This window comes from Escherichia sp. TW09308 (genome assembly GCF_000208565.1).
GTDB lineage: Bacteria > Pseudomonadota > Gammaproteobacteria > Enterobacterales > Enterobacteriaceae > Escherichia > Escherichia marmotae.
The window spans coordinates 3,278,234-3,334,917 of sequence record NZ_AEME01000001.1; the positions used below are offsets into that span (position 1 = coordinate 3,278,234).

Below are 56,684 nucleotides of genomic sequence, written 5' to 3' on the forward strand. Positions count from 1 at the left end.
GCTGTTCATGTTTAAAGTTTACGGCTTTAACCTGAAAGAGATCGCTATGTTTGCCTGGATGCCGATGCTGTTTGCTGACCTCGGTTGCATCCTCGGTGGTTACCTGCCGCCGCTGTTCCAGCGCTGGTTTGGTGTGAACCTGATCGTGTCCCGTAAGATGGTTGTAACGCTGGGTGCGGTACTGATGATTGGCCCGGGTATGATCGGTCTGTTCACCAACCCGTATGTAGCGATTATGCTGCTGTGTATCGGTGGTTTTGCTCACCAGGCACTGTCTGGCGCGCTGATTACGCTCTCTTCTGACGTGTTCGGTCGTAACGAAGTGGCAACGGCAAACGGTCTGACCGGGATGTCCGCATGGCTGGCAAGTACGCTGTTTGCGCTGGTTGTGGGTGCACTGGCTGACACCATCGGCTTCAGCCCGCTGTTCGCGGTACTGGCAGTGTTCGACCTGTTAGGCGCGCTGGTTATCTGGACGGTATTGCAGAACAAACCAGCGATTGAGGTGGCGCAGGAAACACATAACGATCCCGCACCGCAACATTAACGCAAAGTATAAGTTTTAGTTTCCCTTCGAAGCCGCCTTTTCAGGCGGCTTTTTCATCACTGCGAGTAGAGCAAATCTCGCAAAAGTGGTATAACAAATATAGTCTGCTGTATCATGCCTGGAGCGCATATGGAAATCTCTGAACCACGCCGTTTGTACCAACAACTTGCTGCTGACCTGAAAGAGCGCATCGAGCAGGGCGTCTATCTGGTGGGTGATAAATTACCCGCCGAACGTTTTATTGCCGATGAAAAAAACGTCAGCCGCACCGTGGTTCGTGAAGCCATCATCATGCTGGAAGTAGAAGGCTATGTAGAGGTGCGTAAAGGCTCAGGTATTCATGTGGTTTCCAACCAGCCTCGCCATCAGCAAGCGGCTGACGATAATATGGAATTTGCTAATTACGGTCCGTTTGAGTTGCTCCAGGCACGCCAGCTCATCGAAAGCAATATTGCTGAGTTTGCCGCTACCCAGGTCACTAAACAGGACATCATGAAACTGATGGCCATCCAGGAGCAGGCACGCGGCGAACAATGCTTCCGCGATTCCGAGTGGGACTTGCAGTTTCATATTCAGGTAGCCCTGGCAACGCAGAACTCGGCGCTGGCAGCCATCGTTGAGAAAATGTGGACCCAGCGTAGCCATAACCCGTACTGGAAAAAACTCCACGAACACATTGATTCTCGTACCGTCGATAACTGGTGCGATGACCACGATCAAATCCTTAAAGCGCTGATTCGCAAAGATCCCCATGCCGCTAAACTGGCAATGTGGCAGCATCTGGAAAACACTAAAATTATGTTATTTAACGAAACCAGTGATGATTTCGAGTTCAATGCTGACCGTTACCTGTTTGCTGAAAACCCGGTTGTACATCTGGATACGGCTGCCAATAGCAATAAATAGCCCTCTCTTCTGACAGGCGCTGCCAGGTGCCTGTGCGCTTTATCAGTAAGCGAAAAGTATAAAGTGTCAGCCTGTGTAAATCCTCTCGCCACCCTCCCCTGCAATCAGCAAAATCAGACCCCACGGACATGTAATTTTGATAACGAACAACGTTGACCTTTGTTACAATTAGATTCAATTTGAATTTATGCTATTAAATGTTTTCTTATCTCACGTTTTAACAGGGAATAGTTCAGGCCGTGTTGGTGTCCCGACCCGCAATCCATACAAAAACAGTAATAACCTGGCGGGAGTGCATCATTTAAAACCGGCGTGGCGTTAACCGATTCACCAGGAATAATGAATGGAACTTTTGACCCAATTACTGCAAGCCCTGTGGGCGCAGGATTTTGAAACGCTGGCCAATCCATCGATGATTGGCATGTTGTATTTTGTCTTGTTTGTAATTTTGTTCCTTGAAAACGGCTTGCTTCCGGCAGCCTTTTTACCGGGCGACAGCTTACTGGTGTTGGTCGGTGTATTGATTGCTAAAGGCGCGATGGGGTATCCGCAAACGATTCTGTTACTGACCGTTGCCGCCAGCCTTGGCTGCTGGGTCAGTTACATACAGGGGCGATGGCTGGGCAATACCCGCACCGTGCAAAACTGGCTTTCCCATTTACCCGCGCACTATCACCAACGCGCACATCATCTTTTTCACAAACACGGTTTATCCGCGTTGCTGATTGGCCGCTTTATTGCGTTTGTCAGAACATTACTGCCGACTATTGCCGGGTTGTCAGGGCTGAATAATGCCCGTTTTCAGTTCTTCAACTGGATGAGCGGTCTGCTGTGGGTGTTGATCCTGACAACCTTAGGATACATGCTCGGCAAAACGCCGGTATTTTTGAAGTATGAGGATCAGCTCATGTCATGCCTGATGCTGCTCCCGGTGGTACTGCTGGTGTTTGGTCTGGCAGGTTCTTTGGTTGTGTTATGGAAAAAGAAATATGGAAATCGGGGGTAAGGGATGCAAATACCTCGCATGTCGCTTCGTCAGCTAGTCTGGTCCGGCGCTGCTTTACTGCTGGTCGGCACGCTGCTGCTGGCCTGGTCCGCGGTTCGTCAGCAAGATTCAACGCTGGCGATCCGTGCCGTTCATCAAGGCACGACGATGCCAGACGGTTTTTCCATCTGGCATCACCTTGACGCTCACGGCATTCCTTTCAAAAGCATCACTCCCAAGAATGACACTCTACTGATTACATTTGATTCCAGCGACCAGAGTGCCGCCGCAAAAGCTGTTCTCGACAGAACATTGCCTCATGGCTACATCATTGCACAGCAGGACAATAATAGTCAGGCTATGCAGTGGCTGACCCGGCTGCGAGATAACTCTCATCGCTTCGGATAACTTCCTGTTATCCGAAACATATCACTCACTTTGGTGATTTCACTGTTACTGTCTATGATTAATGAGGCGGTGGTTAACACTACCGCTTCGTTGTCTGGACAATCGTTCCTCTGTAATGGGTCCGAGTCACAATGGAAGGTTCAAGAATGAAATACCGCATCGCTTTAGCTGTTTCTCTTTTTGCTCTTAGTGTCAGTAGTTATGCCACTACTCTTTGTCAGGAAAAGGAGCAAAATATCCTTAAGGAGATCAGCTATGCTGAAAAACACCAAAACCAGAATCGTATCAACGGCCTGAACAAAGCCCTTAGAGAAGTACGGGCCAATTGTTCAGATAGCCAACTGCGCGCCGATCATCAGAAGAAAATCGCAAAGCAGAGAGATGAGGTAGCGGAACGCAAACATGATTTAGCCGAGGCCAAACAAAAAGGCGATGCGGATAAGATTGCCAAACGCGAACGGAAACTGGCAGAAGCGCAGGAAGAGCTGAAAAAGCTGGAAGCGCGCGCCTACTAATCCACAATAGTCACTACTTACTCACCTGGAGAAAACTATGTCGAAAGAACACACTACGGAACATCTGCGTGCTGAGTTGAAATCCCTGTCTGATACGCTGGAAGAAGTACTAAGCGCTTCAGGAGAGAAGTCGAAAGAAGAGTTGAGTAAGATTCGCAGCAAAGCGGAGCAGGCACTGAAACAGAGCCGTTACCGTCTGGGTGAAACCGGTGATGCAATTGCCAAACAGACCCGTGAAGCGGCGGCACGTGCCGATGAATACGTGCGTGAAAATCCGTGGACAGGCGTAGGCATTGGCGCTGCCGTCGGTGTAGTGTTGGGCGTTCTACTGTCTCGTCGTTAATTATGGCGGACACTCAGCACGCGCAAGGGCCCGGTAAAAGCGTTCTGGGCATCGGGCAGCGAATTGTCACTATCATGGTTGAAATGGTGGAGACACGTCTGCGGCTGGCGGTGGTTGAACTGGAAGAAGAAAAAGCCAATATCTTTCAGTTATTACTGATGCTGGGTCTGACGATGCTTTTTGCTGCATTTGGTCTTATGAGCCTGATGGTGCTGATTATCTGGGCGATTGATCCGCAATATCGCCTGAATGCAATGATTGCCACCACCGTGGTGTTGTTCCTTTTAGCGCTGATTGGCAGTATCTGGACATTACGCAAGTCGCGGAAATCGACCCTGTTGCGCCATACGCGCCATGAACTGGCGAACGATCGGCAACTGCTCGAGGAGGAGTCCCGTGAGCGGTAAAGTCGAACGTGAACGCCGCAAGGCACAGCTACTTAGCCAGATCCAGCAACAACGGCTGGATCTTTCCGCCAGTCGTCGTGACTGGCTGGAGGCAACAGGCGCTTACGATCGTCGCTGGAATATGCTGTTGAGTTTGCGCTCCTGGGCGCTGGTTGGCAGCAGCGTGATGGCTATCTGGACAATTCGCCATCCGAATATGCTGGTTCGCTGGGCCAGACGCGGTTTTGGCGTCTGGAGTGCCTGGCGTCTGGTTAAAAGTACGATTAATCAGCAGCAGCTTCGCGGTTAATTACCTCTCTGGCCGGAGTCATTCCGGCCTTATCCCTCAAATTTTTTGAAAATTTTTGACAGTTTTCCTTGCTAACAATCACCATTCACTACGTTTATGCTTCTCTCCATCGACAGCAACGACGCTAATACCGCGCTCTTGCAGAAAAAAACAATCAGCGGCCTGAGTGGCGCAGTGGAGAGTAAGATGAAAAAATTAGAAGATGTTGGTGTACTGGTAGCGCGTATTTTAATGCCAATTCTGTTTATTAGCGCAGGTTGGGGGAAAATTACCGGTTATGCAGGCACGCAACAATACATGGAAGCGATGGGTGTCCCGGGCTTTATGCTGCCGCTGGTGATCCTGCTTGAGTTCGGTGGCGGTCTGGCAATCCTGTTCGGTTTCCTGACACGTACCACCGCACTGTTTACCGCTGGCTTTACACTGTTGACGGCATTTTTATTTCACAGCAACTTTGCCGAAGGCATGAACTCGCTAATGTTTATGAAAAATATGACTATTTCTGGTGGATACCTGCTTCTGGCGATTACCGGTCCGGGCGCATATAGCATCGACCGCCTGCTGAATAAAAAGTGGTAAGCACAGGCTATACTTAACGATAAAAAACGAGGAGGAAGCTCCTCGTTTTTGCTATTGGAGGAGAGAAAAATGGGTCAACTGATTGACGGTGTCTGGCATGACACCTGGTACGACACAAAATCCACCGGCGGTAAATTTCAACGTTCAGCTTCCGCATTTCGTAACTGGCTCACTGCCGATGGCGCGCCTGGGCCGACTGGCAAAGGTGGTTTTGTCGCAGAAAAAAACCGCTACCATCTCTATGTTTCACTCGCCTGCCCGTGGGCACACCGCACGCTGATTATGCGTAAACTCAAAGGTCTGGAACCGTTCATCTCTGTTTCCGTGGTGAACCCACTGATGCTGGAAAATGGCTGGACCTTTGATGACAGTTTTCCAGGTGCAACCGGCGACACGCTCTATCAACACGAGTTTCTGTATCAGCTTTACCTTCATGCCGATCCGCACTATAGCGGTCGTGTCACCGTTCCCGTGCTGTGGGACAAAAAGAATCACACCATCGTCAGCAACGAATCAGCGGAAATCATCCGCATGTTCAATACCGCTTTTGATGCGCTGGGTGCGAAAGCTGGTGATTACTACCCGCCTGCACTGCAAACGAAAATTGACGAACTCAATGACTGGATTTACGACACCGTTAACAATGGCGTCTATAAGGCCGGTTTCGCCACCAGCCAACAGGCCTATGACGAAGCAGTAGTAAAAGTATTTGAATCACTGGCGCGCCTGGAACAGCTCTTAGGGCAGCATCGCTTCCTGACAGGTAACCAGCTCACCGAAGCCGATATTCGCCTGTGGACCACATTGATCCGTTTTGATCCGGTGTATGTCACCCACTTCAAGTGCGATAAGCACCGCATCAGCGATTACCTGAACCTGTACGGCTTCCTGCGCGATATCTACCAGATGCCGGGGATTGCCGAAACTGTCAATTTCGATCATATCCGTAATCACTACTTCCGCAGCCATAAGACCATCAATCCCACCGGGATTATTTCGATTGGTCCGTGGCAGGATCTCGATGAACCACACGGGCGGGATGTTCGCTTCAGCTAAACAAAGGTACCCTTCACGATGCCTTATTAATTCATCAAGTTAATATTTACTGTCATTTCATTCATGTCTATTCTTAATTTGCTGCTTTAAAAACAAGTGATTGAGCAAAATTGAGGCAAAAATGGACTGGTATCTGAAAGTACTGAAAAATTATGTCGGTTTCCGGGGACGTGCGCGGCGCAAAGAGTACTGGATGTTTATTCTGGTCAACATCATCTTTACGTTCGTGCTGGGGCTGCTGGACAAAATGTTAGGCTGGCAACGCGCCGGTGGCGAGGGCATTCTGACGACCATCTATGGCATTCTGGTGTTTTTACCGTGGTGGGCGGTTCAGTTCCGTCGCCTGCACGACACCGACCGCTCGGCATGGTGGGTGCTACTGTTCTTAATCCCGGTTATCGGCTGGCTGATTATCATCGTGTTTAACTGCCAGGCGGGTACACCAGGTGAAAACCGGTTTGGGCCAGACCCAAAACTGGAACAAGAATAATAATTAAGCACCTTGCAAAAGGTGCTTAATGGATTATTTTGCCGTAAACAATTTAGGGATTTCTCGCAAACACCAGGATTTTGCCTCCCCCATACTGTCGCGACGCCAGGCCATAATAATATCGATTTCGCTGGTCGATTCCGGGCTGACTACACGCAACCGCCCTTCAGCAATATCTTTTTCGACCATCGGGTACGGCATGGTTGCCACGCCAAGCCCCGCCAGTAACGCCTGCCGTTTATCTTCAATGGTGCTGACCGTTAAGCGCGGCTGTTTGTCCAGCAACTGCACCGTCAATACCGGACGCTCACGGGCGGTATCTGCCACCGCGATCCCACGATATTTCACACGCGTAACCTCCGAAAGCGGCTCCGGCTCCTGATGAATCGGGTGATTCGGCGCGGCGACGTAGACATTCATTAAGGTATAGAGCTTGCGCGAGTTGATCTCCGACGAAGAACGAAAATGCATATCCGGCGCGATAACAATATCTGCCCGGCCCTGCTCCAGTCGCTCCCACGCCCCCGCCAGCACCTCGGTGATGATTGCCAGTTGGGTATTGGCTTTCGCCGCCAGTTTGTCGATTAGCGGGAAAAAGGCCGATGTCGGCACCAGCGCCTCGGTCACAATAGTGAGATGTGTTTCCCAACCGCGCGCGAGGGCTTCGGCATCAGTAGTCAGTTTATCTGCTGCCTCCAGCAGAACACGTCCCCGCTCCAGCAACATACGCCCGACATTGGTGAATTTTGTCCGATGCCCCGAGCGGTCAAACAGCACCACATCCAGCTCTTCTTCCAGTTTTTGCATGGTGTAGCTAAGCGCAGAAGGCACGCGTCCCAGCTCATCTGCTGCTGCCGCAAAACTGCCACGGCGATCAATAGCATCCATAACACGCAGTGCTTCCAGCGTTAATGCCCTTTCTTTGGCCATGTCGTTCTCATTCAGGAAATTTGAACATACCGGGCAGAATATCTGGCTAACAATGTAGCGTCCAGCCCCTTACCATAAAAGGAAGTAAAGAGAGGTCAAGAATTATGATTACTACCCGAACTGCCAGACAGTGTGGACAAGCAGACTACGGATGGTTGCAGGCCCGGTATACTTTTTCCTTTGGACACTACTTCGACCCTACATTGTTAGGCTATGCCTCCCTGCGTGTACTTAACCAGGAAGTGCTGACCCCAGGTGCCGCCTTCCAGCCGCGAACCTACCCAAAAGTCGATATTTTGAATGTGATTCTGGATGGAGAAGCAGAATACCGCGACAGTGAAGGCAATCATGTTCAAGCCAGCGCTGGTGAAGCCTTATTGCTTTCTACTCAGCCGGGCGTGAGTTATAGCGAACATAACATCAGCAAGGACAAATCGTTAACGCGGATGCAGCTTTGGTTGGACGCTTGTCCACAGCGGGAGAATCCGCTGATTCAAAAACTGGCGCTTAATATGGATAAGCAGCAATTAATCGCCTCGCCCGATGGCGCGAAGGGTAGCCTGCAACTGCGCCAGCAGGTGTGGCTGCATCATATCGTGCTCGATAAGAACGAAAGTGCGAGCTTTCAACTACACGGCCCGCGTGCCTATTTGCAATCGATTCACGGTCAGTTTCATGCGATTACGCACAACGAAGAGAAAGCGGCGCTGAGCTGCGGCGACGGGGCGTTTATTCGTGACGAGACTAACATTACGCTGGTTGCCGATTCCCCACTGCGCGCTTTGCTGATAGATTTACCCGTCTAGTTGTTTTTACAGGGAGAAGATGGTGAGTAAAAAATCGACGAAGAAACGTCAACAAGTGAAGTCCGTAGTGGCGAAAGAAGCCACCCGCGCTACTAAAAACTTTGGCTATGAAGAGATGTTGAGTGAGCTGGAAGCGATAGTCGCTGATGCTGAAACGCGGTTAGCCGAGGATGAAGCTACCGCGTAAAGACAGGTTGCCGGATGCGGCGTAAACGCCTTATCCGGCCTACAAAACCAACAAATTGCACAATCCGTAGGCCGGATAAGATGCGCCAGCATCGCATCCGGCACCGGGTACAAAACCCAACAAAACCAACAAATTGCACAACCCGTAGGCCGGATAAGATGCGCCAGCATCGCATCCGGCACCGGGTACAAAACCCAACAAAACCAACAAATTGCACAATCCGCAGGCCGGATAAGATGCGCCAGCATCGCATCCGGCATCAGGTATGACATCCGAAATCCGGCGCTTATCTGGCCTTGCTCGCCATAATCTCGATAATCTGCCGATCCGTTTGCTGCATCGAATGGCTTGCCAGCGCACACAGATTGGCAATCGACTGCTCAACATCATGCGCCACAATGCCTTCATTGCCGGTCACGGCGGTATCATCCAGCGCCATTAACACCGCTTTCCATGCTGCCGAAGCACTGGTCGAAACCTTCATAGCACAACTGTTCGATGCGCCATCGCAAATCATACCGCTAACATCACCGATCATACTGCTGATCGCCATTGAGATCGTTTCATAACGCCCATCCACCAGCCATGCCATCCCGGCGGCGGCCCCCATTGCTGCCGTCGTTGCAGCACACAGTGCAGACAATCGCGGCAACTGGTTATGGATGTAAATCGCGCTCAAATGCGAAAGCATCAACGCGCGCGCCAGACGCTCATCATCAGCACCGAAGTGTTCCGCTACCACTACCACTGGCATTGTCGCGGTGATCCCCTGATTACCAGAACCCGAGTTACTCATCGCCGGAAGCGTTGCGCCGCCCATACGCGCATCAGATGCCGCGCTGGTACGAATCACAATTGACGAAGAGAGATCTTTCGCCAGCAAACCGCGTGCACACTGTTTTTCCAGCGTCGCGCCAATATGCAACCCCCAGTTACCGCTTAAACCTTCCTGCGATAATGCGCAATTTAACTTCGCAGAATCGAGAATAAAGCGAATCGCCTCAAACGGCACTTCATTGACGAACTTCAGGATCTCTGCCAGCGTCGTATTAGACAGCACCGCCAGCGGCGACTCTTGCTCGCCCTCGGCCACACACGCCTGCTGAGTAAACACCACGCCATTGTGCGTCTCAATATGCACAATGTTGGTATGTCCGCCGACGATGGTGACACAAGCCCACTTCTCACCACTCCAGACTTTGGCGCGAGAGAAGAGGATTTCATCGCAAGGCTCCTGGATCTTAACCGACACTTTTCCCGCCGCCAGCAACGCTTTGGCATCGGCAATCGCCTGTGCTGTCGCATCTTTCAGCACTTCCAGCCCAGCTTTGGCATTTCCGCCTAACGCTCCCAGCGCCGCTGCAATCGGCAGCCCCACCATTCCCGTACCGGGAACGGTGACCCCCAGACCGTTCTTCATCAGATTTGGCGAAACCCAGGCTTCTACACGTTCAACCGGACCTTCCAGTTCTGCCGCAGCAACCGCCGCTGCCAGCGCCAGTGAAATAGGTTCAGTACATCCCAGCGCCGGTTTTACCTCCTCCTGTACTGCGAGGATGTAACGCTGCCATAACGGATTTAAAGTCGAATTAAACATAATAAAAACCTTAAAATTTCAGGTAAATCAAGAAAATGCCAGGAACGGTGAAACACAGAGCAACAAACCGGTGACGATAATCAGGTACAGAGAGGCACCTTTGTATTTGTGCAATGCCGGTACTTTGTAAACCAGCCACGCCGGGATCAGGCACCCCACCATGCCGAAAATCGGGCTACAGATAGAGGTGAAGCTCAACACCGGCGCGTTCAGTACGATGGCGCTCCAGGCCAGTAAAATAGCGAAAATCATGATGCCGCGCTGGACGAGATTTTCGTTAATCTTCTCGGCTGGTATCTTGCGGCGCAGGATGTTCATTACTATCCCTTGCGTGGCTTCGCGAAAGCCTAAATAGACGCCAAAGAACGCGGTCATTACGGCAAAGATATTGAGAATGACGCTGACCACTTTTACCCACGCTGCGCCATCACCGCTAATAAACTGCGCGGCAATCGCCAGGGCAGAAATATTCTGCTCATAGGCTTTTACCGCTTCGTCATGTCCCATCGCCAGGGTGAACGACACGGCATAGAAAAAGACAGTGACGAACAAAATGCCAAATGCAATGTTCATTGCCCGTAGCGCTTTATGTCGCGCCACTTCAATCGATTTTTCCCGCGAGCGATAGGAAATCACCATCGGGCTTAAAGTCTGAATAAACAGGATTGAGGTCAGAGTAAACGGCAGCGTAATAATCGCGTTTTTCACCAGCAGCCCCAGCGGCGGCAGCGAACCCACGTTATACAGATGCCACATTCCGACCATCGACACGCCTAATGCCGCGACTACCAACAGTTTGGTCAGCACCATGCCGGTTGAAATTTTGAATAACAGTTTCTCGCCGCGTGAGGAGATCGCCACCAGAATACAAATCAGTACCAGTCCATAAAACGGATTGTCTGACAGCACGCTTTCGGTCACGCCAAAAGTATGCAGATAGGAGGCACTATCGTTGGTGATGGCGGTGGAATAGACGAACATCCAGATCACCAGCATCACGAAATAAAGTGCACCTAACAGGATGCCCCAGTTTTTGCCTAAATAGCCACTGATGACGCTCGGATAATCTTTACACTCCGGCGATTCGGCCAGCGTATTAATAAACAACCGCTGAAACAGATACATTGCCGGGTAACCAATCACTGATGAGAGCAAAAATACCCACAATCCCATCAAACCGACCTGCACCGGGAGAAAAACAATCCCCGCGCCAATCGCCATCCCAATACTCATAATCACCCAACCGGTGTCGGTACTGTCGAATTTGATTGCTTCACGCCACTCACTTTCGCTCATTCCAGCACGACCCGCCGGGGTCGAAGCGTCTGCAATAACGCCTTTATTCGATGCAATTTCCATAATTTCTCGCTCAATATTTTGTAGGGCTTATTATTTTTTTCCGAGCCACATCAAGGCGATATGCGGTCTACGTTTTTTGCAGGCGAGTTATTAGAATAAAGAAATGATACGCGTGAGGTCAGAGAAAATCTTCACAATCAAGACTTTGAAATAACGGTGATGGATAATAATTTTCTACCAAATCGATAAATAGGAAATGGTTATTCTCTATTTGCGGCAGATCACAATAAAAAAGGGTGCACATTTTGTGCACCCAAGGATGAAAGCTGACAACAATGTCAGCCGCAGACCACTTTAATAGCCAGTCCTCCGCGTGAAGTTTCGCGGTATTTATCGTTCATATCTTTGCCAGTCTCATACATCGTCTCGATCACTTTATCGAGCGAAACACGTGGTGCAGAGGTACGCTGCATCGCCATCCGCGCTGCGTTCACCGCTTTCACGGCATTAATCGCATTCCGCTCAATACACGGAATTTGCACCTGCCCGGCTACCGGATCGCAGGTCAGCCCAAGGTTATGCTCCATGGCGATTTCCGCCGCATTACACACCTGAGCCGGGCTACCGCCCAGCAGTTCGGTTAGCCCTGCCGCTGCCATCGAACAGGCCACGCCAATTTCCCCCTGACACCCCACTTCCGCACCGGAAATGGAGGCATTCATTTTATATAGCGCGCCGATAGCACCAGCCGCCAGTAGAAAACGAGCGATAGAGCGCTCATTGAGCGGACGGCGGAATTTATCGTAATAGGCCAGCACCGCCGGAATAATACCGCAAGCGCCGTTAGTGGGTGCCGTCACTACACGTCCACCAGCGGCGTTTTCTTCACTGACCGCCAGAGCAAACATATTGATCCAGTCGATCACATTCATTGGATCGTTAGAGATATTGTCACTAGAAAGCAGCAAGCGGCGCAGCGCCACCGACCGGCGTGGGACATTGAGCGGGCCAGGCAATACGCCTTCGGTGTTCATGCCGCGTTCAATACCGTCAGACATCACCTGCCAGATACGCGCAAAACCAGCGTCAATTTCCGCTTTGCTGCGCAACGCCAGTTCGTTTTGCATCATCAGACCAGAAATAGACAGCCCATTGTAATCACACATTTTCAGCAGTTCGCCTGCCGAATGGAAGTCATAAGGTACTGGCATTTCGACATCATGCGTCAGGCCGAAGTGTTCGTCTTCAACAATAAAACCGCCGCCGACAGAATAATAGGTTTTGCTTAAGAGTTCTTTCTGCCCTTTCCAGGCAGTAATCCGCATTCCGTTCTCATGACGCGGCAACATTTCCGGATGAAAAATAATGTTTTTTGCTACAGGAAAATCAACCACATGTGCGCCTGCCGCCACCGGGAGTCGACTACTGCGCGTCACAAGTTCAATAAATGCAGGGATCTCATCAATAACAACATCCTGCGGACTGTTCCCTGCTAGTCCCATGATGATAGCGATATCCGTGGCATGGCCTTTGCCCGTCAGTGACAACGACCCGTAAAGATCGACCACAATGTGGCTCGTTGCGGTTAATAAACCACTACTTACCAGCCGATCGATAAAACTTTTTCCAGCATTCATTGGCCCCACGGTATGCGAACTGGAGGGACCAATACCAATTTTGAAAATATCGAATGCACTAATCATAACCACACTCTCGGATTGCCACTCTGTGAAGAGGAGTGGGACGACTCTGCGGCCGCCCCACTCCGGGCTTTACACGCTACGTACTGCGATAGCTTCGATTTCCAGCTTCACATCTTTCGGCAAACGCGCGACCTGCACGCAGCTACGGGTCGGGTAGGTCGCCTGATGCTCATCAAAGAACTGCTTATAGACTTCATTGATGGTGGCGAAGTCGTTCAGATCGGTGATAAATACCGTCATCTTGACGATATCGCCCACGGACAAACCGGCAGCGACAACAATCTCTTTGACGTTTTGCAGGCTTAAACGTGCCTGATCTTTCACATCAGCCGGGATCTCGCCGCTCTGCGGGCAAACCGGAATTTGCCCGGAAGTGAAGACCATGCTGCCTAAATCCACACCCTGAACATAAGGGCCGATTGCACCCGGGGCACGTTGCGTTTCGATAATTTTTTTCATACATCCTCCGGCGTCAGAGCGCCTGGGTAAAGGTACGTGAAATCACATCCTGTTGCTGTTCACGGGTCAGCGCGTTGAAGCGCACAGCGTAGCCAGAGACACGGATTGTCAGGTTAGGGTATTTTTCCGGGTGCTCGATGGCATCCAACAACATTTCCCGGTTCATAACGTTGACGTTGAGATGTTGACCGCCTTCGATATCCGCTTCGTGGTGGAAATAGCCATCCAGCAGACCGACAAGGTTGGTTTTGCGTACCGGATCTTCTTTGCCCAACGCCGCAGGGACAATTGAGAAGGTGTACGAAATACCGTCTTTGGCGTAGGTGAACGGCAGTTTCGCCACAGAGGTCAGCGAAGCCACGGCCCCTTTGCGGTCACGACCGTGCATCGGGTTAGCGCCAGGGGCAAACGGAGTACCCGCACGACGACCGTCCGGCGTGTTACCGGTCTTCTGTCCATACACGACGTTTGAGGTGATCGTCAGAATCGACTGGGTCGGCACGGCGTTACGATAGGTTGGTAGCGCTTTAATTTTCTTCATAAAGCGTTCAACCAGGTCGCAGGCAATACTGTCTACGCGCTCGTCGTTGTTGCCGTACTGCGGATATTCACCGTCAATTTCGAAGTCCACCGCCAGACCGTTTTCGTCACGAATCGGTTTCACGCGAGCATATTTAATTGCGGACAAGGAGTCCGTCGCCACCGACAAGCCAGCAATCCCGCATGCCATCGTGCGATAAACATCACGATCGTGCAGTGCCATCAGCGAGGCTTCGTAGCTGTACTTGTCATGCATGTAGTGGATGAGGTTCAGCGCGCTGATGTACTGCACCGCCAGCCAGTCCATGAAGTGGTCGAGGTTATCCATCACTTTGTCGTAGTCCAGCACGTCGTCCATCAGCGGAGCCATTTTCGGGCCCACCTGAATCTTCAGCTTCTCGTCCATCCCGCCGTTGATTGCATACAGCAATGTTTTCGCCAGGTTAGCGCGTGCGCCGAAGAACTGCATCTGCTTACCAATCACCATTGGGCTGACGCAGCAGGCAATCGCGTAATCGTCGCTGTTGAAGTCAGTGCGCATCAGATCGTCGTTTTCATACTGCAAGGAAGAAGTGACGATAGACACTTGCGCCGCATATTTTTTGAAGGCAATCGGCAGCGCTTCCGACCACAGAATAGTCAGGTTAGGTTCCGGTGCTGGCCCCATAGTGTGCAGGGTATGCAGATAACGGAAGGAGTTTTTGGTCACCAGTGTGCGGCCATCCAGCCCCATCCCGCCGATCACTTCCGTAGCCCAGATGGGATCGCCGGAGAACAGCGAATCAAATTCTGGTGTACGCAAGAAGCGCACCATGCGGATCTTCATGATGAAGTGGTCGATCAGTTCCTGCGCCTGCAGCTCATTGAGCACACCGGCTTTAAAGTCGCGTTCAATGTAGATATCGAGGAACGACGCGGTACGACCAAGAGACATCGCACCACCGTTTTGCGATTTCACCGCCGCCAGGTAGGCGAAATAGAGCCATTGCACCGCTTCCTGCGCATTTTGCGCCGGACGGGAAATGTCAAAGCCATATTTCGCTGCCATTTCCTGAATCTGTAACAGCGCACGACGATGTTCTGCCAGTTCTTCACGCAGACGGATAGTGGCTTCCAGATCTTCGCCTTTTTCCAGACGAGACTGAAGATCGGCAAATTGCAGTTCGCGTTCACGCACCAGATAGCTGATGCCGTACAACGCCACGCGGCGATAGTCTCCGATAATACGTCCGCGACCATAACCGTCCGGCAAACCGGTCAGTACCCCAGATTTACGGCAGCGCAGCATATCCGGTGAATAAACATCAAATACACCCTGGTTATGGGTTTTACGCAGATCGGTAAAGATGTACTCAAATTCGCTGTCCATTTCACGGCCATACGCGTGGAATGAACTTTTAATCATATTAATGCCACCGAACGGATGCAGCGCGCGTTTTAACGGCGCATCCGTTTGCAGACCCACTATTTTTTCCAGCGGCTGATCAATATATCCCGCATCATGAGCGGTAATGGTGGTGGCAATATTGGTATCGAAATCTAACGGCGCGTGAGTCGCGTTTTCGATACGAATGCCCTCCATTACTTTTTCCCACAACGCCGTGGTTGCAGGCGTTGCTTCGGCAAGGAAAGATTCATCTCCTTCATAAGGTGTATAGTTGTGTTGAATAAAATCGCGGACATTAATTTCGTTTTTCCAGTCCGTACCTTTAAAGCCAAGCCATGCGTCGGCGTACAGCTTATCGCTGGTATCGATATCTACCTTCATGAAAAATAATCTCTCTACAATACTTCAACTAAATTATGCAAATTCTGCGGGGGCGTTTACTTTGCCTAAATGAATCGCATCTAAGGCAATCATTTTTTCTTCGTTGGTCGGAATAACGGCGCAAATTACGCTCGCATTTTCACTGGAAATAATTCGTTCACCGTAAGAGTTAGATCGATTATTCATTTCTGTATCAATCTCTACTCCTAATACAGCTAAATGTTCCATAACCAAACGACGAATTAAACTTGAGTTCTCCCCTATTCCACCGGTGAATATAATTCCATCCAGGCGATGTAATGAGGCAGCGTGTCCGGCAATATGGCGGGCAATTCGGTGAACAAAGGTTTTAATTGCCAGTTGTGCACGCTCATGGCCTTCATGCCAGGCTTTTTCCAGTACGCGCAAGTCGGAAGAAAGACCGGAAATACCTAATAATCCCGACTCTTTATTTACCACGCGTTCCAGGTCGCCCAGGCTCTGGTTGGTTTGACTCGCCACCCAGGACATCGCACCGAAGTCAACATCACCACTGCGCGTGCCCATCATCAACCCTTCCAGCGGCGTCATTCCCATTGAGGTATCCACGCTCTGACCATTGCGAACTGCACAGATAGATGCACCATTGCCAAGATGCGCGACCACCAGACCGGAGTCATCTTCCGCCAGATCCAGCAGCGAATAGGCGCGCTGAGAAACGTAGCGGTGCGAGGTTCCGTGGAAGCCATAACGACGCACGCCAAGCTCTTCGTAATATTTCCACGGCAGGCCATATAAATAAGCCTCTGGAGCCATTGTCTGATGGAAGCTGGTATCAAATACCGCCACCTGAGTTACACCTGGAAATAATTGCTGTGCCGATTCAATACCACTTAAATTGGCGTAATTATGCAGCGGCGCAAGCGGGGAAACACGGCGGATATTATCAATGACCTCATCGGTAATAATGGCGGACTCGGTAAAAATACTGCCGCCGTGGGCGATACGGTGGCCAATTAAGGCCACTCTGTCATTTAAATTCCGTTTTTCCAGTTCAAATGCAATTGCCTTTAATGCACCTTCGTAGCTGTGGTGAGCCAGCGGTGCTGGCTCTCCTCCATTTACGGATAAGAATGCATTTTCCGAGTTAATACCATCGGCAATACCTGACATTAATACTTCACAGTCTGAGGTATCCAGCACAGAAAACTTAATTGAAGACGAACCACAGTTAATAACTAAAACAACCGGATATTCATTCATCTCTTTTCTCATCCTGAGTTACAGATTAAAACAGTTTGTATACGATGTTCAGGATGGTCAGCAGACCAATCACGGTGACAAACACGTTATCCAGACGACCACGGTATTTCGCCAGAGACGGCGCTTTACGAATGGCGTACATCGGCAACAGGCACAGCAGTGAGGCAATAATCGGCGCACCCATCGCTTCAATCAGGTCCAGAATGTTCGGGTTGGCGTAGGCGACAACCCAGGTAGAGCCCATGATGAAGATCATGCTGATAGTATTCAGTTTACCCAGCGACACTTTGGTTTTGTCACCTTTATAACCGAACTTCAGAATCAGACCGTTCAGACCTTCCAGCGTCCCCAAATAGTGACCGAAGAAAGATTTGAAGATAGCCACCAGTGCGATGATGGAAGCCGCATATTCCAGCGTAATAGCGAACGTCGTTTTGGTGCCGGTCATGGACGCAAAGTGGTTAGCCAGATAAGAAAGTACCGGAATATTCTGCGCTTTCGCTTCCGCCATATTCGCCGGAGAAAGTGTAAACAGGCAGCTAAAGGCGAAGAACATCACTACCGCAACCATCAACATGCTGGCACGAGAGATAATTTGTGAACATTTACGCTCGGTGAAGTCGCGTCCAAAATCTTTCTCATACTCTTCACGTTTAGAAACCACGAAGGAAGAGACGATTGGCGAGAAGTTAAAGGAGAAGACCATAATGGAAATCCCCAACCAGACGGTGATCAGAATGCCATCATGACCCGTTAACGACAGCGCACCGAGATCAACTTGATCGATAACCGCAGAGTTCCAGTAAGGGATCAGCGACAGAGAAATCAGCACCAGGCTGGCGATAAACGGCCATACCAGGTAGCTCATTACTTTAACCATCAGATCCTTACCAAACCAGATGACGAAGGCCATCAACAGCAGCAGGAACAGCGCCACAAAGCCGCGATTCAGTGGCGCAAAGCCGAGCTGGTTTTCCCAGAAAGTCATAAAGGTGTTGGTAATGGTAACGCCATAAATCCACAGCAGTGGGCAAATCGCGAAGAAATACAGGAACGTAATGACCACGCCGCCGGTTTTACCAAAATGCTCTTCCACCGTTTCCGTAATGTTGCCGGAAGGGTTAGAGCCGGAAAGGCACAGACGCGCCAGCGCCCGGTGACAATAAAACGCGATTGGGTATGCCAATACCAACATCAGCAGAATCGGAATTAGTCCGCCAAAACCTGCGCGGATAGGGAAGAACAGCACCCCGGCGCCGATTGCCGTGCCAAACAAACCTAACGTCCATGTGGTATCTGATTTACGCCATGACGATTGTTTTGTCTGGCTGGATACAATGCTATCTGAAGTACTCATATCCTATCCTCAACGAATTAATTAAGCGCCAACGAAACCGGTGATTTGAGAGACGCGGGAAAGATCGATATTACCGCCGGAAATAATACTGACGGTTTTTCTGTTTTGAATATATTGGTCTAATTTACCGCTTAATAATGCAGCACATGCCAGAGCGCCCGCGCCTTCGGTGACGACTTTATTGCGCTGAATTAAGGCAATCATACTGTTTCTGATTTCGTCTTCGCTAACCAGCACGATATCATCGACTAATTCACGAACGATTTCGTAAGTTAAATTACCCGGGCGAGCGACATCACAACCATCCGCCAGGGTGCCGGTAGTTCGGTGCGTGGTTATTTCTCCCGAGTGGAAAGAAGCCGCCATACCGTGAACGTTTTCTGACTGCACACCAATAACACGGATAGTTGGGTTAATAGATTTAATCGCCACTGCAATACCGGCAATTAAACCACCACCGCCAATTGGTACAATTACGTTATCGACATCATAGAGATCTTCCATAATTTCCAGACCAATCGTTCCCTGGCCGGCAATGACTTTCGGATCATCATAAGGGGGAATAAAGATGCGACCTTCCGTTTCGACAATTTCACTTACTTTGGCGATGGTATCGTTGAAGTTATCGCCATGCAGTACGACTTCAGCGGAGTAGTCACACGTTGCCGCAACTTTGGATTTTGGCGCGCCTTTCGGCATCACAACTTTACCATCAATCCCCAGCATCGCACAGGAAAGCGAAACCCCTTGTGCATGGTTGCCCGCCGAACAGGCCACTACCCCCTTGCGTTTCTCGGCATCGGTTAAGGAGCTTAATTTATTAAATGCACCTCGAATTTTAAATGAACCAGTACGCTGCATGTTTTCAAACTTCAGGAATATTTCACCTTTGCAACGTTCACTAAAGTAGTTAGAGCGAGGCATGCCTGTTTTATAAATTCGCCCAGCCAGACGTTGTTTTGCTTCAATAATGTCATCAATAGCAACCGGCAGATCGTATGTAATATGCATTATAAAACCTCTTCGCCTGAATTAAATTTGTAGGTAACCGTAACCAACACCTGTAAAAATACAGGTGGATTATTCATGTTTAAATAAAAAACAAATAACTAACCAACTTCTATTAATTGCCTTCGTCGACACCCATTATAAGATGAATACTCTTTAGCTAATTCCACCAAAACTGATGCTGCTTTTTTGATACGATAATTTTTTGACCATACTGCGGCATATCGTGCCACCGGCAACGTTTCCTCAACCGGAATAGTAATAAATTGATTAGAACCAAAAGGTGAAGTCATATCGCAGGGAATAACGGTTAAGAAATCAGCATTGAGAACAAGATTATAAATGGTGACAACCGAGTCGGTTTTAACGATGTTTTCAATACTGATGCCATTTCTTTGTAGCGTGGTGAGTAGCTCGCTGTAGTATCCCATATTCGTTTGTGGCAACACCCACTGTTCGTTCTTCAAAGACTCCAGCGTGGTGGTGCCGGTGCATGTTCGGGACTTACCGGCAACCAGCACGAATTCTGATTCGAACAGCGGCTCAACATGCAAATCCTGAAGCTTCATTTCTGCACTTAACGTACCTATCGCAAAATCCAGGCGCCCATCGCGGATAGCCGGTAAGAACGAAGACAGTTGCGCTTCATACATTGAGACCTGCGCTTTCGGGAACACCTCTTTGAATTTGTTGATCATCCCGGACATAAAGGTAAAGCCAATCAGCGATGGAAAACCAAATGAGACTTCCACTACAGCCTCAGTGGACATACCGCTAATCTCATTAACCATATTTTTCATTTCGCGGGTAATGGATTCGGAACGAGAGAGCAACAATTGACCAGCAGGCGTCAGCGTTACGCCGGTATTTTTCCGAACGACTAATTCAACGCCAAAATAATCTTCAATATCGTTAATGATTTTACTTACCGCTGGTTGAGTTAACCCTAATTCTTTTGCAGCCGATCCAATAGAGCCACTTCTGATGACTTCCTGAAAGACTACCAGGTGTTGCGTTTTAGGAAGAAGAATAGTGCTCATAACAACCTGCGTTAATTACCTCATTGACGGAATGAATTGTATCAAAATGGAATGAACAGGATATGTGCGACCACTCACAAATTAACTTTCAATAGTTTTCCAGGTAAATCCTTAAAGCGATATATCCATTTAATATCAATGAGTTAGACAATAAAAATCAACACAAAGCCTGACTTTTATCAAAAAAACAAGGGGGGATAACCATATTTTATGGCGATAACAACACGCTTGATTTTTCTTATTAGAAAATGCGCTTAGACGATATTTCAATCAATTACCGTGTATTTCGCAGACGAATTTTAAGTTAAATTTAATGCGCAAGTTATCAAATTTTATTATAAATAAATCGTTTTCATAGATAAATAATGCGGCACATCACATTTTTTTGCGCCATTTGTTGAAGATGAAACATTGATTATAGCAAAAGCTTAAAACCTAACAAACATATATTAAACAAACAAAACAATTGATTAACGTCATTTTTCCTCTCAATGGCAGGACGTCATTTTGTGAACGCAATCGTTTCCCATGATTTATTCTTGTTTTACGGTTACCGAATAGCATTTTGTGTTGAGGATCACAAAACTAATAATTGCTATTCGAAGTAAGTTATCAGCATAGACCACAGGATGGCTAAAAAGAGTGTTTATATTAAGGTTCTGTCGTGGACAGTCATTCATCTAGGCCAGCAATCGCTCACTGGCTCAAGCAGCCTACCCGGGTTCAGTACGGGCCGTACCTTATGAACCCCTATTTGGCCTTGCTCCGGGTGGAGTTTACCGTGCCACGGACTGTTACCAGCCGCGCGGTGCGCTCTTACCGCACCCTTTCACCCTTACCTGATCCCACTTGCGTGGGCCATCGGCGGTTTGCTCTCTGTTGCACTGGTCGTGGGTTTCCCCCCCAGGCGTTACCTGGCACCCTGCCCTATGGAGCCCGGACTTTCCTCCCCTCCGCCCGTCTCCCCCGAAGAGGACGACGACGAAGCGGCGACTGTCTGGTCAGCTTCGGCGCGAAGTATAGAGGGTTTGCACGCCCTTGTCACCCCGCACTGCGCATTCCAATCGCCAGTGTGGCGGCGATATTGCGTGAAGCGCGGTAAATATTGTCATAAGCCCCGCTGAAAGCTTCATCCAGGGTAACAATGCTGTTCAACACGCTGAATACGGCATCGATGCCGTGCTGATGCACAACGCCGACATCCTTCGTCAGACTCCCTGCAATACCAATTACCGGTTTATGGTATTTCTTCGCGACGTTCGCTACGCCAATCGGTACTTTGCCGTGGATACTCTGGCTATCAATGCGCCCTTCTCCGGTGATCACCAACGTACAATCGTGAATATGTTCTTCCAGATTCAACGCCGTAGTCACAATCTCAATGCCGCTCTTTAGCTCTGCACCAAGAAACGCCATTAGCGCCGCCCCCATACCGCCCGCAGCACCAGATCCGGGGACGTCTTTCACATCAACATACAGCGATTTTTTGATGACATCAGCATAGTGAGAGAGATTCTTGTCCAGCTCAACAATCGTGGCTTCATTAGCCCCTTTCTGCGGGCCAAAGATACGTGACGCGCCGCTGTCGCCCACCAGCGGATTGGTGACATCGCAGGCGACGCGAATCGTACAATCCTTTAAGCGTGGATCAAGGCCAGAGATATCAATGGTATTCAGGGTATTGAGGCTGCCGCCGCCAAAGCCGATTTCATTACCACTGGCATCGCTTAACTTCGCTCCCAGCGCCTGCACCATTCCCGCGCCGCCATCATTGGTAGCACTGCCGCCAATGCCGATAATAATAGTGGTTGCGCCGCTCTCCAGCGCCTGCAAGATTAATTCACCCGTACCACGAGAAGTGGTCACCAACGGATCACGCTTTTCCGCTGGAACCAACGCTAGCCCACTGGCCGCCGCCATTTCAATAAACGCGGTTTTACCGTCGCCAGAGATCCCCCAACAGGCATTCACCTTCTCACCCAGCGGCCCCGTAACCCAGGCTTGACGTTCGGCCCCCTGAGTGGCAGCAATCATCGCTTCCACCGTTCCTTCACCGCCATCAGCAACGGGAACAGAAACATAGTGTGCATCAAGGAAAAATTTCCCGAAATCCCTTTTCTATCGCCTGCGCAACCTCGCTGGCAGATAAACTTTCTTTGTAAGAGTCTGGGGCGATTACGATTTTCATATCTTTGCCTGTTACCACATGACGCCGGAGGGCGTTTCTCTTATTCGGCCTGGCTCCCAGCCCGGATTGCACCACGCCATCCGGGCACGAAGTCACTCGCGAGTGACTTCGACTTTCGCCAGTTTTTCGTAGTAGCACGCCAGAGCGCTGTGGTCTGCTGTTCCCAGCCCATCGGCACGCAGCGCCTGCATCATCTCCATGACCACTGCGGTCAGCGGCAATTGCGCACCAACGTCATGGGAGGTATCCAGCGCATTTGCCAGATCCTTAATATGCAGATCGATACGGAAGCCCGGCTTGAAATTCCTGTCCATCACCATCGGCGCTTTTGCATCGAGTACAGTACTTCCCGCCAGCCCACCACGAATCGCCTGATAAACCAGATCAGGATTAACGCCCGCTTTGGTTGCCAGCGTTAACGCTTCTGACATCGCCGCAATATTCAGCGCTACAATGACCTGGTTTGCCAGTTTGGTGACGTTGCCTGCACCGATTTCTCCGGTATATACAACGGATCCCGCCATCGCTTTCATCAAGTCATAGTATTTGTCGAAAATAGCTTTGTCGCCACCCACCATCACTGACAGGGTACCATCGATGGCTTTCGGTTCACCGCCGCTCACCGGGGCGTCCAGCATATCAATACCTTTCGCTTTCAGTGCTTCGCTGATTTCACGGCTTGCCAGCGGAGCGATTGAACTCATATCGATTAATACCGTCCCTGGTTTTGCACCTTCAATGATGCCATTTTCCCCCAGCGCCACTTCTTTCACGTGCGGAGAGTTTGGCAGCATGGTAATGATGACATCGCACTGTTCAGCGATGGCTTTAGCCGTAGACGCGGTTTCTGCGCCTGCGGTAATCACGTCAGCGATAGCTTCTGGATTACGGTCAGAAACCACCAGCGAGTAACCTGCTTTCAGAAGGTTTTTACTCATTGGTTTACCCATAATACCCAGGCCAATAAAACCAACTTTCATAGTCATATCAATTATCTCTCTTGTTGCGGTGGTCGTTATTTTTTAAAGGCATCTGCCAGTTTCTGCGTGGCGGAGCGGAAAATACCGAGGTCGCTGCCGACAGCGACAAATGTGGCACCCCATTCCAGATAACGGCGTGCATCGGCTTCAACTGGCGCGAGGATGCCACTGGGTTTACCGTAAGCGCTGGCGCGGTTGAAAATATGTTGAATCGCTTTTTGTACCTCCGGATGTGACGCATTGCCGAGATGACCTAATGCCGCCGCCAGATCGCTGGGGCCAACGAAAATGCCATCAACGCCTTCGGTCGCAGCGATGGCGTCAACGTTATCGACGCCCTGCTGGCTTTCGATTTGCGCCAGAATGGCGATGTTCTTATTCGACCGGGCGAAATAGTCCGGTACGGTGCCAAACATATTGGCGCGGTGAGAAACGGAGACGCCGCGAATACCTTCTGGTGGATAACGCGTTGATGCTACCGCCTGTACCGCGTCTTCTTCCGTTTCGACAAAGGGGATCAGGAAGTTGTAAAAACCGATATCTAACAGGCGCTTAATAATCACCGGTTCGTTGGTCGGCACCCTCACTACTGGCGCACTGGCGCTACCTTTCAACGCCATCAACTGCGGGATGAACGTGGAAATATCGTTTGGCGCATGTTCGCCATCCAGCACCAGCCAGTCAAAGCCAGCCAAACCAAGAACTTCAGTGCTGATCGGGTTGGAAAGTGCTGACCAGCAGCCAATCTGTACCTGTTTCGCAGCCAACGCGGCTTTGAACTTATTGGGGAAAATATCGTTATTCATCGCTTATACCTTTGCTTATTTCTGCAATTCCATACGTTTAATGTCACCAACCACGAAGAGGTAGCAGACCATTGCCATCAGCGCCGAACATCCCACAAATACCAGCGCCGCATTGAAGGAATGCAGTTCACTAACCAGGTAACCAATCACCAGTGGAGTAACAATGGAGGCGACATTGCCAAAGACGTTAAAGACGCCGCCGCAGAGGCCAACAATCTCTTTCGGTGCGGTATCGGAAACCACCGGCCAGCCCAGTGCGCCAAATCCTTTGCCAAAGAAGGCTAACGCCATCAGCATGACCACCAGCGTGGTGTTGTTGGTGTAGTTACATAAGATGATGGTGGAAGCCAGCAACATTCCCAGCACAATTGGTAGCTTACGTGCCAGAGTCAGTGACAAACCGCGTTTGATCAGATAATCCGAGAAGACACCCCCAAGCACGCCGCCAGCAAATCCACACAATGCCGGAATCGACGCAACCAGGCCGACTTTCAGAATCGACATCCCCTTTTCCTGTACCAGATAAATCGGGAACCAGGTGAGGAAGAACCAGGTGATGGTGTTGATAAAATATTGCCCGAAAAATACCCCCAGCATCATGCGGTTAGAGAGCAATTGCTTGATGTAATGCAGCTTAGGACCGCTTGCTGTCGCACCGCCTGGCTTTTTGTGATCCATATCGACCACCGCACCATTTTCGGAGATAAACTTCAACTCTTCTGCAGACATGCGCGGATGGTCTGTCGGGTTATGAATCAACTTAATCCACAGCGCCGTTAGTACAAAACCAATCCCCCCCATAACGGTAAAAACGTGCTCCCAGCCCCAGGCGAAAGTCAGCCAGCCAAGCAGCGGCGAAAAGAGCGCCAGCGAGAAATATTGCGCCGAGTTAAAGATGGCGGAAGCTGTTCCACGTTCTTTAGTCGGGAACCAGGCGGCAACAATACGGGCGTTCGCCGGGAATGACGGCGCTTCCGAGAAGCCCAACATAAAGCGCATGAAGAACATGGAGATCCCTGCCCAGGCAATAGGGAACATATCGACAAAGCCTTGCAGGAAGGTAAACAGCGACCAGAAAAAGAGGCTGTAAGTGTAAACTTTCTTCGATCCAAACTTATCCAGCAGCCAGCCGCCAGGGATTTGCATTAGCAGATAGGCCCAGCCAAAAGCGGAGAAAATGTACCCCATCGAAACCGTGCTTAATTGCAGTTCTTTTGCTACTTCAGTACCGGCAATCGACAGCGTTGCACGGTCGGCATAGTTAACGGCTGTCACAATAAAAATAATAAATAATATTAAATAGCGGGTATGCACGCTTTTCTTTTTTTCTTCAATGGTGTCCAGAATCATTTTATTTACCTCGGGTACTTATGTTGATTTTTATTATTGGGAAGGTATTATTTATGAGTTCCATTCATATAGTTATGACAATGGCCTCGTGAATTAGTATAAGCAGCGGGGTAATAATAATCATTGTGCAAATGCGAACTTAAATAATGTAATTTAAATATTATTTTGAGCATATGCACATAACATTGCGCGCTAAAGCACAGATTTACGCTTTGCCTTGCCGGATAGCGTCGCAATCCCTGAAATGATTGACATTGATCACATTTCTACCGTTAAACTCCTGACATTCTTATTTCACCTAATGAAGTTATTTATTTTTAAATGAGATCTAATGCTCATTTTAATATCCCCCTGGCTGGAGAATATTGAACAATGGCCAATATCGAAATAAGACAAGAAACGCCGACTGCGTTTTATATAAAAGTTCATGACACAGATAATGTGGCAATTATTGTTAATGATAATGGCCTGAAAGCAGGAACGCGTTTTCCGGACGGCCTGGAATTAATTGAGCATATTCCCCAGGGGCATAAAGTCGCATTGATCGACATTCCTGCTGATGGCGAAATTATTCGTTATGGCGAAGTGATTGGTTACGCCATGCGCGCCATCCCACGTGGAAGCTGGATCGATGAATCGATGGTGGTTCTGCCTGAAGCGCCCCCCTTACATACTTTGCCTCTGGCAACCAAAGTGCCGGAACCTTTACCTCCGCTGGAAGGTTATACCTTTGAAGGCTATCGCAATGCCGATGGCAGTGTGGGCACCAAGAACCTGCTCGGCATCACGACCAGCGTGCATTGTGTGGCAGGCGTCGTCGATTACGTGGTGAAAATTATTGAGCGCGACCTGCTGCCGAAATACCCGAACGTCGATGGTGTGGTGGGGCTGAATCACCTGTACGGCTGTGGCGTGGCGATTAATGCCCCAGCGGCGGTGGTGCCTATTCGAACCATTCACAACATTTCGCTGAACCCAAACTTTGGCGGCGAGGTGATGGTGATTGGCCTCGGATGCGAGAAATTGCAACCAGAGCGCCTGCTGGTCGGTACGGACGATGTGCAGGCTATTCCACTGGAAAGCGCCAGTATTGTCAGCTTGCAGGATGAAAAGCATGTCGGTTTTCAGTCAATGGTTGAGGATATTTTGCAGGTTGCCGAACGCCATCTGCACAAGCTGAATCAACGTCAGCGAGAAACCTGCCCGGCTTCAGAACTGGTTGTTGGTATGCAGTGCGGCGGCAGCGATGCGTTTTCTGGCGTGACAGCCAATCCGGCGGTTGGCTATGCGTCTGATCTGCTGGTGCGCTGTGGTGCAACGGTGATGTTCTCGGAAGTGACGGAAGTACGCGACGCCATTCATCTGCTGACGCCGCGCGCCGTTAACGAAGAGGTCGGTAAGCGTCTGCTGGAAGAGATGGAATGGTACGACAACTATCTCAATATGGGGAAAACCGACCGCAGCGCCAACCCTTCGCCGGGAAACAAAAAAGGCGGTCTGGCAAACGTCGTGGAGAAGGCTCTCGGCTCCATTGCCAAATCAGGTAAAAGCGCGATTGTAGAAGTGCTGTCGCCAGGGCAGCGTCCGACCAAACGTGGATTAATTTACGCCGCGACGCCAGCCAGCGACTTTGTCTGTGGCACCCAACAGGTGGCTTCAGGAATTACCGTTCAAGTATTTACGACCGGTCGCGGTACACCTTACGGCCTGATGGCAGTGCCGGTCATTAAAATGGCAACCCGCACTGAACTGGCGAACCGTTGGTTTGATTTGATGGATATTAATGCGGGCACCATCGCCACCGGCGAAGAGACGATTGAAGAGGTGGGCTGGAAACTATTCCACTTTATTCTCGACGTTGCCAGCGGGAAGAAGAAAACCTTCTCAGACCAATGGGGACTGCATAACCAACTGGCGGTGTTTAACCCGGCACCGGTGACTTGATAACTCAATTTGTATTATGCCCGATGGCACACGTTTATCGGGCATAGTAAGTCATAGCGAAGACGCGTTCTCCCCGACCAGAATCACCTCAACCCCGGCCTTTCGTAGCCCTTCCAGACTATCCGCAGGAATGCCTTCATCGACAATGATCATATCGATCCGCTGGGTATCAATGATCTTATGTAAACTGGAGCGATTGAACTTACTGGAATCTGTGACCACGATGATCCGTTCCGCAACTTCGCACATCCGGCGGTTCAAACGGGCTTCATCTTCATTGTGCGTACTGACGCCGCGCTCCAGATCGATAGCATCTACACCGAGAAACAGCATGTCGAAGTGGTAATTTTGCAGCGATTGTTCAGCCTGATCGCCATAAAAAGATTGTGACTGACGGCGCAAATGCCCGCCGGTCATCAGTAGCTCAACGCCCTCAGCTTCCAGCAAAGCATTAGCCACGTTCATACCGTTGGTCATCGCAATCACGTCAGTATGCTTGCGCATCAGACGGGCAATCTCAAAGGTTGTGGTTCCGGAGTCGAGGATCACGCGATGGCCAGGCTTAATCAGCTCAACAGCAGCTTTCGCAACGCTGCGTTTCATCGCAGTGTTGAGCGCACTTTTATCTTCCACCGAAGGTTCGACTGACGGTGTCGTGCTATCGCAGATCAACGCGCCACCATAAGCACGCACGGCGATCCCCTGCTTTTCCAGAAATGCCAGATCGTTACGGATCGTCACCGTAGAAACGCCGTACAATGCCGATAGATCATTAACTTGCACACTTCCTTGCTGCCGCAGGCGCTGAATGATCTGTTCTCGTCTCTCACTGGTGCCTGTTACTCGCTTCTCGCCTGAAGCGTCGGTATTACTCATAGTAAGTCCTTTCGTAAAACTTTCGTTTCATTTCGTTTTGCTTATTAACGCCTTTCTATTAACCAAATGCAAGCCCACATTGCCCATTGACGCAAGCGCCCCTCGTTTCAGAAACTTTCATTATGTTTCTTTTGTGAATCAGATCAGAAAACTATTATCTTTCGTTTTATTTTTATCTCACCATGACGCAGTATCAATTGAAACAAAACGAAAGATCAAGGTTGCAGTAATCTAAACTGGAGAGGAAAGTGAAACATCTGACAGAAATGGTGAGGCAGCACAAAGGGGGCAAAACAAATGGGATTTATGCCGTTTGTTCCGCACATCCGCTGGTGCTGGAAGCTGCCATCCGCTACGCCTTCTCAAACCAAACGCCACTACTGATTGAAGCAACGTCCAATCAGGTGGATCAGTTCGGCGGTTATACCGGAATGACGCCTGCCGATTTTCGCGGCTTTGTTTGTCAGCTTGCCGACTCGCTGAATTTCCCACAAGACATGCTAATTCTCGGTGGCGATCATCTGGGACCTAACCGCTGGCAAAACCTGCCCGCAACCCAGGCGATGGCTAATGCCGATGATTTGATAAAAAGCTACGTCACGGCGGGATTCAAAAAAATTCACCTTGATTGCAGCATGTCCTGTCAGGGCGATCCGATCCCCTTAACCGATGACATCGTTGCTGAACGCGCCGCTCGCCTGGCGAAAGTGGCGGAAGAAACCTGCCGTGAACACTTTGGCGAGGCCGATCTGGTGTATGTCATTGGAACTGAAGTTCCGGTTCCTGGCGGCGCACATGAAACCTTAAGCGAACTGGCAGTGACTACACCGGATGCCGCCCGCACCACGCTGGAAGCCCATCGTCATGCTTTTGAAAAGCAAGGTCTGAATGCCATCTGGCCACGTATTATTGCGCTGGTGGTACAACCCGGCGTCGAATTCGATCACACCAACGTTATTGATTATCAGCCTGCAAAAGCGATCGCCTTAAGTCAGATGGTCGAAAACTACGAAACACTGATTTTCGAAGCTCATTCTACCGATTATCAAACACCGCAATCGCTGCGCCAGTTGGTCATTGACCACTTTGCCATTCTGAAAGTTGGCCCGGCGCTGACCTTCGCCCTACGTGAAGCCCTGTTTTCTCTGGCGGCTATCGAAGAAGAACTGGTGCCAGCAAAAGCCTGTTCTGGTCTGCGTCAGGTACTGGAAAACGTGATGCTCGACCGTCCGGAATACTGGCAAAGCCATTACCACGGGGACAGGAACGCGCGTCGTCTGGCACGCGGCTACAGTTACTCGGATCGCGTGCGTTATTACTGGCCAGACCGGCAGATTGATGATGCTTTCGCCCACCTGGTCCGCAACCTGGCAGATGCGCCAATTCCGCAGCCACTCATCAGCCAGTACCTGCCGCTGCAATACGTAAAAGTTCGCTCCGGTGAGCTACAGCCAACGCCACGGGCACTCATTATTAACCATATTCAGGACATCCTGGCGCAGTACCACGCTGCCTGTGAAGGCCAGTAAGCCATAACAAAAACGAGGAACACGCTATGCCAAATATTGTTTTAAGCCGGATTGATGAACGCTTGATTCACGGTCAGGTCGGCGTTCAGTGGGTTGGATTTGCGGGGGCAAATCTGGTTCTGGTAGCCAATGATGAGGTTGCCGAAGATCCGGTACAACAAAACCTGATGGAAATGGTGCTGGCAGAAGGGATCGCCGTGCGTTTCTGGACACTACAAAAAGTGATCGACAACATCCACCGCGCTGCTGATCGGCAGAAAATCTTGCTGGTTTGTAAAACACCAGCCGATTTCCTGACGCTGGTTAAAGGTGGAGTTCCGGTTAACCGCATTAACGTTGGCAATATGCACTACGCCAATGGCAAGCAGCAAATCGCCAAAACGGTTTCTGTGGATGCGGGCGATATCGCGGCATTTAACGACCTGAAATCCGCAGGGGTGGAATGCTTCGTTCAGGGCGTCCCGACAGAACCTGCTGTGGACCTCTTTAAATTACTTTGAGGGATTCATCATGGAAATCAGTCTGTTGCAGGCATTCGCGTTGGGCATTATCGCCTTTATCGCTGGCCTGGATATGTTTAACGGCTTAACCCATATACACCGCCCGGTGGTTCTCGGGCCGTTGGTCGGGCTGGTACTTGGCGATCTGCATACCGGTATTTTAACTGGCGGTACACTGGAGCTGGTGTGGATGGGGCTGGCTCCACTGGCGGGCGCACAGCCACCTAACGTGATTATCGGTACTATCGTCGGCACGGCATTTGCCATCACTACCGGCGTGAAACCGGATGTCGCGGTCGGCGTCGCCGTACCTTTCGCGGTCGCGGTACAAATGGGGATTACCTTCCTGTTCTCGGTGATGTCTGGTGTGATGTCCCGCTGCGACCGAATGGCGGAGAATGCCGATACGCGCGGTATTGAGCGCGTAAACTATCTGGCGCTACTGGCGCTCGGCACCTTCTATTTTCTCTGCGCTTTCCTGCCAATTTACTTCGGTGCGGAACATGCCAAAACCATCATTGATGTCCTGCCGCAACGGTTAATCGACGGCCTCGGCGTCGCGGGCGGCATCATGCCAGCAATCGGTTTTGCCGTACTACTGAAAATCATGATGAAAAACGTCTATATCCCTTACTTCATCCTGGGGTTCGTTGCCGCCGCCTGGCTCAAGTTACCGGTGTTGGCTATTGCCGCCGCCGCGCTGGCGATGGCGCTGATCGACCTGCTGCGTAAATCTCCTGAACCGACTCAACCTGCGGCACAGAAAGAGGAATTTGAAGATGGCATCTAATCAAACGACCCTGCCGAACGTCAGCGAAAATGAAGAAACACTGCTGAACGGCGTCAATGAAAACGTATATGAAGATCAGAGCATTGGCGCAGAGCTAACGAAAAAAGATATCAATCGCGTCGCATGGCGTTCCATGCTGTTACAGGCTTCTTTCAACTACGAACGTATGCAGGCTTCCGGTTGGCTGTACGGTCTGTTACCTGCACTGAAAAAGATCCACACCAATAAACGCGACCTGGCGCGCGCCATGAAAGGGCATATGGGTTTCTTCAATACTCACCCGTTTCTGGTGACGTTTGTTATTGGCATTATCCTCGCGATGGAGCGTTCCAAGCAGGACGTTAACAGTATTCAGAGCACCAAGATTGCTGTCGGTGCGCCGCTGGGCGGGATTGGCGATGCGATGTTCTGGCTGACGTTGCTACCAATTTGTGGCGGGATTGGTGCCAGTCTGGCGTTGCAAGGATCTATTCTCGGCGCTGTCGTATTTATTGTTCTGTTCAACGTGGTGCATCTCGGTCTGCGTTTTGGCCTTGCGCATTACGCTTATCGCATGGGCGTCGCGGCGATCCCGCTGATTAAAGCGAATACCAAAAAAGTCGGCCATGCGGCGTCTATCGTCGGGATGACGGTAATCGGCGCGCTGGTTGCAACCTATGTCCGTTTAAGCACCACTCTGGAAATCACGGCGGGCGACGCAGTGGTTAAGTTGCAGGCTGACGTTATCGACAAACTGATGCCTGCCTTCTTACCGCTGGCCTATACCCTGACCATGTTCTGGCTGGTACGTCGCGGCTGGAGTCCGTTGCGCCTGATTGCAATCACGGTGGTTCTCGGCATCGTCGGTAAATTTTGCCATTTCCTTTAAATACAATGAGGTAATAGATGTTAAGTATTATTTTGACAGGGCATGGCGGATTTGCCAGCGGCATGGAAAAAGCGATGAAACAAATTCTCGGTGAGCAATCGCAGTTTATCGCCATCGATTTTCCGGAAACCTCAAGCACCGCGCTGCTTACATCGCAGCTTGAAGAAGCCATCGCCCAACTGGATTGTGAAGACGGCATTGTTTTTCTGACGGATTTGCTCGGCGGCACGCCGTTTCGCGTGGCTTCAACGCTGGCGATGCAAAAACCGGGCTGTGAAGTGATCACCGGCACCAATTTGCAACTGTTACTGGAGATGGTGCTGGAACGTGAAGGGTTAAGTAGCGAAGAGTTTCGCGTGCAGGCGTTGGAGTGCGGACACCGTGGGCTGACCAGTCTGGTGGACGAGCTGGATCGCTGCCATGAAGAATGTCCGGTCGAGGAAGGGATATAAGGTAAGCGCCCCGCCGCTGTTAGTAAAAGACAGTGGGTGACGTTTTACACTTTCGTTTCTTTTCTGGCTTTCACTTCCCCCCGCAAGGTCTTTCTTTTGTTTTGACCTTTGCACCGGTGTCGGATGCGACGCTGACGCGTCTTATCCGACCTACGGAGCGTCGTTGCGGCGTAAATGTCGGATGTCTTATCCGACCTACGGCTGGTGACAGCCAGGCGGATAAGGCGTTTACGCCGCATCCGGCAATCAGTGCTGATATTTACACCATCATGCAATCCCTTTCACTTCTCTTATCTTTTCTTTCAACGATCACAAATTTCGTTTTATTTCTTTTTTCACCATTGAACTTTCAGTTTCTTTTCTATAAATTTTAATCAACGAAAGAAATAACCAAGTGAAATGAAACGAAAGGCAAGCGAAAGCTACCCGCCTGAAGTCAAGTTCATCAGACTAAGGATTGCGTTATGCCAGAAAATTACACCCCTGCTGCTGCAACCACCGGCACATGGACTGAAGAAGAGATCCGCCATCAGCCTCGCGCATGGATCCGTTCGCTCACCAACATCGACACGTTACGTTCTGCGCTCGATAACTTCCTTGAACCGTTACTGCGCAAAGAGGATCTGCGGATCATCCTGACCGGAGCCGGAACCTCGGCATTTATCGGTGACATCATCGCGCCATGGCTCGCCAGCCAGACTGGAAAAAACTTCAGCGCCGTACCGACCACCGATCTGGTCACTAATCCAATGGATTACCTGAATCCAGCTCATCCTCTGCTGCTGATCTCCTTCGGTCGTTCCGGCAACAGCCCGGAAAGCGTCGCTGCCGTGGAACTGGCGAATCAGTTTGTGCCGGAGTGCTACCACTTGCCGATCACTTGTAACGAAGCGGGCGATCTCTATCAAAATGCGATTAACAGCGACAACGCGTTTGCCCTGCTGATGCCAGCAGAAACGCACGATCGCGGCTTTGCGATGACCAGCAGCATTACCACCATGATGGCCAGTTGCCTCGCGGTTTTCGCGCCAGAGACGATCAACAGCCAGACCTTCCGTGACGTGGCGGATCGTTGCCAGGTAATCCTGACCTCGCTGGGCGATTTCAGCGAAGGTGTGTTTGGTTACGCGCCGTGGAAACGGATCGTTTATCTCGGCAGCGGTGGCTTACAAGGCGCGGCACGCGAGTCGGCGTTGAAGGTACTGGAACTGACTGCGGGTAAGCTGGCGGCCTTTTATGATTCCCCAACCGGATTCCGTCATGGCCCGAAATCGCTGGTCAATGACGAAACGCTGGTGGTGGTGTTTGTCTCCAGCCACCCTTATACCCGTCAGTATGATCTTGATCTGCTGGCAGAATTACGCCGCGATAACCAGGCAATGCGCGTGATCGCCATCGCCGCTGAAAGCAACGACATTATCACTGCGGGTCCGCATATCATCCTGCCGCCGTCCCGTCACTTTATCGACGTTGAGCAGGCATTTTGCTTCCTGATATACGCTCAGACGTTTGCACTGATGCAGTCGCTGCATATGGGCAATACGCCGGATACCCCATCAGCCAGCGGCACCGTTAACCGTGTGGTGCAAGGTGTCATTATTCATCCGTGGCAGGCATAAGAGGATCGCATTATGAGCATTATCTCCACCAAATATCTGTTACAGGATGCCCTGGCCAATGGTTACGCAGTGCCTGCCTTTAACATTCATAACGCCGAGACGATCCAGGCGATCCTCGAAGTATGTAGTGAAATGCGATCGCCGGTGATCCTCGCCGGGACGCCGGGCACCTTTAAACATATCGCCCTGGAAGAGATCTACGCCCTGTGTAGCGCCTATTCCACGACCTACAACATGCCGCTGGCGCTGCATCTCGACCACCACGAATCGCTGGATGATATTCGCCGTAAAGTCCACGCCGGCGTGCGCAGTGCGATGATCGACGGCAGTCACTTCCCGTTTGTCGAGAACGTGAAGCTGGTGAAATGGGTTGTCGACTTCTGCCACTCGCAGGATTGCAGCGTGGAAGCGGAACTGGGTCGCCTGGGCGGTGTGGAAGATGATATGAGCGTTGACGCCGAAAGCGCATTCCTTACCGACCCACAAGAAGCTAAACGCTTTGTCGAACTAACGGGCGTCGACAGCCTGGCGGTGGCGATTGGTACGGCGCACGGGTTATACAGCAAAACGCCGAAGATTGATTTCCAGCGACTGGCGGAAATTCGTGAAGTGGTGGATATTCCACTGGTGCTGCATGGTGCCAGCGATGTCCCGGATGAATTTGTCCGTCGCACTATTGAACTTGGCGTCACAAAAGTGAACGTTGCCACGGAATTAAAAATAGCCTTCGCTGGCGCAGTAAAAGCCTGGTTTGCGGAAAATCCGCAAGGTAATGATCCTCGTTATTATATGCGCGTCGGCATGGATGCAATGAAAGAAGTTGTCAGAAACAAAATTAATGTCTGTGGTTCAGAAAATAGAATTTCCGCGTAATTATTGATTTTTTACGATTTATTTGAGTGTGCTGCCCGGTTAATATCGGGTAGTGCCTTAATGGCAAAGGAGATTATTAAAATTTAATAAATACACCAATATAATATCGCAACAGTAATATATTTAAATAAATTATATTATTCAACTTTTATGGTGAGGATTAAAAATGAGCAGTCCAAATATTCTCTTAACCCGTATTGATAATCGTCTGGTTCATGGCCAGGTTGGCGTTACCTGGACATCCACCATCGGCGCAAATTTGCTGGTGGTCGTGGATGATGTTGTCGCTAATGATGATATTCAACAGAAATTAATGGGCATTACCGCGGAAACTTACGGTTTTGGCATTCGTTTCTTTACTGTCGAAAAAACCATTAACGTCATCGGCAAAGCTGCACCACATCAGAAGATATTCCTGATTTGCCGTACACCGCAAACAGTACGTAAATTGGTGGAAGGGGGAATAGAACTGAAAGACGTTAACGTCGGCAATATGCATTTCTCGGAAGGGAAAAAGCAAATCAGCAGTAAAGTTTATGTCGATTTTCAGGATCTCGCTGATTTACGTTTTATTAAGCAACGCGGCGTGAATGTTTTTATTCAGGACGTCCCCGGTGATCAAAAAGAACAAATACCTGACTAAATCTAAAATCGCCTTAATATTGGTTTGAGGTAATAAAAATGCATGAAATAACCCTAATTCAGGGGCTATCCCTGGCGGCATTAGTTTTCGTTCTGGGGATTGATTTTTGGCTGGAAGCCTTGTTTTTATTCCGTCCGATAATCGTTTGTACCCTTACTGGAGCAATACTCGGTGATATTCAGACCGGCTTAATTACCGGTGGTCTGACAGAACTGGCGTTCGCCGGATTAACCCCTGCCGGTGGTGTTCAACCGCCCAACCCTATCATGGCGGGTCTGATGACTACCGTCATTGCGTGGTCTACGGGGGTGGATGCCAAAACGGCAATTGGTCTTGGCCTGCCGTTTAGTTTGTTAATGCAGTACGTCATTCTGTTTTTCTATTCCGCTTTCTCATTATTTATGACCAAAGCGGATAAATGCGCGAAAGAGGCGGATACGGCCGCGTTTTCCCGACTTAACTGGATAACGATGCTGATTGTTGCCTCTTCATATGCAGTGATTGCGTTTCTTTGTACCTACCTGGCGCAAGGCGCGATGCAGGCGCTGGTAAAGGCGATGCCAGCCTGGTTGACTCATGGTTTTGAAGTGGCCGGCGGTATTTTACCTGCCGTTGGTTTTGGTCTGCTGCTGCGCGTGATGTTCAAAGCGCAATACATCCCTTACCTGATCGCCGGTTTCCTGTTTGTTTGCTACATCCAGGTCAGCAACCTGTTACCGGTCGCCGTACTGGGGGCAGGTTTTGCGGTGTATGAATTTTTCAATGCGAAATCCCGGCAGCAAGCGCAACCGCAGCCCGTTGCCAGTAAAAATGAAGAAGAGGACTACAGCAATGGGATCTGAAATCAGTAAAAAAGATATCACCCGTCTGGGCTTTCGTTCATCGCTGCTGCAAGCGAGCTTTAACTACGAAAGGATGCAGGCGGGGGGATTTACCTGGGCGATGTTGCCGATCCTGAAAAAGATTTATAAGGACGACAAACCGGGCTTAAGCGCGGCGATGAAAGATAACCTCGAATTTATTAACACCCACCCGAATCTGGTCGGATTCCTGATGGGATTACTCATTTCGATGGAAGAGAAAGGGGAAAATCGCGACACCATTAAAGGCCTCAAAGTGGCGCTGTTTGGCCCAATCGCCGGGATTGGCGATGCGATTTTCTGGTTTACCTTATTGCCGATTATGGCAGGGATTTGCTCATCGTTTGCCAGCCAGGGAAACCTGTTGGGGCCGATTCTGTTTTTCGCCGTTTACCTGCTTATCTTTTTCCTGCGCGTTGGCTGGACTCACGTTGGTTATTCGGTCGGTGTGAAGGCGATTGATAAAGTGCGAGAGAACTCGCAGATGATCGCCCGTTCGGCAACTATCCTCGGGATCACGGTAATCGGCGGGCTGATCGCTTCGTATGTACATATTAACGTCGTGACGTCGTTTGCTATCGACAGTACTCACAGCGTCGCGCTGCAACAGGATTTCTTCGATAAAGTCTTCCCGAATATTTTGCCGATGGCTTACACCCTGTTGATGTATTACTTATTACGGGTGAAAAAAGCGCATCCGGTGCTGTTAATCGCCGTCACGTTCGTGCTTTCCATCGTTTGTTCCGCATTCGGTATTTTGTAAATGGAATGAGGCACTGCGCCTGACGGTGCCTCAGATTGTTGACAAAGTGCGCTTTGTTCATGCCGGATGCGGCGTGAACGCCTTGTCCGGCCTACAAAAGCACACAAATTCAATATATTGCAGAGATCACGTAGGCCTGATAAGCGTAGCACATCAGGCAATTTAGCGTTTGTCATCGGTCTTCGCATCGCGCCTGACGGTGCCTCTCTACACAAGGAATTTCTCCTCATGCAAACCTTACAGCACTTCGATGACTACACTGCGCTCAGTGAACACGCCAGCGAACATTTGCTGACGTTAATCCGCAACACCCCCAATGCAGTCATCTGCCTCGCGACCGGCGCAACCCCCGTGCTTACCTACAGTTATCTGGTGGAAAAAATCCACCAGCAGCACGTTGATGCCAGCCAACTGACCTTCGTGAAGCTCGACGAATGGGTAGATCTGCCATTAACCGCGCCCGGCACCTGCGAAACCTTCCTTCAGCAACATATCGTGCAGCCGCTGGGGTTACGTGAAGACCAGCTCATCAGCTTTCGTTCCGAAGGGATAAACGAGACAGAGTGCGAGCGGGTAACGGATTTAATTGCGCGCAAAGGTGGTCTCGATTTGTGCGTTCTCGGATTGGGGAAAAACGGTCATCTGGGACTGAACGAACCGGGAGAAAGCCTGCAACCGGCCTGCCATATCAGCCAACTTGATGTGAAAACCCAGCAACATGAGATGTTAAAAACCGCTGGTCACCCCGTGACCCGGGGGATCACCTTAGGCTTGAAGGATATTCTCAATGCCCGCGAAGTTTTGCTACTGGTGACTGGCGAAGGAAAGCAGGATGCGACAGAACGTTTTCTCACAGCCACAGTCTCCACCACTATCCCCGCTTCGTTTTTATGGCTACATAACCATTTCACATGTTTGATTGATGGGATGCGTCATCGTTAACATCCCCCTAAGCCAGGCAAAAGCAAGTGGCCCCTGGGTTCTTCAAACGGGGCCCCGGAGATATATCACTCCCCTTGCTGCTCCAGCGCATACTTATACAGCGCGTTTTTCTTCACGCCGTGAATTTCTGCTGCCAGCGCCGCCGCTTTTTTCAGCGGCAGTTCTGCCTGCAACAGCGCCAGCGTGCGCAGCGCATCGGCGGGCAAATCATCCTCCTGTGCTTTATGCCCTTCGACAATCAGCACCATTTCACCTTTGCGGCGATTTTCATCTTCTTTTACCCACGCCAGCAGTTCGCCTACGGGCGCGCCGTGAATGTTTTCCCAGGTTTTGGTCAGTTCGCGAGCCAGCACTACGTAGCGCGATTCGCCCAGCACCGCGACAATATCTTCCAGGCTGTCTAACAGACGGTGGGTGGATTCATAAAAAATCAGCGTGCGCGGTTCCGTTTCAATGGCTTTTAGCGCATCACGGCGACCTTTTGATTTAGCAGGCAGGAAACCTTCATAACAAAAACGATCTGATGGCAAACCCGCGGCGCTTAATGCTGTAATGGCAGCACACGGCCCCGGTAGCGGCACCACGCGAATATCCGCTTCACGGCAGGTGCGCACCAGATGGTAGCCAGGGTCGTTAATCAGCGGCGTTCCGGCATCGGACACCAGCGCAATGTTTTGCCCCTCTTGCAGTTTCGCCAGCAGTGTTTCTGCTTTCTGTTGTTCGTTATGGTCGTGCAAGGCGAACAATCGGGCGTTAATCCCAAAATGTTGCAGCAGTAAACCGGTATGACGCGTATCCTCGGCGGCAATCAGATCAACGGCCTGCAATACCTCCAGCGCACGCTGGGTGATATCTGCCAGATTGCCGATTGGCGTCGGTACAATGTAGAGCTGACCTTGAGAATTATCCGCCGATTGGTGTTGTTTCATTGTGTCGTCCGTATTGCCGATTTAATATTGAGCATTGCGTAAAAAAAATATCACTGGATACATTATGGTACCCTCAACATTTTCTCGTTTGAAAGCCGCGCGTTGTCTGCCTGTTGTTCTGGCAGCCCTGATTTTCGCCGGTTGTGGCACCCATACCCCCGATCAGTCCACTGCCTATATGCAGGGCACGGCGCAGGCTGATTCTGCCTTTTATCTGCAGCAGATGCAGCAAAGCTCTGATGATACCAGGATCAACTGGCAATTACTCGCCATTCGTGCACTGGTGAAAGAAGGTAAAACCGGGCAAGCGGTAGAATTATTTAACCAACTGCCGCAGGAACTGAACGATACCCAGCGTCGCGAGAAAACTCTGCTGGCAGTAGAAATTAAACTGGCACAGAAGGATTTTACTGGCGCGCAAACCTTGCTGGTTAAAATTACTCCGGCAGATTTAGAGCCAAACCAGCAGGCACGTTACTGGCAGGCAAAAATCGATGCCAGCCAGGGGCGTCCTTCCATTGATTTATTGCGCGCTTTAATTGCTCAGGAACCGCTGCTCGGGGCGAAAGAAAAACAGCAAAATATTGACGCTACCTGGCAGGCGCTCTCCTCCATGACTCAGGAGCAGGCGAATACGCTGGTGATCAACGCCGACGAAAATATCCTGCAAGGCTGGCTGGATCTGCAACGCGTCTGGTTTGATAACCGCAACGATCCCGACATGATGAAGGCCGGCATTGCCGACTGGCAGAAACGTTACCCGAACAATCCGGGCGCGAAAATGCTGCCAACGCAGTTGGTAAACGTAAAAGCGTTTAAACCAGCGTCAACCAATAAAATCGCCCTGCTGTTGCCGTTGAATGGTCAGGCTGCGGTGTTTGGTCGCACTATTCAGCAAGGATTTGAAGCGGCGAAAAATATCGGTACTCAACCAGTAGCAGCGCAGGTAGCTGCCGCACCTGCCGCGGACGTCACAGAACAGCCCCAACCGCAAACCGTGGATGGCGTTGCCAGCCCGGCACAGGCCTCTGTTAGCGATCTGACGGGTGAAGAAACCGAGGCACAGCCGGTGCCTGTAAACACCCCAACTGCAACCACCGCAGCAGTAAGCGCACCAGCAAATCCGTCAGCAGAACTGAAAATCTACGATACTTCTTCACAACCGCTTAGCCAGATCCTCAACCAGGTACAGCAGGACGGCGCGAGTATTGTGGTCGGCCCGCTGCTGAAAAATAACGTTGAAGAGTTGCTGAAGAGCAACACCCCGCTGAACGTGCTGGCGCTTAACCAGCCGGAAAATATCGAAAACCGTGCCAACATCTGTTATTTCGCGCTGTCGCCGGAAGATGAAGCGCGCGATGCAGCACGTCATATTCGTGACCAGGGCAAACAAGCGCCGCTGGTGCTGATCCCGCGCAGTTCGCTGGGTGATCGCGTAGCAAATGCGTTTGCGCAAGAGTGGCAGAAACTGGGCGGCGGCACCGTTCTACAACAAAAATTCGGCTCTACCAGCGAATTACGCGCGGGTGTCAACGGCGGTTCAGGTATCGCTTTAACGGGGAGTCCGATTACCCCCAGAACGACAACCGATTCCGGCATGACCACAAACAACCCAACGCTGCAAACCACGCCAACCGATGACCAGTTCACCAATAATGGCGGTCGTGTCGATGCGGTATACATTGTGGCAACGCCAGGCGAAATCGCCTTCATCAAGCCGATGATTACCATGCGTAACGGCAGCCAGAGCGGCGCAACGCTGTACGCCAGCTCCCGCAGCGCACAAGGCGCCGCGGGTCCTGATTTCCGCCTGGAGATGGAAGGTTTACAGTACAGTGAAATCCCAATGCTGGCAGGGAGTAACCTGTCATTAATGCAGCAGGCACTCAGTGCTGTGAACAACGATTATTCGCTGGCGCGAATGTATGCAATGGGTGTCGATGCCTGGTCACTGGCGAATCATTTCTCGCAAATGCGCCAGGTTCAGGGGTTTGAAATCAACGGTAATACCGGAGGTCTGACGGCTAACCCGGATTGCGTGATTAACAGGAAGTTATCATGGCTACAGTACCAACAAGGTCAGGTAGTCCCCGCCAGTTAACCACTAAACAGACCGGCGATGCGTGGGAAAAACAAGCGCGTCGCTGGCTGGAAGGCAAAGGACTGCAGTTTGTCGCCGCCAACGTGAACGAGCGTGGCGGCGAGATCGATTTGATAATGCGTGAAGGCCAGACCACCGTTTTTGTCGAGGTGCGTTACCGCCGCTCTGCACTCTACGGCGGCGCAGCAGCCAGTGTGACCCGTAGCAAACAACACAAATTATTACAGACTGCCCGCTTGTGGCTCGCGCGCCATAATGGGAGTTTTGATACTGTGGATTGCCGGTTCGATGTGGTAGCCTTCACCGGGAATGATGTTGAGTGGATTAAGGATGCCTTTAATGACCACTCATAATTAAGGTTTAAGGATTAGCGTGCTAGAAAGAATAAAAGCTTGCTTCACTGAAAGCATTCAAACTCAAATTGCGGCGGCAGAGGCGCTTCCGGATGCCATCTCCCGTGCAGCCATGACGCTGGTTCAGTCTCTGCTTAATGGCAACAAAATCCTCTGTTGTGGTAATGGGACTTCCGCTGCCAACGCACAGCATTTTGCTGCCAGCATGATCAACCGTTTCGAAACGGAGCGGCCCAGCTTACCTGCCATTGCACTAAATACTGATAATGTTGTCTTAACGGCGATTGCCAATGATCGCTTGCATGATGAAGTATATGCAAAACAGGTACGGGCGCTGGGACATGCGGGAGATGTGCTGTTAGCCATTTCTACTCGCGGTAACAGCCGCGATATCGTTAAAGCTGTTGAAGCCGCCGTTACGCGTGATATGACTATTGTGGCATTAACCGGCTATGACGGCGGTGAACTTGCAGGGTTGTTAGGGCCGCAAGACGTGGAGATCCGTATTCCTTCGCATCGTAGTGCTCGCATTCAAGAAATGCACATGCTGACGGTAAATTGCCTGTGCGATCTGATCGATAACACGCTTTTCCCTCACCAGGATGATTAAGGAGAATACATGAAGGCATTATCGCCAATCGCAGTCCTTATTTCCGCACTGCTGTTGCAAGGTTGTGTTGCTGCTGCCGTAGTGGGTACAGCCGCTGTGGGAACTAAAGCAGCGACCGATCCGCGCAGTGTCGGCACCCAGGTGGACGATGGCACCCTGGAAGTGCGCGTTAACAGCGCATTGTCGAAAGATGAACAAATTAAGAAAGAAGCGCGCATTAATGTAACGGCCTATCAGGGCAAAGTGCTGCTGGTTGGGCAGTCACCAAACACCGAACTTTCGGCTCGTGCAAAACAGATTGCGATGGGCGTAGACGGTGCCAACGAAGTGTATAACGAGATTCGTCAGGGCCAACCAATTGGTCTGGGCGAAGCGTCGAATGATACGTGGATCACCACTAAAGTTCGCTCGCAGTTGCTGGCAAGCGACCTGGTGAAATCGTCTAACGTGAAAGTAACCACCGAAAACGGCGAAGTGTTCCTGATGGGGCTGGTGACTGAGCGTGAGGCGAAAGCGGCGGCAGATATTGCCAGCCGGGTGAGTGGTGTGAAACGTGTGACCACGGCATTTACGTTTATTAAATAACAGCTCTTTGTAAAGCCTGATGTGACGCTGCCGCGTCTTATCAGGCCTACAATGGCACAAACCACAGGTCGGATAAGGCGCTTGCGCCGCATCCGACATGTTTTCCCTCGAATCAGAACAACAGCGCCAGACTGCCGACAATAACACCCGATACCGCCACCATCGCTCCCGTCAGCCATAATGCCTTCGCCGGAAACGCTTTGCGCAGCATAACTAACGACGGCAAACTCACCGCCGGAAGGGTCATCAATAATGCCAGCGCCGGAGCGGTTCCCATCCCTGCCAGCATCATCGTCTGCACAATCGGAATTTCTGCCGCCGTGGGAATGACAAACAAGCATCCCGCTACCGCCATCGCTATCACCCACATCAGGCTATTATCGACAGCGCCATCAGCATGGGGGAACAGCCAGACGCGAGCAGCCCCCAACGCCAGCACTGCCAGGATATAAACCGGGATCGTACTCCAGAAAAGCGTCCACAGCGCCCTGCCCCAGCGGCTAAAAAATCTGCCCTGCACTTCTGGCATGTCGATTTCGACCGGTGCCTGCGTTTGCGGTGTCTCACGCACCCATTTTTGTACCAGTGTTGCAATCAGCAACACCATCACCAGACCCGCCACCAGGCGAATCGCCGCAAAACCCCAGCCGAGAACAAAGCCCATAAACACCAGCGTTGCTGGGTTTAACAACGGATTCCCCATCCAGAATGCCAGCGCCCCTCCCATCGACACTTGTTGGCGGCGCATCCCCGCCGCGACCGGTGCCGCACAGCAGGTACACATCATTCCAGGCAGTGAAAACAGCGTTCCCAGTAACGTCCCGCGAAAGCGCGATTGTCCAAGCGTGCGCAACAACCAGTCACGAGGGATCAATACCTGAATCAACGATCCGAGGAGCACACCCAGCACCGCCGCTTTCCATACTGCAAGAAAGTAGATCATCGCGTAATCCAACGCTGCCTGCCACGGATTGGCATCCGCCTGTACGAGGATTGATTTACCGATGCTGTGGGTTTCGGCGGCGGTAAAGGCCTTACCGTAGTAGGGTTGCCACTTCACATACCAGAGTCCGGCAATGACAACGAGAAAGAAAAGCGCGGGTTTCCACCACTGAATGGGCGTTGCCGCCTGAGATGAAGACTGACCAGCCATAGCATTCCCCAGGAAAAAGTTATGATAATTGAGCGCGAGAATATTACGCTCACCATCAATTATTGGGAATAATTATTCAGCTCTTTTGCGTAATTCTGAAGAGCTTAAAATGGTCACGCCTTCATGCTCTGGCCGCATCGCTTCTGCCAGCATTACCCGCGCCACGTCTCGCGCATCAATGGATTTCCAGTTCCCTGGTAGCAAACGGAACAGTGGCGCAAAAAGGGTTTCGTTCATCCGCTGTTTGTTACGATCGCCCAGCAACATCGACGGGCGAGCGATGGTCAGTTTCGGCCAGTTCTGAGCAATTAACGCCTCTTCCATCTCCCCTTTGACGCGGTTATAAAAAAATGGTGAATGCGCGTTTGCCCCCATCGCACTGACCACCAGCATATGCTGCGCGCCCAGCCGCCGTCCGGTTAATGCCGTATCCACCACCAGCGTGTAATCAGCGTGAATAAATGCCTCTTTACTGCCCGCCTCCCGCCGCGTGGTGCCAAGGCACAAAAAACAATGTCTATCGGATCGGTGACCTGCGCCAGCGCGTCGGTCAATTGTGGATCGTGTGGGTTATAGACTCCCGGCATATCTGCTAATGGGCGTCGCGTCGGCGCGGCAATAGCCTGTACTTTCGGTTCATTAATCAACATCCGCAGTAGATGCCCACCCACCAGCCCCGTTGCGCCTGTAATTAAAACCTGACTCATATTGCCTCCGGCCCTGTATATGTACTCATGTTTAACTATAGGTTACCGTTGCCAGACCAGTTTTTTCCCAAAGCCCAGCGTGTTGTCGGTGAATTTTATCTCATCGAGGCGGATTTCCCACACCGGTGCCGACAGCGTCCGGGCAACCGGGAAGCGGCGATTATAGGCCTGACGTGCGAGGTCACTTTCCTCACCTTCCAGTCTGCGGATCTCACCTTTAAACTGCACGCCACGAATTAATGCCACCGTTTTCGGCTGACCATTTACCGTTCCGGCAACCGGAGCCTGCGGCCCGCTCATCTGCGCATGGCGCGTTTTTTCTTCCGTCAAAATGTAAAATGCAACTTTCTGCGCATCAAAAAGATAAAAGGCATTGGCGCACCACAGTTCCCCGTCCTGCTGCACGCACCAGGTGACAACATGTTGTTTTGCCAGCCAACGGCTAATTGCGGTGAGTGTTTCCATTTCTGTTCTCTTTTATACTGTTGGCCAGACCTTAACATGTGACACAGACGATGACACCCTGGTTCCTTTACTTGATTCGTACCGCCGACAATAAGCTTTATACCGGGATCACCACGGACGTCGAACGCCGCTATCAGCAGCATCAAAGCGGTAAAGGGGCGAAAGCACTGCGCGGGAAAGGCAAACTGACATTGGCATTTTCCGCACCGGTTGGCGACCGTTCGCTGGCATTACGGGCGGAATATCGCGTCAAGCAACTGACCAAACGACAGAAAGAATGCCTGGTTGCGGAAGGCGCTGGGTTTGCAGAGTTATTAAGTAGCCTGCAAACCCCGGAGGTTAAAAGCGATTGAAGTGATCGTGGTACTCAACCAGCCCGGTTACACCATTCAGCGCGTCATCCGCTAAACGATGTACCAGGAAGGCACTTTCTGTGCCCGGCCAGCGGCAACGCAGATCGTGATGCGCCGCCAGTTCAAAGCCAAAACGGCTGTACAGCGCCGGATCGCCCAGCGTTACCACTGCGGCATAGCCGAACTCATTAAGCGAATCCAGTCCTTCATAGACCAGTTGGCGTGCCAGCCCTTGCCCGCGATATTTTTCATCTACCGCCAGCGGAGCCATGCCAACCCATTGCAGGTCTTCGCCCTGCACATCTACCGGACTGAATGCCACATAGCCAATGACCTGGCCTTCGTCATCTGTCGCCACCAGTCCCAGCGTCAGAAAGCCATCTTCACGCAGATCGTGAACCAGCTTCGCTTCCGCATCGCTTTCGAATGAACGACGCAGCAGGGCATCAATACCCGGCGCATCAATGGGAATTTCTACTCGAATTAGCATGGTTCACCTACCGATGTCTGTTTGGTTTCAGGCGTGGTTTTCATCCCCGCCTCAACAAAATCCGCCAGTTGCAGCAGCATCATGCGTAAGGCTTTTGGCATTTGCTCCAGTTCAATGGCGTCCATCAGGTTTTTCACATACAGCCCCAGCTCCGTATCACCTTCAATCACTAGCCGACGCTGGAAGAAAAGTGTATCCGGATCCTGTTTACGCGCTGCGATCATCAGCAAATCGCTGGCGTCGGCACTAAAACTCACGTCTGCTTGCGCGTTCTGGCTAACGACCAGTTTGCCATTCACCACCGAGGTAAACCATTGCAGGTCAATATCACGCACATGAATACTTAACCAGCGGCCTTCAAGGAACTCCAGCTCGCCATCGTCCAGCGCCTGGCGGAATTGCCAGCTTAAGACTTGCTCAAGAACCTGGCGTTTTAGCGCAAATGGCGTCAGTTTTACCGGTACACTCAACAGAGATGGCCCCAAATGCACAATACGGGAACGCAGTTTATCCAACACGAGTTTTACTCCCTGTTTCAACAATCATCCTATTTTGCCATATCAGGAAAATAACATAGCGGTATAAATCAACAATTCCATATGAAATTGCTGCTACCACCAATACAACTTTAACTGCCTTAAATCAAAAATTGTCGCAGCAAGGTTAACTAAAATCCCAGTTCGTTAACATTTTTGCGTTTTGATAGCGCAACCTTCAGGAAAAATTATGGAGCTGCTCTGCCCTGCCGGAAATCTCCCGGCGCTTAAGGCGGCCATCGAAAACGGCGCAGATGCTGTTTATATCGGGCTAAAAGATGATACCAATGCCCGTCACTTCGCCGGCCTTAACTTTACCGAGAAAAAATTGCAGGAAGCGGTGAGTTTTGTCCATCAACATCGCCGCAAACTTCACATCGCGATTAACACTTTTGCGCACCCGGACGGCTACGCCCGCTGGCAACGTGCCGTGGATATGGCGGCACAACTGGGTGCCGACGCGCTGATCCTTGCCGATCTTGCCATGCTGGAGTACGCCGCCGAGCGTTACCCACATATTGAGCGTCACGTGTCGGTGCAGGCTTCAGCGACCAATGAAGAGGCAATTAACTTTTATCATCGCCATTTTGATGTCGCCCGCGTGGTGCTACCACGCGTACTGTCGATTCACCAGGTGAAACAACTGGCACGGGTCACGCCAGTTCCGCTGGAGGTCTTTGCTTTCGGCAGCCTGTGCATTATGTCGGAAGGACGTTGCTATCTGTCGTCGTATCTGACCGGTGAGTCGCCCAACACCGTGGGTGCGTGTTCTCCTGCCCGCTTCGTGCGCTGGCAACAAACGCCGCAGGGGCTGGAATCCCGCCTTAACGAGGTGCTGATCGACCGTTATCAGGACGGCGAAAACGCAGGTTATCCGACGCTGTGTAAAGGGCGTTATCTGGTGGACGGCGAGCGCTATCACGCACTGGAAGAACCAACCAGTCTCAATACCCTGGAACTGCTGCCTGAGCTAATGGCGGCGAATATTGCTTCGGTGAAAATCGAAGGCCGCCAGCGTAGCCCGGCGTATGTCAGCCAGGTGGCGAAAGTCTGGCGTCAGGCTATCGACCGTTGTAAGGCCGATCCGCAAAACTTCGTGCCGCAAAACGCGTGGATGGAGACGCTCGGGTCGATGTCCGAAGGCACGCAAACCACCCTTGGCGCATATCACCGTAAATGGCAGTGAGAAAAGCAATGAAATATTCCTTAGGGCCAGTGCTGTGGTACTGGCCAAAAGAGACGCTGGAAGAATTTTATCAGCAGGCCGCCACCAGCAGCGCCGACGTGATTTATCTTGGTGAAGCGGTATGCAGCAAGCGTCGGGCAACGAAAGTTGGCGACTGGCTGGAGATGGCAAAATCGCTCGCCGGAAGTGGCAAGCAGATTGTGCTCTCCACGCTGGCGCTGGTACAGGCCTCTTCCGAGCTGGGCGAACTGAAACGCTATGTTGAGAACGGCGAATTTCTGATTGAAGCCAGCGATCTCGGCGTGGTGAATATGTGCGCCGAACGCAAACTCCCGTTCGTCGCCGGGCATGCGCTGAACTGCTACAACGCAGTGACGCTGAAAATATTGCTCAAACAGGGCATGATGCGCTGGTGTATGCCGGTAGAACTTTCCCGCGACTGGCTGGTGAATCTGCTCAATCAGTGTGATGAACTGGGTATTCGCAACCAGTTTGAAGTGGAAGTCTTGAGCTACGGCCATCTGCCGCTGGCGTACTCAGCCCGCTGCTTCACCGCACGCTCGGAGGATCGCCCGAAAGATGAGTGCGAAACCTGCTGCATTAAATATCCGAACGGGCGCAACGTGCTGTCACAGGAAGATCAGCAGGTGTTTGTGCTCAACGGCATTCAGACCATGAGCGGCTATGTTTACAACCTCGGTAACGAGCTGGCGTCAATGCAGGGGCTGGTCGATGTGGTTCGCCTGTCACCGCAGGGTACAGACACTTTTGCTATGCTCGACGCCTTCCGCGCCAATGAAAATGGCGCTGCGCCGCTGCCGTTAACGGCTAATAGCGACTGCAACGGTTACTGGAAACGGCTGGCAGGGCTGGAACTGCAAGCGTAAGTAAATAGCTCACTTTGTTAACAACTTTAACTACTCTTTAATGCAGTATTAAAGATTAATCGGTAACAAAGTGAGCTGTTATGACTGATAAAACCATTCCGTTTTCGCTACTCGATCTGGCCCCCATCCCCGAAGGTTCAACGGCGCGAGAAGCGTTCTCCCACTCTCTGGACCTGGCTCGTCTGGCTGAAAAGCGCGGCTATCATCGCTACTGGCTGGCGGAACATCACAATATGACCGGCATTGCCAGTGCGGCGACATCGGTGTTGATTGGCTATCTGGCAGCGAATACCACCACGCTGCATCTGGGTTCCGGCGGCGTGATGTTACCTAACCATTCACCGTTGGTAATTGCAGAACAGTTCGGCACACTCAATACGCTCTATCCGGGTCGAATCGATTTGGGGCTGGGTCGTGCTCCAGGTAGCGATCAGCGGACAATGATGGCGCTGCGTCGCCATATGAGTGGTGATATTGATAATTTCCCCCGCGATGTTGCTGAGCTGGTGGACTGGTTTGACGCTCGTGATCCCAATCCACATGTACGCCCGGTGCCAGGCTATGGCGAGAAAATCCCGGTGTGGTTATTAGGCTCCAGCCTTTACAGCGCACAACTGGCGGCGCAGCTCGGCCTGCCGTTTGCCTTTGCCTCACACTTCGCGCCGGATATGCTGTTCCAGGCACTACAACTTTATCGCAGCAACTTCAAACCCTCCGCACGACTGGAGAAACCGTACGTAATGGTGTGTATCAATATCATCGCCGCTGATAGCAACCGCGACGCTGAATTCCTGTTTACCTCGATGCAGCAAGCCTTTGTGAAGCTACGCCGCGGTGAAACCGGGCAACTGCCACCACCGATTCAGAATATGGATCAGTTCTGGTCGCCGCCCGAGCAGTATGGCGTGCAGCAGGCGCTGAGTATGTCGCTGGTGGGCGATAAAGCGAAAGTGCGTCACGGTTTACAGTCGATCCTGCGCGAAACCGACGCTGATGAGATTATGGTTAACGGGCAGATTTTCGACCACCAGGCGCGGCTGCATTCGTTTGAACTGGCGATGGATGTGAAGGAAGATTTACTGGGATAGTGTGTTTTATTTTGTCGGATACGGCGGGAAGCCTTATCCGACCTGGCAACGCCGCCCTACGTAGACCTGATAACCGAAGCGCATCAGGCATTGTGCAGGCAGCAGAAATGTCGGATAAGGCACAGATGATTACTGATACACCGGCAGCAAATTAAAGCTCGATAAAATATGGATCAATGCATTGCCAATACCAAATAGCAGAATCAGAACGATCATCGGTTTGCCGCCCCAGACGCGGAATTTCGGGCTGCCAAAGCGTTTACGCGATGCGCGGGCCAGCAGAGCCGGAACAATTGCCGCCCAGATGGTAGCAGCTAAACCAGCATAACCAATGGCGTAGAGAAATCCGTTAGGGAACAGCAGGCCGGACCAACGACAGGTGGCGCAAAGGTCAACAGTGCCGTTTTAAAGCGCCCCAATGCCGAATCATCAAAGCCAAACAGATCCGCCAGATAGTCGAACAGGCCCAGCGTTACGCCGAGGAACGAACTCGCTACCGCAAAGTTTGAGAACACTACCAGCAGCAGATCCAGACTACGACTGTTCAGCACACCGCTTAATGCCTGCACCAGCACATCAATATTTCCGCCCTTCTCTGCAATGCCAATAAACTCCGGACGCGGAATGTTGCCCATCGTCGCCAGCAACCAGATGGTATACAGCGCCAGCGCCATCAACGTACCGTACACCAGACATTTCACAATGGTTTTCGGGTCTTTGCCGTAATACTTCATCAGGCTTGGTACGTTGCCGTGATAACCAAACGACGCCAGACAGAACGGTAGTGTCATCAGCAGATACGGTGCATAAGACGCATTGCTTTCCGCAACGTTGAACAATGTCGCAGGCTGCACATGCCCCAGCAAGCTACCGAAGGTGAGGAAGAATGTAATAACTTTCGCTCCCAACACAATCGCCGTCATACGGCTGACTGCTTTGGTGCTCAACCACACCACAAACGCCACCAACAGTGCAAAACCAAAACCTGCCGCTCTGGCCGGAACATTCAGCGACATCTCCGCGAAGGTGTGATGCAAAATAGAACCGCTGGCAGAAATATAGGCGTAGGTCAGAATGTAGAGCACAAAGGCAATAGAGATACCGTTGACGACATTCCAGCCTTTGCCCAGCAAATCTTTGGTGATGGTATCAAAGCTCGAACCGATTCGATAATTCAGGTTAGCTTCCAAAATCATCAATCCGGAATGCAGCATACAAAACCAGGTGAAGATTAGCGCCGCCATTGACCAGAAAAACCACGCCCCGGACATGACCACGGGCAAGGAGAACATCCCTGCGCCAATAATGGTGCCGCCGATAATCACCACGCCGCCAAGCAGCGACGGTGACGTTTGGGTGGTGGTTAGTGTTGCCATAAGGGCTTCTCTCCAGTGAAAAATAGTGCGACTGCGTTGTTATGTGTTGCACTGTACCAGTACGCGAGTACAAAAGAAATAAAAAAAAGCCCCAATCGATATGATTAGGGCTGTATATATTATTTTACAGAATGTATTCGCTGATCAGCGCGAATTACGCATCGCCACCGAAACGACGACGACCGGTAGACTCTTCACGACGCGGTGCACGGCCTTCGCGACGTTCGCCACTGAAGCGACGACCATCACCACGACCACCTTCACGGCGTTCACCGCTGAAGTTGCGACCGCCTTCACGACGCTCGCCACCGACACCACGACCACCACCACGACGTTCAGTTTGCGGCTGTGCATCGCCCAGCAGTTGCATGTTCATCGGCTTGTTGAGGATGCGGGTACGCGTAAAGTGTTGCAGCACTTCACCCGGCATACCTTTCGGCAATTCGATGGTGGAGTGAGAAGCAAACAGCTTGATGTTACCGATGTAACGGCTGCTGATGTCACCTTCGTTAGCAATTGCGCCAACGATATGACGAACTTCAACGCCATCATCACGACCCACCTCAATGCGGTACAACTGCATATCGCCAACATCGCGACGTTCACGACGCGGACGATCTTCACGGTCACCACGCGGGCCACGGTCGTTACGATCGCGCGGACCACGATCATCACGGTCACGGAACTCACGTTTCGGACGCATCGGCGCATCTGGCGGCACGATCAGAGTACGTTCGCCCTGTGCCATTTTCAGCAGTGCGGCAGCCAGAGTTTCGAGATCCAGCTCTTCACCTTCTGCAGTCGGCTGAATTTTGCTCAGCAGTGCACGGTATTGATCCAGATCGCTGCTTTCCAGTTGCTGCTGTACTTTAGCAGCAAATTTTTCCAGACGGCGTTTGCCCAGCAGTTCTGCGTTCGGCAGTTCTACTTCTGGAATGGTCAGTTTCATAGTACGTTCAATGTTGCGCAGCAGACGACGCTCGCGGTTCTCAACGAACAGCAGCGCACGACCCGCACGACCCGCACGACCGGTACGACCGATACGGTGAACGTAAGACTCGGAATCCATCGGGATATCGTAGTTAACCACCAGGCTGATACGCTCAACGTCCAGGCCACGGGCCGCAACGTCGGTCGCGATCAGGATATCCAGACGACCATCTTTCAGACGTTCCAGAGTCTGCTCACGCAGTGCCTGGTTCATGTCACCGTTCAGGGCAGCACTATTGTAACCGCTGCGCTCAAGGGCTTCAGCCACTTCCAGAGTCGCGTTTTTGGTACGAACGAAGATAATCGCCGCATCAAAATCTTCCGCTTCCAGGAAACGTACCAGCGCTTCGTTTTTGCGCATACCCCAGACAGTCCAGTAGCTCTGGCTGATGTCAGGGCGGGTAGTCACGCTGGACTGAATGCGCACTTCCTGCGGCTCTTTCATAAAGCGGCGGGTAATGCGACGAATCGCTTCCGGCATGGTTGCAGAGAACAGAGCGGTCTGATGACCTTCCGGGATCTGCGCCATAATGGTTTCAACGTCTTCGATGAAGCCCATGCGCAGCATTTCGTCAGCTTCATCCAGAACCAGACCGCTCAGTTTAGAGAGATCCAGAGTGCCACGTTTCAGGTGGTCCAGCAGACGGCCTGGAGTACCGACAACGATCTGCGGCCCCTGACGCAGGGCACGTAATTGCACGTCATAACGCTGGCCGCCGTAAAGGGCAACCACGTTTACGCCGCGCATGTGTTTAGAGAAATCCGTCATTGCTTCAGCAACCTGTACCGCCAGTTCGCGGGTCGGTGCCAACACCAGAATCTGTGGTGCTTTCAGCTCAGGATCAAGATTTTGCAGCAGAGGTAAAGAGAATGCTGCAGTTTTTCCGCTCCCCGTCTGGGCCATACCCAGAACGTCGCGGCCATTCAGCAGATGTGGGATACACTCTGCCTGAATTGGAGATGGTTTTTCGTAACCCAGATCGTTAAGGGCTTCAAGGATAGGAGCCTTCAGGCCCAGATCTGCAAAAGTGGTTTCGAATTCAGCCATGTAGTACGTGTGCCTCAAAATTAATGGCGGCCAGTCTACATAACTCATCATGAAATTGATCAGCAATTTTCATTGAAAAGTGTGAACCGGCTCAAAGTAGGTGTATTAACGAACAACAACGCCCTCACCCGTTAAGGTGATGGCAATCAAATAAGATTACGGGCTGATGTGTACGTCAGCTATTGCTGGTCCGATTCTGCCAGGTCATCTTGGTCCTGGCCCAGGAGCGATAATTCCAACAATGCGTATCGGTGCTCAACAAAGTTATGAACGTTGTTGGCAACCGCCAGTTTGAACAGTGCCGTGGCGCTGTCCAAATCCCCCAGACTTAGGTAGTACTTACCTAAATAGAAGTTGGTTTCACTGAGATGCTCAGCGAGCGAGGTGTTATCCGTTGCGTCCGCCTTGAGCCTTTCCATTAACGTTTGTTCGCTAATGTTGCCCAGGTAGAACTCGACAATGTTCCATCCCCACTGTTCCTTGTCCGATTTTTCGAAGTGCTGTTTCAACACTTCTTTAGCCTGCTTCTCATCGAGCTTCTGCTCAGCGAGATAAAGCCACAGACTACGGAAAGGATCATTGGGATCGTCTTGATAAAACGCCAGCAGATCATCTTGCGCTAACTTGTCACGACCGCCGTAATATAATGCGATCCCGCGATTCAAGTGCGCGTAGTTGTAAGTTGGATCAAGCTCAAGTACAGAATCAAACGCTTCATAGGCAGCATCAAAATTGCCTGCCTGCGTTAAATATATGCCTAAGTAATTGAATACTTCAGGCATATCCGGTCGGATTGCCAGCGCTTGCGAAAAATCGTTACGCGCTAATGCCCTCAGACCGAGACTATCATACAACACTCCGCGCTCATATAAAAGCTGCGCGCGTTCGTCATCGGTTAAAGCCCGACTGGCAAGGATCTGTTCCATACGTGCCAGAATCACTTCCTGCTGTAAAGTCGGTTGCAATGGTACTGCGAGGACTTCACTTTTACGCCAGGAAGTATTACTGCATCCTGCAAGCGTAAGTGCTGTCGCAACGAAACACCAGCGCAAAAAAGGCTTCATTTCCCACTCCCGAAGACCACGGTTGAATGAACGTCCTGTTCCCGGTTGCTAACAAGGCGTCCTGCCCGGTTAAAAGCCCCCCGTCAACGCGGAGGGCAAATGGCAACCTTACTCGCCCTGTTCAGCAGCCGGAGCTTCCGGTGCTACAGCAGGTTGAGACTGCTCAGTCGCTTCTTTAATGCTCAGACGGATACGGCCCTGGCGATCAACTTCCAGAACTTTTACCGGTACTTCCTGACCCATCTGCAGGTAATCAGTCACTTTCTCAACACGCTTGTCAGCGATTTGAGAGATGTGTACCAGACCTTCTTTACCGCCGCCGATGGCAACAAATGCGCCAAAGTCAACGATACGGGTCACTTTACCATTGTAGACGCGACCCACTTCGATTTCTGCAGTGATCTCTTCGATACGACGAATAGCGTGTTTTGCTTTCTCGCCGTCGGTCGCGGCGATCTTCACAGTACCGTCATCTTCGATTTCGATAGTGGTGCCGGTTTCTTCAGTCAGAGCACGGATTACAGAACCGCCTTTACCGATAACGTCTTTAATCTTGTCCGGGTTAATCTTAATGGTATGGATACGCGGAGCGAACTCAGAGATATCGCCACGCGGCGCGTTGATCGCCTGTTCCATTACGCCCAGAATGTGCAGACGCGCACCTTTAGCCTGGTTCAGCGCAACCTGCATGATCTCTTTGGTAATACCTTCAATTTTGATATCCATCTGCAGTGCAGAGATACCGTCACGGGAACCCGCAACTTTGAAGTCCATATCGCCCAGGTGGTCTTCGTCACCCAGAATGTCAGACAATACAACGTAGTTGTCGCCTTCTTTCACCAGACCCATTGCGATACCCGCAACAGCGGCTTTGATTGGCACACCTGCGTCCATCAGCGCCAGAGACGCACCGCACACAGAAGCCATAGAAGAAGAACCGTTGGATTCGGTGATTTCAGACACAACACGTACGGTGTACGGGAATTTGTCCATATCAGGCATTACTGCCAGCACGCCGCGCTTCGCCAGACGACCGTGACCAATTTCACGACGCTTCGGAGAACCGACCATGCCGGTTTCGCCTACGGAGTACGGAGGGAAGTTGTAGTGGAACAGGAAGGTGTCAGTACGTTCGCCCATCAGTTCATCAAGAACCTGTGCGTCACGTGCAGTACCCAGTGTTGCGGTAACCAGCGCCTGAGTTTCACCACGGGTAAACAGCGCAGAACCGTGAGTACGCGGCAGCACGCCTGTGCGCACATCCAGACCACGGATCATATCTTTTTCACGACCGTCGATACGCGGTTCGCCTGCCAGTACGCGGCTACGAACAACGTTTTTCTCGATAGCGTGCAGAATTTCACCCAGTTCGTTTTCGTCCAGGGTTTCGTCTTCAGCAAGCAGCGTAGCGATGGTTTCAGATTTGATGACATCAACCTGTGCATAACGCTCTTGTTTGTCGGTGATGCGGTAAGCATCGCTCAGACGAGCTTCAGCCAGTGCAGCAACGCGCGCGTTCAGCGCTTCGTTTACCGGCTCCGGCTGCCAGTCCCAACGCGGTTTACCGGCTTCTTTCACCAGTTCATTGATGTTCTGAATAACAACCTGCTGCTGTTCATGACCGAACACCACTGCGCCCAACATGACGTCTTCGCTCAGCAGTTCTGCTTCAGATTCAACCATCAGCACAGCGGCTTCAGTACCGGCAACAACCAGATCCAGTTTGCTCTCTTTCAGCTCATCCTGAGTTGGGTTCAGTACATACTGGTCATTGATGTAACCCACGCGAGCAGCACCAATCGGACCATTGAACGGGATACCAGACAGAGACAGTGCTGCGGAAGCACCAATCATCGCAACGATATCCGGGTTAACCTGCGGGTTAACAGAAACCACGGTGGCGATAACCTGAACTTCGTTGACGAAGCCTTCCGGGAACAGCGGGCGAATCGGGCGGTCAATCAGACGCGCGATCAGGGTTTCGCCTTCGCTTGGACGGCCTTCACGACGGAAGAAGCTACCCGGGATACGACCAGCAGCGTAGGTACGCTCCTGATAGTTAACGGTCAGAGGGAAGAAGTCCTGACCTGGTTTGGCTTTTTTCTGGCCAACAACGGTAACGAATACCGCGGTGTCATCCATGCTAACCATAACTGCGGCAGTGGCTTGACGCGCCATCATGCCAGTTTCCAGTGTAACGGTATGTTGGCCGTACTGGAATTTACGAACGATCGGATTAAGCAATGTAATATCCTTTCTCTTTCTTAGACAGCACCTTAACGGCACTGGTGTTAATACCCGATCTTCTGCGCATCCTCG

58 protein-coding genes, 1 other RNA gene and 3 pseudogenes (1 of these 62 cut by a window edge) are annotated in these 56,684 nt (G+C 51.2%); 35 read left to right on the forward strand and 27 right to left on the reverse strand.

From position 1 onward, the window contains the following. From exuT to ESM_RS0115575, 12 genes are all read left to right on the forward strand, one after another. A protein-coding gene (exuT, locus tag ESM_RS0115525; protein ID WP_001517135.1) for a hexuronate transporter ExuT crosses the window boundary here: on the forward strand, positions 1 to 547 show its end. The gene continues 752 nt to the left of window position 1, outside the view; 547 of the gene's 1,299 nt are visible here — the last part of the coding sequence; its start codon lies beyond the left edge, outside the window; it ends in the stop codon at positions 545 to 547. 129 nt (positions 548 to 676) lie between these two features. Continuing rightward, positions 677 to 1,453, forward strand: a complete 777-nt coding sequence (gene exuR / locus ESM_RS0115530) for a transcriptional regulator ExuR (protein ID WP_000406032.1) — start codon at positions 677 to 679, stop codon at positions 1,451 to 1,453. A gap of 187 nt (positions 1,454 to 1,640) precedes the next feature. After that, on the forward strand, positions 1,641 to 1,775 hold the full coding sequence (locus ESM_RS1000000129670; RefSeq protein ID WP_420842026.1) for a hypothetical protein: 135 nt from the start codon (positions 1,641 to 1,643) through the stop codon (positions 1,773 to 1,775). Positions 1,776 to 1,796: 21 nt separating this feature from the next. Then, complete coding sequence (yqjA, locus tag ESM_RS0115535) at positions 1,797 to 2,459, forward strand: DedA family general envelope maintenance protein YqjA (protein ID WP_000422149.1); 663 nt, start codon at positions 1,797 to 1,799, stop codon at positions 2,457 to 2,459. Between the two features lie 3 nt (positions 2,460 to 2,462). Next, a complete protein-coding gene (gene mzrA / locus ESM_RS0115540; protein WP_001166776.1) occupies positions 2,463 to 2,846 on the forward strand; it encodes an EnvZ/OmpR regulon moderator MzrA in 384 nt (127 codons plus the stop codon). A gap of 146 nt (positions 2,847 to 2,992) precedes the next feature. Beyond that, positions 2,993 to 3,361, forward strand: a complete 369-nt coding sequence (gene yqjC, locus ESM_RS0115545; RefSeq protein ID WP_010379140.1) for a DUF1090 family protein YqjC — start codon at positions 2,993 to 2,995, stop codon at positions 3,359 to 3,361. A 37-nt stretch (positions 3,362 to 3,398) separates the two neighbouring features. Beyond that, positions 3,399 to 3,704 carry a DUF883 family protein gene (locus tag ESM_RS0115550; RefSeq protein ID WP_000031410.1) on the forward strand — a complete coding sequence of 102 codons (306 nt, stop codon included), beginning with the start codon at positions 3,399 to 3,401 and terminating at the stop codon, positions 3,702 to 3,704. A 2-nt stretch (positions 3,705 to 3,706) separates the two neighbouring features. After that, a complete protein-coding gene (locus ESM_RS0115555) occupies positions 3,707 to 4,111 on the forward strand; it encodes a phage holin family protein (protein WP_000785898.1) in 405 nt (134 codons plus the stop codon). Next, positions 4,101 to 4,400 (forward strand): YqjK-like family protein, encoded by a 300-nt coding sequence (locus tag ESM_RS0115560; RefSeq protein WP_000015590.1) that lies wholly within the window; start codon positions 4,101 to 4,103, stop codon positions 4,398 to 4,400. The genes ESM_RS0115555 and ESM_RS0115560 overlap by 11 nt, the downstream gene beginning before the upstream one ends. 186 nt (positions 4,401 to 4,586) lie before the next feature. Then, complete coding sequence (locus ESM_RS0115565; protein ID WP_000732229.1) at positions 4,587 to 4,979, forward strand: DoxX family protein; 393 nt, start codon at positions 4,587 to 4,589, stop codon at positions 4,977 to 4,979. 69 nt (positions 4,980 to 5,048) lie between these two features. Further along, positions 5,049 to 6,035, forward strand: a complete 987-nt coding sequence (yqjG, locus tag ESM_RS0115570) for a glutathionyl-hydroquinone reductase YqjG (RefSeq protein ID WP_000531191.1) — start codon at positions 5,049 to 5,051, stop codon at positions 6,033 to 6,035. Positions 6,036 to 6,156: 121 nt separating this feature from the next. Next, positions 6,157 to 6,525: a DUF805 domain-containing protein gene (locus ESM_RS0115575; RefSeq protein WP_000384147.1), complete on the forward strand. Its 369-nt coding sequence runs from the start codon at positions 6,157 to 6,159 to the stop codon at positions 6,523 to 6,525. Between the two features lie 33 nt (positions 6,526 to 6,558). Here the strand turns inward: ESM_RS0115575 and yhaJ are convergent, their stop codons facing one another. Next, the gene (gene yhaJ / locus ESM_RS0115580; RefSeq protein WP_001041020.1) at positions 6,559 to 7,455 is read right to left on the reverse strand and encodes a DNA-binding transcriptional regulator YhaJ; all 897 of its coding nucleotides are present in this window, start codon (positions 7,453 to 7,455) and stop codon (positions 6,559 to 6,561) included. A gap of 104 nt (positions 7,456 to 7,559) precedes the next feature. Here yhaJ and ESM_RS0115585 point away from each other — a divergent pair, with 104 nt between their 5' ends. Next, entirely contained in the window at positions 7,560 to 8,261 is a 702-nt protein-coding gene (locus ESM_RS0115585) for a pirin family protein (protein ID WP_000633605.1), read from the forward strand. Between the two features lie 22 nt (positions 8,262 to 8,283). Then, a complete protein-coding gene (yhaL, locus tag ESM_RS01000000125050) occupies positions 8,284 to 8,448 on the forward strand; it encodes a protein YhaL (protein WP_010379152.1) in 165 nt (54 codons plus the stop codon). Positions 8,449 to 8,734: 286 nt separating this feature from the next. Here yhaL and cyuA read toward each other — a convergent pair whose 3' ends face one another. The 14 genes and pseudogenes from cyuA to garP form a co-directional block, all read right to left on the reverse strand. Beyond that, positions 8,735 to 10,045, reverse strand: a complete 1,311-nt coding sequence (cyuA, locus tag ESM_RS0115595; protein WP_000483437.1) for a cysteine desulfidase — start codon at positions 10,043 to 10,045, stop codon at positions 8,735 to 8,737. A gap of 27 nt (positions 10,046 to 10,072) precedes the next feature. Further along, a complete protein-coding gene (locus ESM_RS0115600) occupies positions 10,073 to 11,404 on the reverse strand; it encodes an amino acid permease (RefSeq protein ID WP_000401606.1) in 1,332 nt (443 codons plus the stop codon). Positions 11,405 to 11,682: 278 nt separating this feature from the next. Then, complete coding sequence (gene tdcG / locus ESM_RS0115605; RefSeq protein ID WP_000622150.1) at positions 11,683 to 13,047, reverse strand: L-serine ammonia-lyase; 1,365 nt, start codon at positions 13,045 to 13,047, stop codon at positions 11,683 to 11,685. Between the two features lie 69 nt (positions 13,048 to 13,116). Beyond that, positions 13,117 to 13,506: an enamine/imine deaminase gene (locus ESM_RS0115610; RefSeq protein WP_000719985.1), complete on the reverse strand. Its 390-nt coding sequence runs from the start codon at positions 13,504 to 13,506 to the stop codon at positions 13,117 to 13,119. Between the two features lie 13 nt (positions 13,507 to 13,519). Continuing rightward, positions 13,520 to 15,814 (reverse strand): 2-ketobutyrate formate-lyase/pyruvate formate-lyase, encoded by a 2,295-nt coding sequence (gene tdcE, locus ESM_RS0115615; protein ID WP_000861700.1) that lies wholly within the window; start codon positions 15,812 to 15,814, stop codon positions 13,520 to 13,522. Between the two features lie 33 nt (positions 15,815 to 15,847). After that, on the reverse strand, positions 15,848 to 17,056 hold the full coding sequence (tdcD, locus tag ESM_RS0115620; protein ID WP_010379154.1) for a propionate kinase: 1,209 nt from the start codon (positions 17,054 to 17,056) through the stop codon (positions 15,848 to 15,850). A gap of 25 nt (positions 17,057 to 17,081) precedes the next feature. After that, the gene (gene tdcC / locus ESM_RS0115625; protein WP_000107717.1) at positions 17,082 to 18,413 is read right to left on the reverse strand and encodes a threonine/serine transporter TdcC; all 1,332 of its coding nucleotides are present in this window, start codon (positions 18,411 to 18,413) and stop codon (positions 17,082 to 17,084) included. 21 nt (positions 18,414 to 18,434) lie between these two features. After that, positions 18,435 to 19,424 carry a bifunctional threonine ammonia-lyase/L-serine ammonia-lyase TdcB gene (gene tdcB, locus ESM_RS0115630; RefSeq protein ID WP_000548354.1) on the reverse strand — a complete coding sequence of 330 codons (990 nt, stop codon included), beginning with the start codon at positions 19,422 to 19,424 and terminating at the stop codon, positions 18,435 to 18,437. A gap of 98 nt (positions 19,425 to 19,522) precedes the next feature. After that, the gene (tdcA, locus tag ESM_RS0115635) at positions 19,523 to 20,461 is read right to left on the reverse strand and encodes a transcriptional regulator TdcA (protein WP_000104220.1); all 939 of its coding nucleotides are present in this window, start codon (positions 20,459 to 20,461) and stop codon (positions 19,523 to 19,525) included. Positions 20,462 to 21,094: 633 nt separating this feature from the next. Further along, positions 21,095 to 21,470, reverse strand: an RNA gene (gene rnpB / locus ESM_RS1000000126945) — RNase P RNA component class A. A gap of 32 nt (positions 21,471 to 21,502) precedes the next feature. After that, positions 21,503 to 22,649: pseudogene (gene garK, locus ESM_RS01000000125060) on the reverse strand (glycerate 2-kinase). 92 nt (positions 22,650 to 22,741) lie between these two features. Beyond that, positions 22,742 to 23,635: a 2-hydroxy-3-oxopropionate reductase gene (gene garR, locus ESM_RS0115645; protein WP_000178109.1), complete on the reverse strand. Its 894-nt coding sequence runs from the start codon at positions 23,633 to 23,635 to the stop codon at positions 22,742 to 22,744. 29 nt (positions 23,636 to 23,664) lie between these two features. Beyond that, the gene (gene garL / locus ESM_RS0115650; protein WP_001058055.1) at positions 23,665 to 24,435 is read right to left on the reverse strand and encodes a 2-dehydro-3-deoxyglucarate aldolase; all 771 of its coding nucleotides are present in this window, start codon (positions 24,433 to 24,435) and stop codon (positions 23,665 to 23,667) included. A gap of 15 nt (positions 24,436 to 24,450) precedes the next feature. Further along, positions 24,451 to 25,785 carry a galactarate/glucarate/glycerate transporter GarP gene (garP, locus tag ESM_RS0115655; RefSeq protein WP_000599621.1) on the reverse strand — a complete coding sequence of 445 codons (1,335 nt, stop codon included), beginning with the start codon at positions 25,783 to 25,785 and terminating at the stop codon, positions 24,451 to 24,453. A gap of 372 nt (positions 25,786 to 26,157) precedes the next feature. Here garP and garD point away from each other — a divergent pair, with 372 nt between their 5' ends. Beyond that, complete coding sequence (garD, locus tag ESM_RS0115660) at positions 26,158 to 27,729, forward strand: galactarate dehydratase (RefSeq protein ID WP_001273732.1); 1,572 nt, start codon at positions 26,158 to 26,160, stop codon at positions 27,727 to 27,729. Positions 27,730 to 27,780: 51 nt separating this feature from the next. On the opposite strand, the gene agaR is transcribed toward garD, so the two are convergent. Continuing rightward, the gene (agaR, locus tag ESM_RS0115665; protein WP_000072182.1) at positions 27,781 to 28,605 is read right to left on the reverse strand and encodes an aga operon transcriptional regulator AgaR; all 825 of its coding nucleotides are present in this window, start codon (positions 28,603 to 28,605) and stop codon (positions 27,781 to 27,783) included. Positions 28,606 to 28,853: 248 nt separating this feature from the next. On the opposite strand from agaR, the gene kbaZ reads away from it, so the two are divergent. The 12 genes from kbaZ to ESM_RS0115720 all read left to right on the forward strand — a co-directional run bounded on the left by kbaZ (position 28,854) and on the right by ESM_RS0115720 (position 38,444). Next, the gene (kbaZ, locus tag ESM_RS0115670) at positions 28,854 to 30,134 is read left to right on the forward strand and encodes a tagatose-bisphosphate aldolase subunit KbaZ (protein WP_000681963.1); all 1,281 of its coding nucleotides are present in this window, start codon (positions 28,854 to 28,856) and stop codon (positions 30,132 to 30,134) included. A gap of 26 nt (positions 30,135 to 30,160) precedes the next feature. After that, positions 30,161 to 30,634, forward strand: coding sequence for a PTS N-acetylgalactosamine transporter subunit IIB (gene agaV / locus ESM_RS0115675; RefSeq protein ID WP_001132993.1), 474 nt, complete (start codon positions 30,161 to 30,163; stop codon positions 30,632 to 30,634). A gap of 10 nt (positions 30,635 to 30,644) precedes the next feature. Further along, entirely contained in the window at positions 30,645 to 31,424 is a 780-nt protein-coding gene (gene agaW / locus ESM_RS0115680) for a PTS N-acetylgalactosamine transporter subunit IIC (protein ID WP_000406200.1), read from the forward strand. After that, positions 31,414 to 32,292 carry a PTS N-acetylgalactosamine transporter subunit IID gene (agaE, locus tag ESM_RS0115685; protein ID WP_010379159.1) on the forward strand — a complete coding sequence of 293 codons (879 nt, stop codon included), beginning with the start codon at positions 31,414 to 31,416 and terminating at the stop codon, positions 32,290 to 32,292. Before agaW ends, agaE begins: the two co-directional genes overlap by 11 nt. A gap of 17 nt (positions 32,293 to 32,309) precedes the next feature. After that, positions 32,310 to 32,744 (forward strand): PTS galactosamine/N-acetylgalactosamine transporter subunit IIA, encoded by a 435-nt coding sequence (agaF, locus tag ESM_RS0115690; RefSeq protein ID WP_000948828.1) that lies wholly within the window; start codon positions 32,310 to 32,312, stop codon positions 32,742 to 32,744. Positions 32,745 to 32,776: 32 nt separating this feature from the next. After that, entirely contained in the window at positions 32,777 to 33,118 is a 342-nt protein-coding gene (locus ESM_RS1000000128715) for a hypothetical protein (protein WP_143403480.1), read from the forward strand. Positions 33,119 to 33,208: 90 nt separating this feature from the next. After that, the gene (locus ESM_RS0115695) at positions 33,209 to 34,363 is read left to right on the forward strand and encodes an AgaS family sugar isomerase (RefSeq protein ID WP_001114899.1); all 1,155 of its coding nucleotides are present in this window, start codon (positions 33,209 to 33,211) and stop codon (positions 34,361 to 34,363) included. Positions 34,364 to 34,375: 12 nt separating this feature from the next. Then, a complete protein-coding gene (kbaY, locus tag ESM_RS0115700; RefSeq protein ID WP_000022752.1) occupies positions 34,376 to 35,236 on the forward strand; it encodes a tagatose-bisphosphate aldolase subunit KbaY in 861 nt (286 codons plus the stop codon). Positions 35,237 to 35,402: 166 nt separating this feature from the next. After that, complete coding sequence (agaB, locus tag ESM_RS0115705) at positions 35,403 to 35,879, forward strand: PTS galactosamine transporter subunit IIB (RefSeq protein ID WP_000098037.1); 477 nt, start codon at positions 35,403 to 35,405, stop codon at positions 35,877 to 35,879. Between the two features lie 38 nt (positions 35,880 to 35,917). Continuing rightward, positions 35,918 to 36,721, forward strand: coding sequence for a PTS galactosamine transporter subunit IIC (gene agaC, locus ESM_RS0115710; protein ID WP_000544465.1), 804 nt, complete (start codon positions 35,918 to 35,920; stop codon positions 36,719 to 36,721). After that, on the forward strand, positions 36,711 to 37,502 hold the full coding sequence (gene agaD / locus ESM_RS0115715; RefSeq protein ID WP_000534352.1) for a PTS galactosamine transporter subunit IID: 792 nt from the start codon (positions 36,711 to 36,713) through the stop codon (positions 37,500 to 37,502). The genes agaC and agaD overlap by 11 nt, the downstream gene beginning before the upstream one ends. Before the next feature lie 228 nt (positions 37,503 to 37,730). Further along, positions 37,731 to 38,444: a galactosamine-6-phosphate isomerase gene (locus tag ESM_RS0115720; RefSeq protein ID WP_001194135.1), complete on the forward strand. Its 714-nt coding sequence runs from the start codon at positions 37,731 to 37,733 to the stop codon at positions 38,442 to 38,444. Positions 38,445 to 38,509: 65 nt separating this feature from the next. Here ESM_RS0115720 and rsmI read toward each other — a convergent pair whose 3' ends face one another. Further along, entirely contained in the window at positions 38,510 to 39,373 is an 864-nt protein-coding gene (gene rsmI / locus ESM_RS0115725; RefSeq protein WP_000809251.1) for a 16S rRNA (cytidine(1402)-2'-O)-methyltransferase, read from the reverse strand. Positions 39,374 to 39,437: 64 nt separating this feature from the next. Here rsmI and lpoA point away from each other — a divergent pair, with 64 nt between their 5' ends. From lpoA to dolP, 4 genes are read left to right on the forward strand one after another with little or no spacing between them, the layout of a single operon-like run. Continuing rightward, positions 39,438 to 41,474, forward strand: coding sequence for a penicillin-binding protein activator LpoA (gene lpoA, locus ESM_RS0115730; RefSeq protein WP_000249173.1), 2,037 nt, complete (start codon positions 39,438 to 39,440; stop codon positions 41,472 to 41,474). Then, positions 41,432 to 41,827, forward strand: a complete 396-nt coding sequence (locus ESM_RS0115735) for a YraN family protein (protein WP_000246845.1) — start codon at positions 41,432 to 41,434, stop codon at positions 41,825 to 41,827. Before lpoA ends, ESM_RS0115735 begins: the two co-directional genes overlap by 43 nt. A 19-nt stretch (positions 41,828 to 41,846) precedes the next feature. After that, positions 41,847 to 42,437, forward strand: coding sequence for a DnaA initiator-associating protein DiaA (gene diaA, locus ESM_RS0115740; RefSeq protein ID WP_000893477.1), 591 nt, complete (start codon positions 41,847 to 41,849; stop codon positions 42,435 to 42,437). 9 nt (positions 42,438 to 42,446) lie between these two features. Continuing rightward, positions 42,447 to 43,022 (forward strand): division/outer membrane stress-associated lipid-binding lipoprotein, encoded by a 576-nt coding sequence (gene dolP / locus ESM_RS0115745; RefSeq protein WP_000646038.1) that lies wholly within the window; start codon positions 42,447 to 42,449, stop codon positions 43,020 to 43,022. A gap of 112 nt (positions 43,023 to 43,134) precedes the next feature. Here the strand turns inward: dolP and ESM_RS0115750 are convergent, their stop codons facing one another. The 3 genes and pseudogenes from ESM_RS0115750 to ESM_RS0115760 form a co-directional block, all read right to left on the reverse strand. Continuing rightward, positions 43,135 to 44,175 (reverse strand): permease, encoded by a 1,041-nt coding sequence (locus ESM_RS0115750; RefSeq protein WP_000918622.1) that lies wholly within the window; start codon positions 44,173 to 44,175, stop codon positions 43,135 to 43,137. A 72-nt stretch (positions 44,176 to 44,247) separates the two neighbouring features. Next, positions 44,248 to 44,882 (reverse strand): annotated as a pseudogene (locus tag ESM_RS01000000125065) (NAD(P)H-binding protein). A 42-nt stretch (positions 44,883 to 44,924) separates the two neighbouring features. Further along, positions 44,925 to 45,347: a YhbP family protein gene (locus ESM_RS0115760; protein ID WP_000449448.1), complete on the reverse strand. Its 423-nt coding sequence runs from the start codon at positions 45,345 to 45,347 to the stop codon at positions 44,925 to 44,927. Between the two features lie 50 nt (positions 45,348 to 45,397). Between ESM_RS0115760 and yhbQ the strand changes: the two genes are divergently transcribed. Then, positions 45,398 to 45,700, forward strand: coding sequence for a DNA damage response exodeoxyribonuclease YhbQ (gene yhbQ, locus ESM_RS0115765; RefSeq protein WP_000189335.1), 303 nt, complete (start codon positions 45,398 to 45,400; stop codon positions 45,698 to 45,700). Here yhbQ and ESM_RS0115770 read toward each other — a convergent pair. Together ESM_RS0115770 and ubiT are read right to left on the reverse strand one after the other, a co-directional pair. Continuing rightward, positions 45,687 to 46,190, reverse strand: a complete 504-nt coding sequence (locus ESM_RS0115770; RefSeq protein WP_000908549.1) for a GNAT family N-acetyltransferase — start codon at positions 46,188 to 46,190, stop codon at positions 45,687 to 45,689. The genes yhbQ and ESM_RS0115770 overlap by 14 nt on opposite strands. Then, positions 46,184 to 46,708: a ubiquinone anaerobic biosynthesis accessory factor UbiT gene (gene ubiT, locus ESM_RS0115775; RefSeq protein WP_001517154.1), complete on the reverse strand. Its 525-nt coding sequence runs from the start codon at positions 46,706 to 46,708 to the stop codon at positions 46,184 to 46,186. Before ubiT ends, ESM_RS0115770 begins: the two co-directional genes overlap by 7 nt. 208 nt (positions 46,709 to 46,916) lie before the next feature. Here ubiT and ubiU point away from each other — a divergent pair, with 208 nt between their 5' ends. The 3 genes from ubiU to ESM_RS0115790 all read left to right on the forward strand — a co-directional run bounded on the left by ubiU (position 46,917) and on the right by ESM_RS0115790 (position 49,887). After that, positions 46,917 to 47,912: a ubiquinone anaerobic biosynthesis protein UbiU gene (ubiU, locus tag ESM_RS0115780; RefSeq protein WP_001517155.1), complete on the forward strand. Its 996-nt coding sequence runs from the start codon at positions 46,917 to 46,919 to the stop codon at positions 47,910 to 47,912. An 8-nt stretch (positions 47,913 to 47,920) separates the two neighbouring features. Beyond that, a complete protein-coding gene (locus ESM_RS0115785) occupies positions 47,921 to 48,799 on the forward strand; it encodes a U32 family peptidase (RefSeq protein ID WP_001517156.1) in 879 nt (292 codons plus the stop codon). 80 nt (positions 48,800 to 48,879) lie between these two features. Next, positions 48,880 to 49,887 (forward strand): luciferase-like monooxygenase, encoded by a 1,008-nt coding sequence (locus ESM_RS0115790; RefSeq protein ID WP_000130417.1) that lies wholly within the window; start codon positions 48,880 to 48,882, stop codon positions 49,885 to 49,887. A gap of 129 nt (positions 49,888 to 50,016) precedes the next feature. Here the strand turns inward: ESM_RS0115790 and mtr are convergent. The 5 genes and pseudogenes from mtr to pnp all read right to left on the reverse strand — a co-directional run bounded on the left by mtr (position 50,017) and on the right by pnp (position 56,609). Continuing rightward, positions 50,017 to 51,263: pseudogene (gene mtr, locus ESM_RS01000000125070) on the reverse strand (tryptophan permease). Positions 51,264 to 51,417: 154 nt separating this feature from the next. After that, entirely contained in the window at positions 51,418 to 53,301 is a 1,884-nt protein-coding gene (deaD, locus tag ESM_RS0115800) for an ATP-dependent RNA helicase DeaD (protein ID WP_010379192.1), read from the reverse strand. Further along, complete coding sequence (yrbN, locus tag ESM_RS1000000128485; protein WP_010723222.1) at positions 53,294 to 53,374, reverse strand: protein YrbN; 81 nt, start codon at positions 53,372 to 53,374, stop codon at positions 53,294 to 53,296. The genes deaD and yrbN overlap by 8 nt, the downstream gene beginning before the upstream one ends. Positions 53,375 to 53,480: 106 nt before the next feature. Further along, complete coding sequence (gene nlpI / locus ESM_RS0115805) at positions 53,481 to 54,365, reverse strand: lipoprotein NlpI (RefSeq protein ID WP_000802080.1); 885 nt, start codon at positions 54,363 to 54,365, stop codon at positions 53,481 to 53,483. 108 nt (positions 54,366 to 54,473) lie between these two features. Further along, entirely contained in the window at positions 54,474 to 56,609 is a 2,136-nt protein-coding gene (gene pnp, locus ESM_RS0115810; RefSeq protein WP_000933928.1) for a polyribonucleotide nucleotidyltransferase, read from the reverse strand. Between the last annotated feature and the right edge of the window lie 75 nt (positions 56,610 to 56,684).

What these genes read in the sequence shown, in the direction of transcription:
- exuR (WP_000406032.1), top strand. Translation starts at nt 677, where the DNA reads ATGGAAATCTCTGAACCACGCCGTTTGTACCAACAACTTGCTGCTGAC.
- ESM_RS1000000129670 (WP_420842026.1), top strand. Translation starts at nt 1,641, where the DNA reads ATGCTATTAAATGTTTTCTTATCTCACGTTTTAACAGGGAATAGTTCA.
- yqjA (WP_000422149.1), top strand. Translation starts at nt 1,797, where the DNA reads ATGGAACTTTTGACCCAATTACTGCAAGCCCTGTGGGCGCAGGATTTT.
- mzrA (WP_001166776.1), top strand. Translation starts at nt 2,463, where the DNA reads ATGCAAATACCTCGCATGTCGCTTCGTCAGCTAGTCTGGTCCGGCGCT.
- yqjC (WP_010379140.1), top strand. Translation starts at nt 2,993, where the DNA reads ATGAAATACCGCATCGCTTTAGCTGTTTCTCTTTTTGCTCTTAGTGTC.
- ESM_RS0115550 (WP_000031410.1), top strand. Translation starts at nt 3,399, where the DNA reads ATGTCGAAAGAACACACTACGGAACATCTGCGTGCTGAGTTGAAATCC.
- ESM_RS0115555 (WP_000785898.1), top strand. Translation starts at nt 3,707, where the DNA reads ATGGCGGACACTCAGCACGCGCAAGGGCCCGGTAAAAGCGTTCTGGGC.
- ESM_RS0115565 (WP_000732229.1), top strand. Translation starts at nt 4,587, where the DNA reads ATGAAAAAATTAGAAGATGTTGGTGTACTGGTAGCGCGTATTTTAATG.
- yqjG (WP_000531191.1), top strand. Translation starts at nt 5,049, where the DNA reads ATGGGTCAACTGATTGACGGTGTCTGGCATGACACCTGGTACGACACA.
- ESM_RS0115575 (WP_000384147.1), top strand. Translation starts at nt 6,157, where the DNA reads ATGGACTGGTATCTGAAAGTACTGAAAAATTATGTCGGTTTCCGGGGA.
- yhaJ (WP_001041020.1), bottom strand. Translation starts at nt 7,455, where the DNA reads ATGGCCAAAGAAAGGGCATTAACGCTGGAAGCACTGCGTGTTATGGAT.
- ESM_RS0115585 (WP_000633605.1), top strand. Translation starts at nt 7,560, where the DNA reads ATGATTACTACCCGAACTGCCAGACAGTGTGGACAAGCAGACTACGGA.
- cyuA (WP_000483437.1), bottom strand. Translation starts at nt 10,045, where the DNA reads ATGTTTAATTCGACTTTAAATCCGTTATGGCAGCGTTACATCCTCGCA.
- ESM_RS0115600 (WP_000401606.1), bottom strand. Translation starts at nt 11,404, where the DNA reads ATGGAAATTGCATCGAATAAAGGCGTTATTGCAGACGCTTCGACCCCG.
- tdcG (WP_000622150.1), bottom strand. Translation starts at nt 13,047, where the DNA reads ATGATTAGTGCATTCGATATTTTCAAAATTGGTATTGGTCCCTCCAGT.
- ESM_RS0115610 (WP_000719985.1), bottom strand. Translation starts at nt 13,506, where the DNA reads ATGAAAAAAATTATCGAAACGCAACGTGCCCCGGGTGCAATCGGCCCT.
- tdcE (WP_000861700.1), bottom strand. Translation starts at nt 15,814, where the DNA reads ATGAAGGTAGATATCGATACCAGCGATAAGCTGTACGCCGACGCATGG.
- tdcD (WP_010379154.1), bottom strand. Translation starts at nt 17,056, where the DNA reads ATGAATGAATATCCGGTTGTTTTAGTTATTAACTGTGGTTCGTCTTCA.
- tdcC (WP_000107717.1), bottom strand. Translation starts at nt 18,413, where the DNA reads ATGAGTACTTCAGATAGCATTGTATCCAGCCAGACAAAACAATCGTCA.
- tdcB (WP_000548354.1), bottom strand. Translation starts at nt 19,424, where the DNA reads ATGCATATTACATACGATCTGCCGGTTGCTATTGATGACATTATTGAA.
- tdcA (WP_000104220.1), bottom strand. Translation starts at nt 20,461, where the DNA reads ATGAGCACTATTCTTCTTCCTAAAACGCAACACCTGGTAGTCTTTCAG.
- garR (WP_000178109.1), bottom strand. Translation starts at nt 23,635, where the DNA reads ATGACTATGAAAGTTGGTTTTATTGGCCTGGGTATTATGGGTAAACCA.
- garL (WP_001058055.1), bottom strand. Translation starts at nt 24,435, where the DNA reads ATGAATAACGATATTTTCCCCAATAAGTTCAAAGCCGCGTTGGCTGCG.
- garP (WP_000599621.1), bottom strand. Translation starts at nt 25,785, where the DNA reads ATGATTCTGGACACCATTGAAGAAAAAAAGAAAAGCGTGCATACCCGC.
- garD (WP_001273732.1), top strand. Translation starts at nt 26,158, where the DNA reads ATGGCCAATATCGAAATAAGACAAGAAACGCCGACTGCGTTTTATATA.
- agaR (WP_000072182.1), bottom strand. Translation starts at nt 28,605, where the DNA reads ATGAGTAATACCGACGCTTCAGGCGAGAAGCGAGTAACAGGCACCAGT.
- agaV (WP_001132993.1), top strand. Translation starts at nt 30,161, where the DNA reads ATGCCAAATATTGTTTTAAGCCGGATTGATGAACGCTTGATTCACGGT.
- agaW (WP_000406200.1), top strand. Translation starts at nt 30,645, where the DNA reads ATGGAAATCAGTCTGTTGCAGGCATTCGCGTTGGGCATTATCGCCTTT.
- agaE (WP_010379159.1), top strand. Translation starts at nt 31,414, where the DNA reads ATGGCATCTAATCAAACGACCCTGCCGAACGTCAGCGAAAATGAAGAA.
- agaF (WP_000948828.1), top strand. Translation starts at nt 32,310, where the DNA reads ATGTTAAGTATTATTTTGACAGGGCATGGCGGATTTGCCAGCGGCATG.
- ESM_RS0115695 (WP_001114899.1), top strand. Translation starts at nt 33,209, where the DNA reads ATGCCAGAAAATTACACCCCTGCTGCTGCAACCACCGGCACATGGACT.
- kbaY (WP_000022752.1), top strand. Translation starts at nt 34,376, where the DNA reads ATGAGCATTATCTCCACCAAATATCTGTTACAGGATGCCCTGGCCAAT.
- agaB (WP_000098037.1), top strand. Translation starts at nt 35,403, where the DNA reads ATGAGCAGTCCAAATATTCTCTTAACCCGTATTGATAATCGTCTGGTT.
- agaC (WP_000544465.1), top strand. Translation starts at nt 35,918, where the DNA reads ATGCATGAAATAACCCTAATTCAGGGGCTATCCCTGGCGGCATTAGTT.
- agaD (WP_000534352.1), top strand. Translation starts at nt 36,711, where the DNA reads ATGGGATCTGAAATCAGTAAAAAAGATATCACCCGTCTGGGCTTTCGT.
- ESM_RS0115720 (WP_001194135.1), top strand. Translation starts at nt 37,731, where the DNA reads ATGCAAACCTTACAGCACTTCGATGACTACACTGCGCTCAGTGAACAC.
- rsmI (WP_000809251.1), bottom strand. Translation starts at nt 39,373, where the DNA reads ATGAAACAACACCAATCGGCGGATAATTCTCAAGGTCAGCTCTACATT.
- lpoA (WP_000249173.1), top strand. Translation starts at nt 39,438, where the DNA reads ATGGTACCCTCAACATTTTCTCGTTTGAAAGCCGCGCGTTGTCTGCCT.
- ESM_RS0115735 (WP_000246845.1), top strand. Translation starts at nt 41,432, where the DNA reads ATGGCTACAGTACCAACAAGGTCAGGTAGTCCCCGCCAGTTAACCACT.
- dolP (WP_000646038.1), top strand. Translation starts at nt 42,447, where the DNA reads ATGAAGGCATTATCGCCAATCGCAGTCCTTATTTCCGCACTGCTGTTG.
- ESM_RS0115750 (WP_000918622.1), bottom strand. Translation starts at nt 44,175, where the DNA reads ATGGCTGGTCAGTCTTCATCTCAGGCGGCAACGCCCATTCAGTGGTGG.
- ESM_RS0115760 (WP_000449448.1), bottom strand. Translation starts at nt 45,347, where the DNA reads ATGGAAACACTCACCGCAATTAGCCGTTGGCTGGCAAAACAACATGTT.
- yhbQ (WP_000189335.1), top strand. Translation starts at nt 45,398, where the DNA reads ATGACACCCTGGTTCCTTTACTTGATTCGTACCGCCGACAATAAGCTT.
- ESM_RS0115770 (WP_000908549.1), bottom strand. Translation starts at nt 46,190, where the DNA reads ATGCTAATTCGAGTAGAAATTCCCATTGATGCGCCGGGTATTGATGCC.
- ubiU (WP_001517155.1), top strand. Translation starts at nt 46,917, where the DNA reads ATGGAGCTGCTCTGCCCTGCCGGAAATCTCCCGGCGCTTAAGGCGGCC.
- ESM_RS0115785 (WP_001517156.1), top strand. Translation starts at nt 47,921, where the DNA reads ATGAAATATTCCTTAGGGCCAGTGCTGTGGTACTGGCCAAAAGAGACG.
- ESM_RS0115790 (WP_000130417.1), top strand. Translation starts at nt 48,880, where the DNA reads ATGACTGATAAAACCATTCCGTTTTCGCTACTCGATCTGGCCCCCATC.
- deaD (WP_010379192.1), bottom strand. Translation starts at nt 53,301, where the DNA reads ATGGCTGAATTCGAAACCACTTTTGCAGATCTGGGCCTGAAGGCTCCT.
- yrbN (WP_010723222.1), bottom strand. Translation starts at nt 53,374, where the DNA reads ATGAAAATTGCTGATCAATTTCATGATGAGTTATGTAGACTGGCCGCC.
- nlpI (WP_000802080.1), bottom strand. Translation starts at nt 54,365, where the DNA reads ATGAAGCCTTTTTTGCGCTGGTGTTTCGTTGCGACAGCACTTACGCTT.